Below are 53,553 nucleotides of genomic sequence, written 5' to 3'. Positions count from 1 at the left end.
GTGAGCAGCTACACCAACGATTCTGGTACTGAGTGGGAGCAGGGGGATGCTGATCAAATCAGCGGCACCTTCAAGGTTCATGTGTCAGCGTTCGACGACGATCGCACTGTGGAAGCCAAAGACCCCGCAGAGCTGGAACTGGACTAGCTTACGAACGCGTTTGTCGGACCCGGGCCAGTTGATATGAGATCTACCCTGCGGGTCGCCGCCGCACGCGCATGGTTGTCGACTGTTGCGTTCTCGCGGTCGCAGCACAGGGTGGCCGGTCTACGATCGGCATGTGCAAGCCGCCATTGCTTCTATAAATCTGCCCGCGGGTCCGGTCGTTCGTGTTTACAGTAGTCCGGAGAACTACCGCGACACGCAAGTTCGGAGGGCTGATCCGAAGAAGCCGATCAAGTTTGCGGTGGGCTCGCCCGGTCGCCGATCTGGATTGTGGCGAGTCTGGTCTCCGAAGGATAAGGCAGATATATACGTTCAGCCCCAATCAAACGAAAGCCTTGCGAAGGTAAGTCTCCATGAATCAGGTGACTGGCGCTGCCAGGTGTTGTTTGAGAAGTTCGATAGCGCGGATCTTCGCTTGGTGAATTTGCCTGACGAGTCCAGTCGGATCATCGATCAGTGGGTGCAACACACACCGTTCGCAGATGGATGGACCGACGCCTTGACTGTCGTGGTTCCGAGTGCCGACGTCGTAGATGTTCCGGGCGATGAAATCAAAAAGATGCAGACCATCCGTTGGACCGCTGAACCACCGTGGGGGGAGGCTGCGGAATTTCGCATTACCCTGATCGAAAAAGATCAGTCTGCACTGCTCTTCGATTGGCCCGCGTCCAGAAGACTGAGCGTCATCGGAGCTTATCGTGTCGTGACTGGGACCACTGTCGTGGTTACTCATCACCGCACCGAGCTGACCGACAAAGTTGTTCAAGCACTGACGCGCGTCCGGGCTGAGCAATACGCAGGCCTCCCGTCTAACTTCTCAATCTCTCCTGAAACCGGCCCTCGTACGGTCGCCACAGCGCGTTTCGCTGACGGGTACCGGATTTACTACGATCTGGCCCTTACTGGGCCACCGCCGACAACCTGGCCGTGAGTCGATGTTGAGCCCTCTTGCCGTTCCGTGAGCGTCGCGGAAAACTCCACTGTGGCCCCGCGCCCAGGCCGTACGATCCCATCCCTACCAAGAACTGACGTGTAGGGGCTCAGGACCACGGCCACCGATGCCAGTGTGGAACGACGAGCAAAAGCTGTCGCGGTCGACATCGATAGCGTGCGTAACCTCGGGCACATAGAACTTTGCCGCGGACGCGTTTCACCTAGCCGTTTTAATGTGGAGACGCAACCGCGTCAGTGCACCTACGAGTGAATCACGCCCGTTCAACGCCCCTACGGCAGAAGTAAGACGGTAGGTCGGCCTAGTCACACAACAACAGCACGTATGGGATCAAGAACATTGAACCCGCCGTCACAGAACGCTGCTGACGCAGCGAGCGCCTCTAGCGTGACCGGCCACCAGTGATTTGGTCCGTACAAATACGTTCTCGATGCTTGCTCGATGCGGAGTTCTTCGGCAACCTTGGCCCCACCGCCAATACTGAAATTGTGACGCAGGGAAAGCAGCATTCCATTCACGGTATCAATGGCATCGTCCGTATAACGAAGAGCTAAGTCCAGCTCGGTGAACTGATTTAGATGTACACTCCAAAGCTCGTCAGACATCTGAGCAGGTTGCACGACCTCAAAATTGATCAAGACGGACTGTCTTATCGAGACTCTCGCGGTTAAATAGCGTACCGGCCCATCAGGGAGTCTATCGAAATATGGATGCAGAAACCGCCGCCCACCACCTGGGCGTACAAATTTATTGAGCTTCTTTCCGTTGCAAATATTGCAGATCGGAACCAAGTTGGGCGAATAGACAGTGTATTCCCCGAACTGAGCTTTGGGGAGATAGTGATCGACCTGTGATGCTTTGACCTGGTAACAGTACGGGCACCGCTTCGATGGTGTGGAAGACAGAATCCCGATTCTCAGTTTCTTGAAATAGACAAGCCCGAGATAGCGAGCATTTTTCACCAGTTCCTTCTGGTCAAACTCCGAAATGGAAAGGTCGACTGCAGGTCCGTCTTCATCCGTGACGCGGTCCAAATAGGTTTCGTAGAGAGCGAGCACAGTCGGCTTGAGGGCAGCTGGGCGAAGCCTCCCCTCTCTCTTTTCTTCCGCGGCAACGTGGAGATAGTTTTTAATGTCATCGGTTGGAGTTTGCTGAGCGTTGATCACTGTTGATTCCTATAATTTGCTACAAGCGCTCGGCCTTGGACGCTGAGTCCGCCTCCGAACATCTCGTCGATCTCCTCCGCGCTGTAGTTCTCCGCTAGAGATCGGAGAATGCCTTGGTAGTCGGTCGCACTGTTGTCGAGAGAGAAGACATGCCTGGTGATAGCGCCGATGTTCTCGGCAAAAGTCTCGATCTCGGGCTGACGGAGGATCGCTGGACCGTCTGCCTCCCGTTCGAGGATATGAACAAACTGCGCGGGGATTTCTTGCACGACCACGGGGCTGTGTGTGGCGATGACGGCGAAGGAGTGGCTGGCAGTCAGTAGCACCTGTATGGCTCGGAGGAGTGCTGCAACGAGGGGCGGGTGGAGGTGTGTCTCGGGCTCGTCGATAAGGACCAGAGATCGGGTACGAAGATACGTCGCGAGCTGGGTGACGATGTTCAGAACCACCTTGTGGCCGGTACTGAGGTCTTTGAACGATTCGATGGCGTCAGTTTGGCTTACTACGCCTAATTGTGTTAGATCGATTCCAGCTTGCCCGAACGACGGTTCGCTAGCCAGAGCTTGGAAGGCTGATATTAGGTGGTGACGGTTATCCAGGCGTCCTATCTCGTCAAGTGCCTCCACGAACTCGTTTTCGATCTCACTGATTGCCTTCAGTTCGTATGCGCCCCCGCTAGAGTCACCCGTTTGGCGACGCAGCCCGCAGTACACATATCCGAAAGCAGCGTTTGACACCCGATCTAATTGCTCGGGGTTCTTGATGTCGAGAATACTTTCGGGGGTCTCGAACGTGTCGAAAGCACTGTATGAGATGGCAACGACCGCGCCGAAAGTCGTATCCTGCCCGAAAACTTCGGAGAATCCCAGCTGCTGCTCATCGGCACCTCTGCTTGCAGCCAAAGCAAGATCGGCCAGCAACGTCGTCTTGCCTACTCCGTTGTAGCCGATCAATATGTTACACCTACCCGGTAAATTCCCGGAGTCATCAAAAACAAATGGAATGCGGCTGGTGTGACCATCTCGACGCCATGCGAAGTCGAACGACATTTGATCTTTACTGAGTTCGCTGCCTTGCAGAAGCTTTCGCCCGGCCTTTAGGGTGTTGAGTGCCTGACCGAATCGCAATAGGGAGGTAGTCCAACCGTGTTCGTTTTCGAATTTTTTCTCAATCGCAGAGTCAGAGACCGCGTCCCGAAGGGCTACAAGGTAGGCACGCCTTATATCCGAGGGGAGCTGCATAAGCGTCTCGTAGTACTCAATGCTCTGGCCGATTGAACAGAACTCAGTGCCAAGCTCATCGAATCGATCTTCAATTCCTGGGCGTCCCTCTTGCTGGTTTAGCCGGAGAATTTTCAAATTTCCGAGCTCTATTTCGTCGCCGTCATAAGAGGGGTCGGTCCGCAGCGATGCTGAGTACAGCGTTTGGAACCCGTAATCGTCCCAGTTGTCCGGCCGCAACTTCACATAGGGCGGCTTGGGTAGCTGCCTAGCTGGCTTGGCTACAAAGAAGGTCAGCGTTTCTTGCCTGCGTCGCACCCACCAAGCCTAGCTGGCGCAAACGCCCCCGGGTGCTTTCGTCGATAAGTAGAGCGGACCCGCTCGCGGTGCTCCTCGTTCCTGGGTAACGAAGAAGGCCTGCACCCCAGTTGTCGGGTGCAGGTGCCCAGTACCCTGCACTCGGTTCCACCAGCAAGGTTTCGGTGGCTTTCAGCGTATCGAGCTGAAGCTGTTTGACCCTGTCGAGGCCCTAGGCGGACTTCGGAGCCTGCACGTGTCGGCGAGTATCGGGCATTTCGGCCGCGTGGCGGACGATCTGTCTGCAGTCCGTCGTACGATGGGCACGAGCGGGCCGGTGTTCCGATAGTGCCGTTTCCGCGGTCGTGGCGTTCGTGGCAGGTAGCCGAGACCACCGCCCGGGAAGTTGTTCTGAGCGTCTCCGACCACGTCAACAACCACATCGCAGCAACCTTCGACACGATGGCACAGACAGCACAAGATGCTGATGTCGTGCTGGCGACCGGCATGTTGCACTTTGTTGCGGGCACTGCCGCCGAAGTTGTAGGTATCCCGAACCAGTTCGTCGTGTTCTCCCCGAGCCTGTTGGAGCCCCAGGGCTCCCAGAGCCGTGTCGGCCCCGCGATCAACGCTCACCGCGCCTCGCTGGCCCTGCCTGCGGTCGATGACATGCGCGCGTTCCTCCGGACCAATCGGCCATGGCTCGCTGCAGATCCTGTCCTGGGCCCCCCGCAGAATGATGCCGATGTCGGAGCACGCACCGGCGCATGGATACTTCCCGACACCCGTCCACTCTCGCCTGAAGTCGAGGCCTTTCTCGATGCCGGCGATCCTCCCGTCTATGTCGGTTTCGGCAGCATGATCGTCGAAAAGGACGCAGCTATGACCACAATCGAGGCCATTCGCGGGCACGGCCGCCGGGTCATCGTCGGACGCGGGTGGGCGGGGCTCGACGTCACGGACCACAGGAACTGTTTGGCGGTCGGCGATTGCAATTTACAGGCACTGTTCCCACGGGTCGCGTGCGTCGTCCATCACGGAGGGGCGGGAACGACTACCACCGCCGCGCGAGCGGGCACCCCTCAGGTAGTGGTGCCCGCAGATCGCTGATCAGCCGTACTGGGCCGCCCGTGTGGCCGCACTCGGGATCGGTGTCGCCGTCGGCAACTCCACCCCGACTCCCGAGTCGATCCGGTCTGCACTAGCGGTAGCGCTCACACAAGAAACAGCGGCTCGCGCCCATGCGGTTGCTGAAACGATCACGGCCGACGGTGCGGCGCGAGCAGCGCGCAGATGCTCTGGGACCGGATAATTTGAAGCATGTTCGTCGAAATCGAGACCGCTCGGCTGATTCTGCGTCCCCTACGCGAGGAGGACCGACAGTCGATGATCGCATTGCATACCGATCCTCGCACGACCCGCTTCGAGTCGAACCCGCCTGACGCGGCGCAGGTCAGCCTCCTGGTCGACTCGTGGCTCGCAGATTGGACGGAACACGGCTACGGCTACTGCACCGTGACCAGCCGCCTTAACCCCGACGTGATCGGTCTGGCAGGGATCCGTGCCCGCGACGTTCGCGGCGAAGGTGTCCTGAACCTCGCCTACCGCTTCTCCCCCGAGGTGTGGGGCCGGGGCTACGCAGTGGAGGCAGCGAAAGCGGTGGTTGACTGGCGCGACCGCAATCTTCCGTGGATACCGTTGGTAGCCAACGTAAATGTGGAGAACGAGCGCTCGGGTCGGGTAGCTGAGCGCGTCGGCTTCACCGAATACACCGAAGAATTCTACGAAGGTGCGCTCTCGCATCTATACCGCCTCGAAGCGAATCACTCAGACTAGCCGGCATGTGCGCCAGGTCGGTGACCTTGCCCATCTATCAAACCGCTAACAGGTGGTTCAGCAGACGGATCGCCCGGCACTCGCCAGCTATACCCAGCCTTCAAAGCCAAATGGACCGCAAATACTGGAACACCACTGCACTCCGATGACTCGCAGCCCTTACCTTCTAACGGCGGGGTGACTGAATTACCGCGGCCACTAATATATTTGCGCACACGTCCGATCATGCAACTCGGTGATCGAATCGACGAGGAACGTCAGCCAAGTGAATGCACTTTCAGGGCTTGGGACTAGCGTCGATGGTGTCGCGTTCTGAGCCACATCATCGAGTTCGTTGAAGTTCGCCGGGTAATCGGTTGTCTTCCCGTCCACTACGTTCGGCGCACCGTCCAACCCGTATGTGATGACGAACGTGATTTCGTGACGGTTCGGTTCACTGAAGTGCGCAGACAGGGCCAGTTCACCCCAGACGGATCGATCGTAGTCAACTGCTCCGGACCGAATTGCCGCTTGCAGCAACCAGTGCGGAACAATCTTGCCGCAATTCCACGCTGATCCACAACGCTGGGAGGCAACATCGAGTGCCCGCGCTCTTGTTTCGTTCAACGAAAGCAGCGGTGGGTTCATGATACCGGGAATCGATCTATCCATGGGTCGTTCCTCCTGATCGGTGGAAGAGTGCCGGTCGAACAGCGGCATCGGACCGACTTGATGTGCGACGTAACCGCCGTAGCGAGCTGCTTTGTCCTTACGGCCCACGACGACGACACGCAGACCAGTACCTGCAATTGCAGCAGCAGAAGTGGTTCGGCGATAGACCGGTCATCGAATCCTCGGTCCTCGCGCAAGCAGGCCTGTACGCTTCGGAAACGGTTTGCCGTCGTTGAACCGAAGTCGCAGCGACTCAAGGTACTCCTCGACCGCAGCGTTGATGAGATCCGATGGGCCTCGGGGCGCTCCCGGAGTCGCGGACAGCGCCTCCGCGGCGTTGAGGAGATCGTCGACAGTGGCGGTGACAGGTAGTACGAGCGTTTGCACTTACTGTCGTCCACCGTTGGAACTGGATTCTTCTGTGCTGGTAAGGTTGCCGGGGCAGATGGGGGCGCGTCGTTCTCCGAAGGAGGTGAGTCCACGGGGCTCGTTCCGGCCAGTGTGCTTTTCATTCGTTCTGGTCGCACCATCACTGCTCTCCATCAGTGAGGATCTCGATCGTGTCGCGGTAGATCGTCCATAGGCTTCGCGCTTGTGTTGTCCCCCAGTCCTTCAGGCTGGTTTGTGACTCCATCGAATCCTTAATGACGACCCGTTTCGGCACTGGATCGCCGAGAATGTTGATGCTTGCTGCAATCTCGGTGAGCTGTTCACGACCGGCGATGGTCTGGTTCTCATGCAGGTTGATCACCGCGTCGAGCAACCGGAGGTCGGCGTTGTAACTCCGCCTAACCGCGTCGATTGTCCGGCGTAGACGTGCCAGGCCGTTCGCCGAAAACAGCGCAGATTGGCTGACGACAACAACTTTTCGTGCCGCGACGAGTGCGTTGATAGTCAGCAGATCCAAGCTGGGCGGGCAATCGATAAGTACCACATCGTACTGATCAGTGACGGTTTCTACGGCGTCTCGAAGCCAGCGCTCACGTCCCGCACCCGCCACCACCAATTGATCTCTCACATATGCAAGTGATTCGTCTCCGGGCGCGGTCGGGACCAGGTCGACGCGTGGCCAGATGCGGGTACGACTGTGTCGGCGATAGTTGCTTCCGAGGACTCCGAGAGCACATCTGCGATGCCGAGGTTGCCTTGCGGGTCGATATCGACGACGAGAACGCGCTTGCCCGCACGTGTGGCCGCATCGGTGAGGTGGAACGTCTCGGTGGTCTTGCCGACGCCACCCTTTTGGTTGCAGAAGGCGATGATGTCAGCGGGCATCGTGGGTGTCACTTCCATTGCGGGAGTTGCGGGTAATGGATAAAATGGTGGCGAGGGACGCATGGTTACCCAATCGGGTGCGGGATGCATCGTGCGTGTCGCAGGTGTTGTGCGAATAGGTCGTCGTACTGGTGTTGGGGGTATCACCCGAATGGCATCCATTCCCCGACGACGCCAGCACGGGAAGCAATGACAGTGAGGGGCGTATGGCGCGCGTGGGAGCAATTAGTTCCGTATCGCCTATGGCGTGTATTGCACCTGATGCACGCGACACTGGTATTGGTGGTCGGTTGGGTATCGACCGAGGTTCGGGCGATTCACGCCTTGCTGGTATTTGGTACGCAGCTGAATACAGCTTGAGCAGTTGTTCTTTCGGCTCGTCACGGCCAGAGAGTGGATGTCCAAGACGCTGGACTGCTGACGCCGGGGCGAGCTTGGTGAATCCGGGGCGATCTGCGAACCAGACAGACAGTGACTGCTGGGCTTGAGCTGCAATCGAACGCAAGTGGAGTTCGATTGGATGCTGGTCAAGGGTTCTCATGAGTCCTCTTCATTAGTGGCTGGGTTCGAATGCGTGGTACTTCGTCGGTCTGTCTCGGACCCCCCATGGCCCCTGAGCCAATTTCCGCACCCACGTTGTCCGCTCCACGTCCGATAGCCCCGCGTCGCAATGGACGCGCGGCTGGTCGGTATCGCCACTCGTTCGATGATCAGTCGAGCGTGTGGTGCCTCAAGGCCGGTCTCAGAGAGATTTACACAGGGTGCACAGGCCGGCGGCAGGCTGGTGTTACGTCGGTCTCTGCCAGAAAACGACGCTGCTGCAACACATCAGCCATTGCTGGGAAGTTCGTGGCAAAGCCTTGTTCGGTGCAAGCAGAAGAGTTCGACCGCAATGGCGGATCGAAGCGCGTGTCATCGCCCGTCGGCCCGTGACCGAAGCCAGGGGCGGAGAACGGTGACTCAGCGAAATGTCCTGAATCACTTATCAAGACGCTCTATGATCGGTGGCGAAGCTCCTTCCTCACAGGTTGTGGTTTCGACGCCCTCGGCCTCGGTGCTGGTAACACCGAGATTCGCCGGGGGCGTTTCAGATTTTTGGAAGGCAGTGCGTCCTGAACTTCACGCGACGCCTGAACTCGAGTCGGATTGCGCTTCCAATCCTTCGATGTACTCATCGATGGCCGTATCCGGGATCAGCCGGCGCTTGCCGACCTTTACGCTACGGATTTCTCCGGATGCGATTTTATTGAAGAAGTTGGATCGTCCAAGTCCCGTGCAAGCCATAGCCTCCGGAACAGACAGTAGCCGTCTGGGCATCTTCAGCACCTCCACTGATTATGTAGTAAAGCCACATATTGGTGACAAAAAGATTCAGTCCATGTGGTTCCACCACAGAGCACAACTACGTGCCCGACCCACAAGAAATAAGGATTTTCGGCTAGACTGCGTACTCATTACACAGTCGTGGGCGGAATCGATCGTGGCCCGGGTCGCTTCGGAAGTTCGCCGTCTCCGAGGTAAGGACCACTCCGCCCTGTCCGCGGCCAAGCTCGCCGACAGAACTGTCGACTTCGGATGGGGTATTTCTCGGTCCGTGGTTGCTGACTTGGAGACCGGTCGCAAGAAGAGCCTGGACATCTCGGAACTGCTTGTACTGGCTGCGGCACTGGGAGTCTCACCTGCGCAGCTACTCTTCCCGGACCTTCCCAAAGGGAAAGTTGAGGCCCTCCCGGGACTACCGCAAGAATCTCACGACGCCCTACGCTGGTTCAGCGGCGAAGCCGGGCTCGTGAGACCCAGCTCCGAGTGGACCGACGAGGAATCAGACGCTCGTCTCGACATGTGGGTACGTGACACCTTCGACCCGAAGAACGATCGCGTTGGAATCACTCGTGAATGGCTCGACGCGTTGAAGGCAATGCGCCGTGCCCGGGTACAACTGCGAAACGGGTTGTCGAAGAGAGAATCAGCCGAGCACATCGAATCGATGCAGTATCTCTACGAAGACGCGCGGAGGCGCTCGGAGGACCTCTTTCGCAAGATGACCGAGCTGGGAATGGCGGTCGGAGACGAAGTGGATGGCTAGAGACCCCTTCAGAGTTGGCGAGTGGGGTCGAATCTCGACCACGACGTCGGGTGGCGTCAGCGTCGCGCGCGCTCGCATCAGAGATCAGGATGGTAAGCGACGACTGGTCGAAGCCCGTGCAAAAACCGCAGCCGAAGCGCGACGAAAGCTTCAGGACAAAGTTGCCAACCGCGAACCACCCCATCCTTCGCAGCGTGCTGAACTGACCAAGACATCCACGATGGCGGAGCTGTTCACCTATTAAATAGATCGGAAGTCGAAAAATGTTGCCCCGCAGACAATAAAGGGATACAGACAAGCATGGAACGCCTACTGTGCGTCGGCTATAGGTGAAATCTTCATTCGCGAGATGACGGCAGGGAAGGTCGACTCTTTGATCAACTCGATCGGAGAGAAAACCACGAGTGGCGCTCGGATGTCGCGGATAGTGATGTCCGGCATGCTCGGCATGGCCGTACGGTTCGACTTCCTCAGCCACAATCCAGTTCGCGATACGCCGAGACCGACCCCCAAGAAGTCCGCAGTCCGCGCGCTGACTCCCGATGAGCTCAACGAGTTGCGCGACCGCGTGCAAAACTACTGTCGTCACCAGACCATCGACGAGAATGGGGTCGTACGGCCGAAGCTCGGTCCTCGACCCGGTGCCGATCTCGAGGACATTCTTATGCTCCTGATCACCACAGGTGCACGCATCGGTGAGCTCTTGGCTTTGAAGTGGGACCAAGTCGATCTGGACTCGCCGATCCCGACCGCCACATTCAGCGCAACTCTTGTGGTTCCGCGAGCGGCCGGTGAACGACTCTTCCGGCAAAACTTCCGAAAGGGTGATGCACCTCCGCTTACCGTGGTGCTCCCCACATTCGCAGTCACAGCACTCCGACGCAGGCGCGCTATGCCAACGTTTCTCAACCCGGAGAACGCCCTGCTCGTGACGGGCACCAGCAATTGGGTGTCGCCGGCGAACGTTCGGAGATTGTGGCGAGCCGCACGCGGCGACGACTTCGACTGGGTAACTCCTCACACCCTCAGAAAGACCGTGGCCACCCTTGTGAAAGAGACTTGCGGGGTCGAAGCAGCTCAGGTTCAGCTGGGTCACGCCAACACGAGGGTCACCGAGGCGCACTACATCCAGCGAGTGACCTTGGCCCCAGACATGAGCGACGCGCTGAACAAGTTTGCGCCCAAGACTTAGGCCCTCTCACATCAAGGTCCGGCTGAGCCGATCGCGTGGACAGTTGGACCTGGCCCCGTCATCGGCAATTCTGGCCGGATCTCGGCAGCGCGGGAGCGATCGCGCACGCCGCAACCTGGCACCGACCTGTCCACAAACTTTTTGCACCGTAAACGGACCGCAGGCGCGAAGACGACCTTAATGGGTCGCGCCGAGCTCCTAGCAGGCAAGGAGCGAGCAACTCATCACTTTGCCCTCAAAGTGATGAGTAAGTGATGAGTTGGGGCAAAGCCGAGCAAAAGCAAAACACCCCGCCACCAGCTTTGCGCTGGTGGCGGGGTGTTTCGTTGTGCGCCATCAGGGATTCGAACCCCGGACCCGCTGATTAAGAGTCAGCTGCTCTAACCAACTGAGCTAATGGCGCCGATCAGCACCACCGTCGTTCTCTGTGGTGCCGGGGAAAACTTTAACAGGATCGCTGACCGGATGTGAAATCGGCTGGTCAGGGGCGCTTTTTAGCTGAAAATCTTGCGGATGACGAGTACTGCCACTACTGCGCCGACTCCGATGAGGGTGTATTTCACCGGCGGTTCGTTGAGCTTGGCGACCACGGTCTGCTTTGTGCTTTCGACGATGCGCTTGGGGCTCGCGCGGACGCTCAGCTCGTCGAGTGTGCTGGCGAGCTGATTGCGAGCGGCCTCGATCTCGCGTTCGATCCGGTCGGTGTCCTTGGCCACGTGTCCTCCAACTTGTCGCAAATTCTTCGTCTGTCGTTGTCGAGAGTAGAGCACTGCTGTTTTTGGTTACGCTTCTCCGGTGACCGACAACAAGAAGCTCGAGCCCGGCGACTCTGCACCGGCCTTCACTTTGCCCGATGCTGACGGAAACGACGTCTCTCTGTCCGATTACGCGGGCAAGAAGGTCGTCGTCTACTTCTACCCCGCTGCCAGTACGCCGGGCTGCACCAAGCAGGCGTGCGATTTCCGCGACAGTTTGGCCGAACTCAACGGCGCAGGCCTCGCGGTCATCGGCATCTCCCCCGACAAGCCGGTGAAGCTCGCTAAGTTCCGCGACGCGGAGGGCTTGAACTTCCCGTTGCTCTCCGACCCGGAGAAGTCGACGCTTCTGGCGTGGGGCGCTTTCGGCGAGAAGAAGATGTACGGCAAGACGGTGCAGGGTGTCATTCGTTCGACTTTCCTCGTCGACGAGGCAGGCAAGATCGAGGTAGCGCAGTACAACGTCCGCGCTACCGGACATGTTGCGAAGCTTCGCCGAGACCTATCGGTCTGACCGTCCGAGCTTCTGTAGAAACAGAGCCTCGGCGACGGCGATGTTCTCGATTTCCCGCGGGTCGACGCTTTCGTTGGGCGCATGGATGCGGCACAGCGGTTCTTCGACGCCCATGAGCACGATCTCGGCTTTCGGGAACGTCTGTGCGAGAACGTTGCACAGCGGGATCGAACCACCTTGCCCTGCCGAGGACACGTCCTTGCCGAATGCTTCCTTCATCGCCTCGCCCAGAGCCGCGTAGCCGGGGCCGTCGGTTCGCGCTCGGAACGGCGACCCGATCGCCTCGCGCTCGATACTCACGCGCGCGCTCCACGGCACGTGCGCCCGTAGATGGGCCTCGAGTGCATCCTGAGCGGCCTGTGGATCGATACCGGGCGGCACCCTCAGATTGAGGCGTGCGGACGCCGTCGGCGAAATTGCGGCCGCCGAACCGACGACGGGCGGGCAGTCGATTCCCAGAACCGTCAGAGCCGGGCGCGCCCACACTGCGTCGGCAACCGAAGCCGAGCCTGCAAGGTCCACCCCGTCCAATACCCCTGCGTCAGCGCGGAACCGATCGGCTGGATAGTCGATGCCGTCCCACACCTGGCTCGTATCCAATCCATCCACGACGGTATTGCCATGCTCGTCTCGCAGTGTGGACAGCAACTGGATCAGTGCAGCAAGGGCGTCGGGGGCTGGGCCGCCGTACATTCCGGAGTGGACTTCGCCGCTCAATGTGTCCACTCGGACCACCACATTGGCGATTCCGCGCAGGGTCGTCGTCACGGTCGGCCGACCCACGGCAGCATTGCCGGTGTCGGCGATGATGATGACGTCGGATTCGAACAGTTCGGGCCTCGCCTGCACGAGTGCTTCGAGTCCGCCGGTGCCCATCTCTTCCGAACCTTCGGAAACCACGGTGACTCCGACGGCAAGGTCGTCACCGAGTGCACGCAGCGCCAGCAGATGCATGACGACATTGCCCTTGCAGTCCGCTGCACCGCGGCCGAACCAGCGGCCTCGAGACTCGGTGAGTTCGAACGGCTCGCTGTCCCACAATGATCGGTCCCCCGGCGGTTGGACGTCGTAGTGCGAATACAGCAGCACTGTCGGCGCACCTGCGGGCGCAGGCCGGTGCCCCACGACAGCCAGCGAATCGTCGTCGGTCTCGATCAGCTCCACCGAATCCATTCCGGCGTCCAGGAATGCACTGCGGACCCAGTTGGCCGCTGCCACACACTCTTCACGCGGAAACTGACGTTCGTCGTGAACCGATCGGAACGCCACCAACTCTCGTAGTTCACGCTGAGCCCGCGGCATGTCTGCGGAAATCGCCGATCGAACATCCGACATCGTCACTCCTGACACTCTTACCGACCGTCTCTACCCTTGCCGATCATTGTGTCATCGTGCAGGGTGGTCGGGCAGAGCGTCAGTTTTCGTGGATCTCCTGTTCGACCCACTGTGCAGTGTGCTGCCAGTGCCGGTCCCAAGCCTCTTGTTCGAGCTGTTCCTGGGATTTCCCTGGCTCGGGAATGATGACCGGGACGGCGAACTCCGGAGGAGCCACCTCACTTCCCGGCACTACAGCGGCTGCCGGGGGGATCGACTGGGCCGGTATCGGGGTGAACGTTTCACGTGGCTTCGCCACGCCGGTCGTTGGATCGACGGTCCAATTTTCGACTACAGGCGCAGGCAAGAACACCGGTTCCGGCGCCCACGAAGCGGGAGGTGCGGGCGGGGCCGGCTCCGGCGTCAGGGCCGGGGGCCGCGCCGCGACGCTTTCGCTCGTACCCAACTCGGTATCGATTGCCGTCGACCTCGGTTTCGCTACCTCCGTGGGGGTTTGACTCTTCGGCGAATCCGCGGGCAGGCTGGATGCCAGCGCGACCCCACCGGAAAGGATTCCCACCAGCAAAGCTCCGGCGAGCACGAGCTTCTTGCGGGGCGTGGAACTACGCACCTGCGTCTGGCGCACCTCTGCGGTCACGACGGGAGGCTGCGACGTCACCAACGCAGGAGCGGCAGGTGCTACCGCCGATACCATCTCGGATTCGTCTTCGGCGTCCGCCACCGGGATGACAACGTCGACAGCGTCATCGGGCGCACCGTCGTCATCGGGCGCACCGTCGTCATCGAGGACCGACGGCTCTTCGCGAACCACGTTGCGTTCTGCGAGCAGTCCCGCACCGCTGGCTGCGATCAGATTGGCGTCGCCGACTCGAATCACCGGCACGCCGAGCCCGAGGGAAAGGATGTCGACCACATCTCTGTTGCCCGAGAGGTCTCCGAACAGCGCCACGGAGTCGGCCTCGGTAGCGGCCTCGTCGAGAACTTCCCACGCCAGTGCCACCGTGCCGCCGATACGCTCGGGGCTCGGCGAATCGATTGCCACCGTCTTGGCGGGCGACAGGGTTTCTTTCGCCGCGTCGGCAAGCGAGATCGATACCCCCGACGGGCCCATGTAATAGAGAAGGACTCGCTCGGCGGAAGTGAACTCGGGCGATCTCGCCAGCCACCCCAGCAGCGCAGACGATGCGGAGATCATCGACACCGAATCGACGTCCGACTCCTCGATGGCCGACTCGAACAGTGCACGCTCTTCATCGGAGCAATACACCACTCCAATGCCGTCCACCGCTGTTTCAGCGGCCGCGGCAAGCTCACGCATGCCGTCGATGGCAGCGGTCAGCGAGGCTGCAACGCCGTCGTCCAGCGCGGTGACCTGGCTTGCCGCTACCGAATCTTCGACCCCATCGAAAAGGACGGCGTGCAGTGCACCCGACTCGATGGAAAGACCAATAGTGGCCACGTAAATACTCCTGTGCCTAAGGGTGAGGCTCCCGACATGAGCGTCTCCGAGACGAAATCGACGACGTCACCCTTCACGACGATTGAACTGATAGCAGAACCATACCCAAAGATGGTTTTATTGGCCAGAAAGCAACTCCAGATCTGTCAATTTATTTTTGGAGAGCGGCACGGTGAGCTGGACTGGGGTTTCTCTGGTTGGAGCCGCCACTCGGTGTCTGTAACTCTGCGTAGTGGAGTAGATGACGCTCGGGCCGCTAGCCTGGGGGCGTGGAGTCCTCTGCTAGCGCCCAGGCTGCGAGACGAATAGACGCAGCGCTCGAATCGACGGTAGAGACACAGGAGCTGATGCCGCGGCGGCGTCCTACCCAAGAACGCAGCCAACGCAAGTTCGACGCATTGCTTGCCGCATCACGCGACGTGCTGAGCGACGCCGGATTCGAATCGTTCACCTGCGAGGAAGTTGCCGCTCGCGCCGAGCTGCCGATCGGCACCCTCTACCAGTTCTTCGCCAACAAGTATGTGATCGTGTGCGAGCTCAACCGGCAGGACGTCGTCGGCGTTCAACAAGAACTGGCCGACTTCAACGGCGAGGTGCCGTCACTGGATTGGCTTCGATTCCTCAACAAATTCGTCGACCACATGGCCAATATGTGGATGTCCGATCCCTCGCGTCGGGAGGTGTGGCTAGCCATGCAGTCCACTCCGTCCACGCGCGCCACCGGCGTCATCCACGAACGCGAGTTCGCAGACCAGGTCGCCCGCATGCTCGGCCCACTCACTCCGCGGACCCCGAGAGTGCGACGCAATCTGATGGCCCAGGTGCTCGTCCACATCGTCTACTCGATGTTGAACTTCTCCGTTCAGGACGGGCAGAGCCACGAGGATGCCGTCGCCGAACTCAAACGCATCATGACCGCGTACCTTCTCGGCGCCGAGAGGGACAGCAGGCGTTCGGGCGCCTCCACCGAGTAGATCTGCGCTCGGCTCCGCCAGGCTACCGCCTGAAACACGAACGCCGGCCCACTCGTAGCGAGCGGACCGGCGTCGTACTTCTACAAACCTATTCTTCCAAGATCGCCACGGCTGCAGCGATATCGCCGTCGTGGGTCAGGGACAGATGGATCTTGACGGTCGGCAGGAATTCCAGAGCCATGCCGTGCAGCTTGATCGACGGCCGTCCCCAGGCGTCGTTGACGACCTCGATGAGCGGGTACGGATTGTCACCGATCTGCGGCGGCCTGGCGAAACGTGAAGTCGCCCAGGCCTTGAGAACTGCTTCCTTCGCGGCCCACCGTGCTGCGTAGTGGCGAGCCGGGTCGGAACTCTTCGTTGCCGAGTGCCGACGCTCCCCCGCGGTGAAGCTGTCGCGGATCATCGTCGTGCCGGCCTTGTCCATCTGCTCGGCGAAGTCGGACACGGTCACCAGGTCGAAACCTACTCCGAGAATAGCCATTACTTGCACCCCGGCAGACCCGAGCGGTAGACATCGTCGTCGCCGAGGCGTGCTGCCTCGGTGAGCAGCATGTCCGCTTCGAGTTCGCGCGACGCCTTTGCCGGCGTCCCATCATGTCCGAGCCTTCGGTCCTCGGGCCGCTCGTACAGGGCGTCACCTCCGACCATCGCGGAGATCAGCCTGCGCTGACCGGCGATGCGTCGCTCGTTGGCACGAGCGATGTAGTCGGCGCGACGCTCTGCAGGCACGGCCTCGAGGAAGGCCTGCGGGTGAACCACGGCGATGAGACCGGACACGTGACCGAAGCCGAGGCTGGTCAGCAGTCCTGCCTTCAGCGGTACCGAGTCACCGAAGCGCAGCGGCTCACGTGCCCATACGAGGTGTTCGAACTCGGTCATCTTGTCGTCGACGCAATCGAGGCTGCGGTTCGGCGGGATGACTCCGTTGCTGAGCACCTGGCAGAGACCGATCAGCTGGAATGCTGCGGCTCCACCCTTCGAGTGGCCGGTCAGGCTCTTCTGCGAGACGACGAACAGCGGTGCTCCGTCGGTGCGTCCGATTGCCTTGGCCAGGCGGGTGTGAAGTTCGGCCTCGTTCGGGTCGTTCGCGGCAGTCGAGGTGTCGTGCTTGGAGATCACGGCCACATCGTCGGCACTGACGCCGAGTGCGTTGAGTGACAGGGCGAAGGACGAATCCTTGCCCCCGCGACCGGCACTGAGTGCACCGAGTCCCGGAGCCGGGATAGAAGTGTGCACGCCGTCGCCGAACGACTGCGCGTACGCAACGACACCGAGGACCGGAAGTCCCATTTCCAGCGCCAGGTCACCACGAGCGAGCAGAACCGTTCCGCCGCCCTGCGACTCGACGAATCCGCCGCGCCTACGGTCGTTGGCCCGGGAGAATCGACGATCGCTGATTCCCTTGGCGGACATGGCAGCCGAATCAGCGGTCGCGGACATGTCACCGAAGCCGATGATGCCTTCGGTGCTCAGGTCGTCGAAACCACCGGCGACGACGAGTTGCGCCTTGCCCAGCTTGATCTTGTCGACGCCTTCCTCGACGGAGACGGCGGCGGTTGCACACGCTGCAACGGGGTGAACCATCGCGCCGTAGCTACCGATGTACGACTGAACCACGTGCGCTGCAACGACGTTCGGCAGTGCTTCCTGCAGGATGTCGTTCGCACGAGCGTCGCCGAGCAAGGTGTCGATGTAGAGCGAGCGCATGGATTCCATGCCGCCCATGCCGGTGCCCTGAGTGTTGGCGACCAGTGTGGGGTGCACCCAGCGCATCAGTTCAGACGGGTTGAAGCCCGAGGAGATGAACGCATCGACGGTGGTCACGATGTTCCACAGTGCGACGCGGTCGATGGAGCTCGCCATGTCCGGCGAGATGCCCCACTTGGTCGGATCGAAGCCGGTGGGAATCTGCCCACCGACGGTGCGGGTGAGCTTCATCTTGCGCGGCACGCGAATCTCGGTTCCGGCCTTGCGAGTGACCTGCCAGTCACCGGACTCCGGTACCGGTGCGATGACCGTGTGCTCGGGATCGGCCGCGGCGAACGAACGTGCGTCGACCTCGGTGCCGACCACGAAGGTCAGGTCGTTGTCGAGGAAGATCGAGGTCATCAGCGGCGCAGTGTTGCCGACCATGGCGCCGTCGTCGACGTAGGTGCGGATACCGCACTTCTCGACGACGATGTCGTGGTACTTGTCGGCGATCTCGGCCTCGGGCACGAGGTCACCGGATTCGATGTCGTACCAGCCCGGCTTGGGATCGTTCTCCCATGTGATCAGGCCGGTGTTCCATGCGAGTTCGAGAACGCCTGCGGCGGAAAGCTCCTCGTCGACCTCCATCTCGAAGCGCGTACGCGCACTTCCGTAAGGTCCGAGCTCGCCGGCGCCGACGATGACGATCAGGTCCTTCGGATCGACATCGAGCGCAGGCCATGCCGGAGCAGTGGTCGAGGTGGACAAACGCGGCGGTGCAGGCAGAGCCGCAATCACCGAGCTGTCGAGCACTTCCTCTACCTTCTCACCGGCCGCGTCGGCTGCGGCACGGGAAAGCTCGACGAGATCGAGCTTCGTGTTCGCCAGTCCACCCGTCAGATCTGCAAGCAGAGGCGCCTGCGCGGCCTGGCGGCGAGCAGCAGGCTCGCACAGCTTCAGCAGCTCGGTTGCCATCTCACTCGTCGACCACGTCCGCACGCCTTCGGCCTCGACGGCCTCGACGATCGGATCGTTGCCGCCCATGAGTCCGGTTCCGCGAACCCACCCGATGTGCGCGTGGGCAATGGAAACTCGCTCGGCCCAGTTCTTCTCCGAGCCCCACTTGGTGGCGATGGCGTCGAGGGCTGCCTTCGATTCACCGTAGGCACCGTCGCCGCCGAACATGCCGCGGTTCGGTGAACCTGGCAGTACGACGTGCAGGTGGGTGTCGATGTCGTTGTCGTAACCGATCTTCGACAGTCCACCGATGAGACGCTCGACCGACCAGAGCAGAACTCGCATCTCCATCTCGGCGCGGGCACCTGCGTCGGACAGTTCGCCGACGACGCGAGGTGCGGCGAACGGGAACAGCATGGTGGGTGTGACGCCTGCCTTGACGAGAGTCTTTGCCCCGCCTGCATTGTCGACCTGATCGGAACCGATCCACTCGATGAGCGCGTCGACGTCGGTGTACGAGGCAATGTTGGCCGGAACGACCCACAGTGCTGCACCGGCGCGAGCATTCGCCCGGTAGAGCTCGCGGTAGAACTTCAGTCGCTCGTCGTTGAGCTTGGAAGTGGTGATGAATACGGTTGCACCGCCCCCGAGCAGCTTGGCGGCGATCGACGCGGCGATCGACCCCTTGCTACCACCGGTGACGACGGCGACCTCGTCGGACCATTCGCCCTTGTCCTCGGAAGACTGTGCGATGTCCGCGATCCGGCCGTAGAACTCGGCCAGCGTCGTCTTGCGTTCGGCCTGCGCCTTCGACTTCCACCACTGAGCCTGAGCTGCAACGGCTTTGCCTGATCCGGCGAAGCTTTCGACGGCGATGTCGCCTGCGGTACCGAGCCACAACCGGGCCAGGTCCTCACGTGCCGTCGCCCAACGATCGTCGACCAGAACGGCCTTCCGCTCGTCGAATGCCGGGGCGACCAGTCGTGGCCAGTCCGAACCCAGTTCTGCGGCAACCAGATCCACCAACGCGGCGTCCGGGTTGTCGACAGCCAAGGCGTTCGGAGCATCGGCGAAGCCCAGCTGTTCGAGGACGAGACGCGCAGCCGAAGCCAGAACCCCGTCGCGTCCGGTGATGTGCTCGGTGAACTCACCGAGGGCAGCCGCATCGACGGTTCCTCCGCTTCCGCCACCGGTCTGCGGGAGCGAGACCGCAACACCGCGGCGAGCGGCGACAGCGGCCACGGCCGAGTCGATGACGGTGTCGACTGCAGTGCCGTCAGCGAGTGCACCGTCGGCCAGACCGCCGAGTGCGCCGCCGCGGACCGAGGAGCCGTCGCGGGTTCCGAGAGCGACCTCGGCAGTGACGTGATGCGCCCAACCGTCGCCCAGTTCCCACACCTTCTTGACGCGATCGGCGATGGAAGCCGGACGACGCCCCGAGGGCCCGAAGACCTTGCGGAGGTGATCGTTGATCGAATCGCTCAGTACCGGGCCGAAGGGCTTGTAGGTACGGGCGAGCTTGTTGACCGTGCCGGAGAGCGCGCCCATGTCGGCATCGGCCGCACCGTCGATCGCTCCGAGTGAAAGCTCGGAACCGAGGTCGACGAGCAACTGGTTACGACGCGAGGAGACGCCGTCGCACAGTGCCTCGATGGTGTCGGCAGGGCCGATCTGATCGAGCTGCAGTTTGGTCCACAGTCCGATGAGGATCTTGGTTGCGTCCGAAGCACTGAAGGAGATGTCGTCCGGCCGCGGACCACCGGATGGAGCCGACGGTGCGGCCGCAGGAGCAGGCGCAGCGGAAGCGGCAGGTGCAGAAGCGGTCTCGACCGGAGCGGACTCCTCTTCCTCCACCGGCGCTGGGTCGGTGTCGGTGCCGTAGACGATCGCGGCCTCACGTTCGAGGTTGAGCACCTCGACCGGGAATCCGAAGCGGCCCGGCAATTTAAGTGTCTGCGAAGCCAGGTTGGCGACCGTCGGCGTTGCGCCGAGACCGATTTCCACGAAACGCTCCACACCGAGTCCACCGTCTGCCTCTTCGGCGAACAGCAGGTCCTGTGTCTCGATCCAACGGACCGGGCTGGCGAACTGCCATGCCAGCAATTCCGTCAGCACGACGCGGCACAGATCATGCGGGCGTGCGGCCCAGGAATCGAAGTCCGCGAGCACCTTGTTCAGGGGCTCGGAGGGAACGAGGTCCGCGATTTCCTGAATGAACGAACGCTCGAGGGAGAACGGCCTGGGCACCAGGTTCGGCACGTAGCGTCCGAGCAGGATCTCCGGGTCGAGATCTTCGGGCAGCAACGTTTCGAGCCGAGTGCGGAAGTCGTCCACTCCCCCACGCAGCACGGTCGAGTGGAACGGCACATCGATGCCGGGCACCACGATGAAGGCGCGCTTGCCACCGAATTCGGCGACGCGAATCTCGATCTCCTTCTCCAGTGCGGCCAAGCCGGCAACCGTGCCGGCAATGGCGTACTGCGATCCACGCAGGTTCAGGTTCACGATCTCGAGGAACTCACCGGAGGCCTCGGCGACACCGGCGACGAAGGCGTGCACATCGGTGTCGGCGACACCCATCTGCGACGGCCGGATAGCTGCCATGCGGTAGTCGCTTCGACCGGATGCGTCACGCGGAACGAGCGCATGCATGGCCGATCCACGCTGGAAGACGACCTCGAGGACTGCTTCGAGTGGGAGAACACCGGCGACGGCAGCGAGAGCGTTGTACTCACCGACCGAGTGGCCCGCGAGAATCGAGTTCTCGACGAAGACACCGGCTTCTCGCATTTCGGCGACCTGTGCGACACCGAGAACAGCCATCGCGACCTGGGTGAACTGGGTCAGGTGGATGACACCGTCGGGATGGCGGTGAACGGTGCCACGCGCTTTGAGCGTGGTCGGGTTGTCCCGGACGACCGCGAGGATCGAGAATCCGAGAGCCTTACGAGTGTGCTTGTCGGCACGCTCCCAGATTTCACGGGCTGCCTTCGAGCGCGACCGTGCGTCCAGACCCATCCCCTGACGCTGAATGCCCTGTCCGGGGAAGGCGTAGACGGTCTTCGGCGGCGCAGTGCGAGCCGAGGCGACCATGACGAGTTCGCCTGCGACACGGCAGGACACCTCGATGAGTTCGGCACCCTGATCGTATCCGGTGCGGTCGACGCGAATGTCGATTTCGGCTCCGGGGCGGACCATCCCGAGGAAGCGGGCGGTCCATGCGGTCAGGCGACGCGGCGGAGTCTTGGTGTCCGCGTAGTCGATTGCGGTGACGGCCTGCTGCGCTGCGGCGGAAAGCCACATGCCGTGCACGATCGGAGAACCGAGACCGGCGAGGAGCGCAGCCGCATCGGAGGTGTGGATCGGGTTGTGATCGCCCGAGACCTGAGCGAAGGCTGCCATGTTGCGCGGCGCGAGGATGGTGGCCTGACGGCGACGACGACGCGGTGTGTCCTTGGCGTCGGCACTGACCGAGCCTCCGGCGGGGGCCGGATCGGACAGTTCACCCTTGCCGGTGCGTCCGCGGATGGCGAAGCGTTCGACGAGAGTTGCCACGGCGGGCGCGTCGAGACCTTCTCCGAGCATCGCACCGATGGTGGTGGTGACCTCGACTACGCGACCGAGATCGGTGTCGAGCACCTCTCCTGCCTCAGCTTTGACGACGAGAATCGATGCATCACTGGGTAGTTCGCCAACCAGGTTGACGCTGTGGTCGAGGTGGACCAGATCCAACATGCCCTCGATGACGTCGACACCCTCAGCTGTGCGGGTGGCGCCGAGGACAGCGAAGACAGCAGGCCAGCATGCTCCGACAAGCACGTCGGGAACAGCCTTGCCGCTCACGGTCAGCGAGTCGGGAAGACCCGATCCGGTGACGCCGCCGTGGTCTGCCACGAGATCAGGGATCCACGCCAGGTTGACGCGTGCAACACCGTTCTTCACCTTGGGAAGGTCCTGTCCCGCAGCAATTCCGAGTAGCGAGGACATCGAAGCCTGCGCATCTTCGGCAGTGACGACGGGGGCGCCGCCGTCGACCGTGGAAACAGGGACGGTCAAGCGGATGCGCACCTCCTTACCGAGGGCGAGGGGAACGGTCAGTTCGACGTGAGTCGAATCCTGCACGGTGAGAGTGGACCCGGTCTGTGGGTGTGATGCGACGGTGTCGGATTCGACGATCCAGTCCGCTGTGTCACCGAGACGTGCAACGGGGTTCTGCGTCATCCGTGATGCCCAGTCGACGTCAGGGGCAGCAAGAACGATGCCGAGCAGACCTGGCGCGATACCTGCGTAACGACGGCTCACTGCGGGGGCCGGTGCATTGCCCTCGGATACCAACTCGTCGGCGGTGGCTTTTTCGAAGCGATCGAGTAGATCCCCCACAGGCTCGTCGACGCGGGTGATTCCGGCGACGGCAACGGTGCCGGGAATGACGCAAACCTGATCGGCCGAGTACCGCGGATCGTGCGCCTGCCACAGCGAGTCACTGCGCCACCAACGCCGAACGTCACCGTCGACGACGGGAACGAAGTTGATCGGCTTGCCCGGCAGTTTGCAGAGCGAGGTGAAGAAGGTGATGTCTGCCGGGTGCAGAACGACGTCGCCTGCATCGGGGAACTGAGCGAGCAACGAGCGGAGTGCAGCACGCGGACGTTCGAGCGTGTCGACGTCGGCGAAGAGCGTGGGGATCGGGCCGCGGTCGACTGGGTGCAGACGGGCTTCGGTGCGCTGAAGCATCTCGAGGAAGCGGGTGCGCCAGGTGACGTCGAGCCACACCGAATCGTTGGCCTCGGCGACCGCGTCGGTGAACTCCCCGCCGCAATCGAAATCCTTGCGCTTGTCCGTGCCGATGGCCAGGTCGAGATAGCGAATGAGCCACTGCTCGTAGGTCATCGAGTCCACGTCGCCGAAGTACGGCTTGGCGGTTCCGTCGAGTGCCGCGATGATCTCCTCGCGACGCTCGGCTACGGCATCGGCGTCACCGGCGACCTCGTCGAGGAGGCGCCCGCAGCGTGAGGCCGCGTTGTCGATCTCGTGGATGTCCGCGCCGAGCTGGCTACGGCCGGAGGCCATTCCGCCGGATGCGGTGCCTGCACCGACCCAGTCCGGGGTACCCGGTGTGTCGACGAGAAGCTGCTTGACCTCGGGCGAGGTCGTAGCTTCGAGTGTCGCCATGGCGGCGGTACCGACGAGGATTCCGTCGAGCGGCATCTTCGGGTAGCCGGCGCCGAGGGACCACCGGCCCGTGAGGTATTCGGCTGCACGCTCGGGTGTGCCGATTCCACCACCGACGCAGATCACCAGGTTGGGACGTGCGCGCAGCTCTGCGTAGGTTGCGAGCAGCAGATCGTCGAGGTCTTCCCACGAGTGGTGGCCACCTGCGCGGCCGCCCTCGATGTGGACGATGACGGGGTAGGAAGGCACCTCATTCGCGATCCGGATGACGGCGCGGATCTGCGCGACGGTGCCGGGCTTGAAGCACACGTGCGAAATGCCCGCGTCGGAAAGCTCTTCGATGAGCGCTACGGCTTCTTCGAGTTCAGGGATACCTGCGGTGACGACGACGCCGTCGATGGCGGCGCCTGCCGCTCGGGCGCGCTGCACGAGGCGACGGCCACCGAGCTGCAGCTTCCACAGGTAGGGGTCGAGGAAGAGCGAGTTGAACTGGATCGCTCGACCGGGCTCGAGGAGCTGCGAGAGTTCGGCGACGCGGTCGGTGAAGATGTCCTCGGTGACCTGGCCGCCACCGGCGAGCTCGGCCCAGTGGCCTGCGTTGGCCGCTGCAGCAACGATTTTCGCATCGACCGTCGTCGGGGTCATGCCGGCAAGGAGGATAGGTGAACGGCCGGTGAGCTTGGTGAAGGTGGTCTCGACAACGACGCGACCGTTGGGCAAGGTGATCGGCTTCGGTGCGAATTCCGACCACGCCGGTGCAACCTCGGGGGCAGCGCCCGGCGTCAGCAGGTTGCGGTGTCCACCGCGCGTGGAGGCGGCAACGATGCCCACGCCCTGTCCGCGCAGAGCCGGAGTCGTCATGCGAGTCAGAAGGTCGCCTGGACCGAGGTCGAGGATCCAGTCGGCACCTGCATCGACGACGCCGTCGATGGCGTCGACCCAGTCCACGGGTGCGACGAGGATGCTGTGGGCGAGTGTGCGCGCAATATCCACGTCGAGGCCACAGCGCTGTGCCCATGCAGCGACGAGTTCCACCGCATCGCCCAGTGCGGGGTGGTGGAATCCGACCTCGACGGGGAGCTGCTCGAAGACCGGCGCGAATACCGAACCGCCACGCTTCTTGGAATCGCGCTCACGCTCTTCCTCGGCAGCGATCTGCTCACTGCGCTCCTGCACGCGAGCGAGCTGAGCAGGCGGGCCTGCGAGCACGACGCGACGGCGACCGTTGCGGATTGCGAGAACCGCGGAACGTTCCGGTGCACCCGGGATTGCGAGTTCGTCGATGATCGACGCGAGCCGTTCCGGTTCTACGTTCGAGACCGAAACCATGGGCGCCCGATCGGCTGCTCCGATGATTCCCCTACGACGTGCGACGAGGCCTGCGGCAGCACCGATCAGCTGTGCGACGGCAAGGAGATGTGCGTCCTCGGCACCATCACTCTTGACCGACTCGGCGGCGATGAGGCCCTGCGAATGCCCGATGACGGCGACCGGTGGCGTCTGGGCGGGGTCGAGTCCTTGCAGCTTCAGCGCCCGCAGTGCAGCGACCTGGGTCAGGAATACACCGGGAAGCGATACGGCCGCGGAGGTAAGTGCTGCTTCGGAGGGACCGTAGGTGGAGGCGGCGTCGTCCTCGTCTGCGAGATCTTGTTCGAGCATCCAGCCGATGGGATCGAATCCGACCGAGCGCACGACGAGGAGTTCGTCTGCAACCGGCGCGAGGATGGCAACGGATTCGTTGACCAGGTCCGTGAGCTCGGGCTCGAGTGCTGAGTCGCGGGCGAGCTCTTCGAGCGAGCTGAGCCATGGAGAACCTTGTCCGCCGAAAGCCAGCGCGTAGGGCTCACCGGCCGCGAACCGATCTGCGAGCGTACGAGAACCACCACCGCTCTTTGGCGACCTGCTCGCGCCTTGTCCATGTGATGGTGTGCTCTCGTTGATCGTCAAGATGCAAGATTCCTCTCGTGAGCACCTCGGATATCGAGGTGTTCGTGGATGGCCCTTCGCCAGCGCGGTTCAGCGGCCCCGTGGAGGAGGACCGTCGGGGACCGAGTCACTCTGTCCGCGCTTCACCAGGCTAGGACACAATCATGAGGAAAGCCTCACGTTCGAGTGGACGTCCAACTGCTACTTGCGAGTACGGCCGCTGGAGGCCCTTTACCTACCGTTGAGGCAACTCGCCGGTAACAAACATCAGTGCTGGCACAGCCCGAATGGAAGACGTCCGAACGTGAGGGAAACCTCAGATTTATCGTTACCTTTTCGTTATATGAGCCTCGTCACACAACAATCCCCGACTAGCGCAGTCTCCAAGTTGTCGGTGACCCTGGGTAGCTTCTCGAAGTACATCGACCCATTTTCGAAGTACATAGACCCGGGGGGGATTCATGTATTCATCGGTTACACATATATTTTCGCAGCGCGACCGCGAGGCACTCACCGTGCACATCGAAACATGTGCAACACCAGCGAAGTCGCCCTACTGGAATCCGGGATGGCCACAGGAAATCGAAGTTGCCTTACTCGACGCAGTGTTCTCCGCGCGGGCAACCTACGGCGGACCCGAGACCGGTGTGAGGCGCGTCATTGCTCGTTGGCGCGAGTATCGGCATTGCGAATCTCTGGACGATCCGACCGCGCTCGCCGCGTTCATGGACAAGCCCGAGGAACTCACCGAGATTCTCGGGAACAAGCAGCGAGTAGCCGGCAACTCCACCACCAAGGCCGAGTGCGCCGCACGCCTCGCGACGGCATTGACCGGACTCGGCGTGGCACGAGCTGAGGATCTCGTCGATTCGGATGAACTTCGCGCAGCATTCACCGCCGTCCCCGGGGCCGGAACGAAAACGTGGGAGTGCGCTCTGTTCCTCGTGGGCGAGCGCACACCGAACTCGCTGCTGCAGGTGACCGCTTTCACCTCGGACGCGGTCGGCAGAACGCTCGACGGCGAGAGTGCCGGGATGCTCCTCGCCCTTACCGCCGAGGCCATGAACGTCGAACGTGCAGCGCTCGAGCATGCGGTGTGGCGCTATCAACGCCGTTTCCCTCTCCCCCAGCGAGGGTCGGAGCTGAAGGCTGTCGGCTAACTATCGGTGTGGACGTGGCCGCGCCCACTCTCGATCAGCGCGGCCACCCCGTCGAGGATGCAGTCGACTCCGAAGACATACTCGTGAACCGGATCACTCACTGCGCCATACGAAGTCGATGCAGCGGTTCCCACGCGCGCCGACACGGGGTAGTCAGCGTGGTCCATGACGCGCTCCAGGACGGGTGCCGTTGCGGCCCACCACTGTGCATCGGTCATTCCAGATTCCTCGCGAACCTTGTCGAATCGAGCGAGCGCGCGTGCGGTGCCCGCGACATGCGTCAGGACAAGAGTGAGGACCGAATCCATTTCGATATCCGTGAGCCCTACGCCTTCGATGACCCTCAACTCTGCCTCGTACTTGTCGTTGGTGTGTGGGCCCAACACAGCACGCGCACCCTGGAGATCGAGAATCCACGGGTGACGTTGGTAGAGAAGCCAATTGCGCTCCGCAACGAATCGAAGTCCGTCACGCCAGTCATCGGTCGCCGAGGTGGGTTCGGCAACACTCGAATACAACGATGCCACAGCGGCGTCGATCATCAGATCGGCAAGTTCCTCGCGGCCCGGAACGTGCGTGTAGAGAGACATTGCACCGACGCCGAGTCGATCGGCGACACGTCGCATGGACACAGCATCGATCCCATCGGCGTCCGCGATCTCGATTGCGGCGTCGACGATCGCATCGATACTCAACCCGCTGCGACTCGACTTCTCGTCCACTCGCCACAGCAGGCCGAGGGTGCGCGCTGGATCGAAAACGGTCGCCTTCTTGCTTGCCACGCCTCGCACAGTACGCTGTACGTCGGGCCGAGGATGCACCTGCGTTCGAGCCGGGGTTCGGCGTTGTAGACTTGCACAGCACTCGCGCGAGTGGCGGAATTGGCAGACGCGCTGGATTTAGGTTCCAGTGTCTCAGGACGTGGGGGTTCAAGTCCCCCCTCGCGCACCACTATCAGTGACGACCCCCACCGAACTACCTGAGGTAGTAGATACTCGGGTACCGTCGGGGGGTGTCGAAAACCCACACTCAACGCCGCCCGGCGCTCATCGCTCTGGTGATCGTCTCGGCGCTCGGTTGCCTGGCCCTGGGCTGGTGGCAGTGGGAGCGTTTCGAATCCGCCGGCGGCGACGGCCAGAACCTGGGTTACGCATTCCAATGGCCTCTGTTCGCTGCATTCGTCGTCTACGCCTACCGCAAATTCGTACAGCTCGAAGACGAGGCCGATGTTCCGCAGGACGCCGAGAACGACAGCGTCGCCGAACAGGTCGTGCGTGAAGTCCCCGCGGATCTGCTCCCCCAGCGATCGGTAGCGCCAGTGGAGGATGACCTCGACGATCCCGAGGCCCGCCAACTTCTCGAGTACAACAGCTACCTTGCGGAGCTCGACCGCTCCCGCGAGTCCGACAGGAGCACCAAGTGAGCACGGCACCACAGCAATCTGCATCAACCGAAAAGACGAAGAAGATTGCTTCCGCGCTCCTGCGCTACCGGGTGCTCGCCTATGCGACCGGCATCTGGCTACTCGTTCTCACAGTCGAGGTCGTCGCCAAGTACATCTTCGGTGTCGAGAATCTGCCGACATGGATTGCCGTGGTGCATGGCTGGGTTTATCTCGTCTACCTCATCCTGACGGTGGATCTCGCTATCAAGGTTCGCTGGCCTGCGTTGATTACCATCGGTACCTTGCTCGCCGGCACGGTTCCGTTCCTGTCGTTTTTCGTGGAGCATTGGCAAACGACGCAGGTCAAGCGCGACTTCGGCGTCTGAGCAGTCAGCACCGAACTTCGGTGGGATCGGAACCGCGCAGCGCATTCGACACCACCTGCTGTGCAACAGGGTCATAGGAGATTCCAGTGTGCTCGGTGACGTTGCCTGGGCATAGGTCTTGAAGCACGACGTTCGTGTTGCCTTCCCCCGTCAGCAATGACGCCTCATAGGGCACTACCTGGTCGTATCGAGTAACGATGGTCGTGTAGTCCACACCCTGGACAGTGTCACTACCCTCGTTGAGGCGTTGCAGGGCCTCGTCAGGAGGCGGGCCTGGCACCGGATAGTTCGGCGGTGACAACGCTACGATCCGCGAGACAGACTCCGCGCCCCCGAGAAATCGCACGTAATAACGAGGTACGGTCCCACCCTTGGAGTGGCCAACCACGGAAACTTTGTGGGCTCCCGTCGCGGTCTTGACCGTGTCGACGAAGCGCCCCAGTTCGGCTGCGCTGTCCGCGAGTGAATCCAGACCGCCGAACGGAATACCTTCGGGCGCGCCGTAATCGAGCGCAAAGACGCAGTAGCCTTCGGCCTTCAGTACCGGCGCCATCGATGCCCAGTTGCCGTAGGCGTTCTCGAGGAACCCATGCACGAGCACGACCGGTTCCGGGTGTTCGGCACTCGGGACGCACGCGTAATCGTTGGCACCCGAGGGGCTCGCACCCGGGTGTGCGATGGAGTACAACGTCGCCTCGGCGAACGAGTTCTGGACCGGGGACGCTGCTGCCGGACCCGGTGCAGCAAGCATTCCAGCGGCTACCAGGACGGCCGCAGCCACGACTGTTCGTTTCACCAGACCAGTCTCTACCCGGTAAGCGTTTCGAGTGCAGGAATCAGCAATGTCAAAGCACGCCCTCGATGCGACGCGGCATCTTTCTCCTGCGGGCTCAGTTCCGCCGCCGATCTACTGTCCCCTTCGGGAACAAACACCGGATCGTAACCGAAACCGTTCTCACCCAACGGCTCTCGTGCAATGACGCCACGCCATTCACCTCGGACGACGGCCTCGGCGCCGCCGGGAACGACCAGCGCGCAGGCAGAGACGAAACCTGCACCCCGGCGCACGTCGGGTACGTCGCCCAGCTGCGCCAGAAGCAACGACGTGTTGGCGCCGTCGTCTCCGTGTACTCCGGACCATCTTGCCGACAGCACACCCGGCATACCGTTCAGTGCGTCGACTTCGAGACCGGAATCATCTGCAACACAAGCGAGCCCGGTCGCAGCCGCGCCGTCGCGGGCCTTGGCGAGCGCATTTTCCTCGAACGTCGAACCGGTCTCGGGTGCCTCTGGGAACTCGGGCACCTCGTCCAATCCGACCAATTCGATTCCGAGGACTCCCGCGCCATCGAGCACTCGACGCAACTCCTGTAGCTTCTTGGCGTTGCGGCTCGCGACGAGAAGCTTGGTGTCAGCCACCGAACTTCTTCTTCGGTGCGTCGACGGCAGGTTCAGGAAGCACGCCGGGGTACGGCTCGGCAAGTGCAGCCTGCTGCACCTCGAAAATCTTCTCGATGCCTGCGAGGGCTGAATCGAGCAGCTTGTCGAGAGTGGTCCTCGGGAACGTAGCGCCCTCTCCGGTGCCCTGGACCTCGACGAGAGTGCCGGTGTCGGTGGCTACGACGTTCATGTCGACCTCGGCACGCGAATCTTCCTCGTAGGGCAGATCCAGCCGCACACGGCCGTCGACGACGCCGACGCTCACCGCTGCGATGGCACACGAAATTGGCTGCGGGTCCGCGAGTCGACCGGCCGCACGCAGGTAGGTGACGGCGTCGGACAGTGCAACGAATGCTCCGGTGATGGCCGCGGTACGGGTGCCGCCGTCGGCCTGCAGTACGTCGCAGTCGATCGCGATGGTGTTCTCACCGATGGCGGCAAGATCGATGCATGCGCGCAGCGACCGGCCGACGAGGCGGGATATTTCCTGGGTCCGCCCACCGACCTTGCCCTTGACTGACTCACGTCCGCTGCGGGTATGGGTTGCGGCGGGAAGCATCGCGTATTCGGCGGTAAGCCAACCTAGGCCCGATCCTTTACGCCAGCGAGGAACGCCCTCCTCGACGCTCGCGGTGCACATGACCCGCGTGTTTCCGAACTCCACCAGAACCGATCCTGCCGGGTTGTCGGTGAATCCGCGGGTGATCTTGATGTTGCGGAGCTCGTCGTCCGCTCGGCCGTCTTCTCGTCTGGACACGACAGCAAGCTTAACCCTGGCCTAGACGGTGAAGACATCGCCCGGCTGGACGGCGTGCACCGGACCGCTGAACTCGGCCTTCGCTTCCGCGATGACATCTTCCCGGGAAGTCCACGGCGGAATGTGAGTCAGCAACAGCTCACCCACGCCGGACTCACGTGCCAGTTGCCCAGCCTCGGTACCGGACAGATGGATACCTTGCGGGCGGTCGGAACGGTGCGTCCACGATGCTTCCGACAGCAGCACGTCGGCACCGTGAGCGAGATCGCGGACTGCCTGACACATCCCTGTGTCCCCCGTGTATGCGAACAGCTTCCCCTTGCCTGTCGTGATCCGCATGCCGTACGACTCCGGCGGGTGATAGACCTGGCGGGTGTGCACGGTGAGCTGTCCGTGTTCGATGGTTCGGCCGTCCTGCCAGCGACGCAGATCGATCGTGTCGGACATGTCATCGATCTGGCCACCGCATTCCGCAGAGGCGACGCCCAGCCGGAAAGCGGTGTCTTTCGGCCCGTATACGAGTGCGCGCCCCGCGGGCGGATTCGGGTGGTATCTACGCCAGACCAGAAGTCCCGGCACGTCGAGGCAGTGATCTGCGTGTAGATGCGACAGGAACACACTGACGTCACCGGGATCTGCGTATTTCTGCAGCGCACCGAGCACGCCGGGACCGAAGTCGAGTACGACAGGCGATGTTCCCGGTTCGTCGAGCAGGTAACCCGACGCGGGGGAATCAGGCCCTGACACACTCCCCGAACATCCCAGGACGGTAATTCGCATGTACATCATGCTGCCACGTCGATGCCCGGCACCGAAACGTTCGACACGTTTTTACGAAGGTAACCACCCATTTGCGCGTTGTGGGTGTGTCGGCGGCGGCGCTCAGCCGAGAGAGTTCTGCTTACGTGCCTCGCGCGCATCGGAGGACAAAACCCAGGCCGCGAGGACTCCTCCGACGGCGCCGAAGAGGTGACCTTGCCACGACACCCCAGGTGTACTCGGTAATACACCCCACAGTGCGCTGCCGTAGATGACGAACACCACGACGCCGATAGCAAGTTGGCCCAAGTTTCTGGTGAAAATTCCCCGCGTCAGCAGATACGCGATCCAACCGAAGATGAGAACCGAGGCGCCGATGTGGTTGGAGTTGCCCCCGCCGATCAACCACGTACCGACACCACCGACGACCCAGATGATGCCCGTGGCCGTCAACCCCCGCGCCAGACCGGACAGCAGAACGAGGAATCCGAGGATCAGAACCGGAAGGGTGTTCGCGACCAGGTGGGCCCAGTCGTCGTGCAGCACCGGCGCGAACAGAATTCCCCACAAACCGTCCACACTGCGCGGATTGATCCCCGCCTGCTCGACGCGACTACCCGATGCGACGTCGATGATCTCGATGACCCACAGCAGCACTACGAACGAGCCCATCAACATCGCGGCCTGCTGCCACAGTGGGCGTTTGGGTGCGGTAGCGGGAAGGTAAGGGTTCGTCGTCACAGAACTAGGCCTTTCGTCCAGCCCCGACATCCACGCACCGGGGAGGTGGTCTGCCCTTCGAAGTCTACCGCTGTGGTCAGGGCGCAAACGCCGACGGGAAAATCTGACGGTACGTCGCAATACCGGCAATCGAGGTCGCGTCGAGCAATGCACGCACGATGGCCCGCTCGACGACATCGGCCGCAACCGCGCACACTGCGGCGAGAACTGGCAGGTCGGAGGAGAACGCCTTGGGCATGGCAGTTTCCGTGACGACCTTCCTCGTGCCGGTCGACAGCGCGAAAATCGTGTCGCCGTCGAGTGGTGAGTGGGCAGGTCTGATCGCCCGTGCCAGGCCGTCGTGAGAGGCGACGGCCACGCGCTTGCACGACGCCGCCGTCAGATCCACATCGGTGCCTACGACGCCGATCGTCGTATTGAGGGCGGTGCCCTTCGGTGCGAGTGCGTTGGCCTTCCACACCTCGTGCACGTCTGGTGTGCGCATCCGGTATGCACCGGGCCCTTCCGACCCGACTCCCCACGGAAGCCCGGTTCGGGGATCGAACACCGAACCGACCGGATTGGTGACGATCAGTGCGCCGACGGTGACGCCGTCGGCAGGTCCTCCCTCGATGACGGTGCTCGCCGTGCCGATGCCGCCCTTGAGCACCCCCGCGCGAGCACCGACACCTGCGCCTACCGAACCTGTCGCGAAATCGGCTCGAGCGGCCGCTGCTGCGCGATATCCGAAGTCGGCGGTCGGCCGGATGGACCAATCCCCTACCGGCAGATCGAAGATGACGGCCGCCGGAACGATCGGTACCACCTGGTCCGGGCTACCCATGGCAATTCCGTGTCCGTGCTCTTCGAGCCAGCGCATGACACCGTCGGCGGCAGCGAGCCCGTATGCACTTCCACCGGTGAGGAGAACGGCATTGACCTGCTGTACCGAATGGCTCGGATCCAGCAGATCGGTCTCACGGGTACCGGGACCACCTCCCCGGACGTCGACGGCGGCGACAGCGCCGCCCAGAGCGCGGATCACCGTGCATCCGGTGGCGGCGCCGGAACCGAGTTCGGCGGCCGGATCGATCTCGTGGTGATGCCCCACCAGTAAGCCTGACACGTCGGTCAGTGCATCCTTCGGACCCGTCCCCAACAGGTACTCCTACGGAATGAGGACCTGAACGAGGGAATCCTGCATCCAGGTCAGCCAGTGGTACACGTCCAGATGGGGAGCTCGTGGATCCCCCTCGTCGAGAACTTCAGGAGTGTCTGCGTCGATACCCAATGTGGTTCCGAGCGCCAACCTTACGTCGTTGAGGCCCATCAGCCAGGCGTCTGCCTGTGCGGGGGTCAGGACGACTTTTCCGCCGTTCGTCGGAATCGTGTCGAGGATGACTCGGCTTGCAGCGAGCTTGTCGTCGATGATCTCCGGCTCGTGCAATCCGCGAAGCGCACCATTGAGGTTTGCCGTATCGGAGTCCGAATCCGGGCGATGGAAGTCCGGCAGGAGCCGCGCGAGCGCTGCATCTTCGGGTGGACTGCTGTGGCCGGTTCGTAGACCCGTCATGGCCGCCAGCTCGTCCGTCGGGGCATCGGCTTCTCGATCGCGGAGAAGACCTACTACCGACTCCACGAGCGATCTGAGCACAGTTGCTTCTCTGGCGTCCATATCCGAGCGGATCTTGACCCCGCTGAGTGAGTTCTTTCTGCTCCACATGCGCACTGCGCTCTTCTGCCCCGTCCTTGGATGCCTGGCCTGCTGTCTCGAAGCCCGGATGTGTCTTTCTGCCCTATTTGTCCTGTTGCATCGTGGCCCACAAACCGGCCGCGTGCAGTTTGCGGACGTCGCTCTCCATCGCATCGCGCTCACCGCTGGAGACGACTGCTTTGCCTTCCGAATGAACCTGCATCATCAGGTCGGTGGCTTTCGCTTTGCTGTATCCGAACAGCTTCTGAAAAATGAAGGTGACGTAGTGCATGAGGTTGACCGGGTCGTCCCAGACGATGGTCACCCAGGGCACATCGTGTGCCTCGTCCCGTGCCACCACTTCTGTTTCCGCTGGTACCGCTTGGGGGGATGCCGCCGACGGTGAAATCGACGAGTTCGGTACCGTGACCGCTCTGCCCACGGTCGGTCGTGCCGTCGATGAAGCCATACCTCTCAGGGTACGACGAGAGAGCCGCAGTACACACCTTCGCCCCTACGCCTCGTACTGTTGTCTCTGTGACCGACGCCTCGATCTCCAAGCCGGACTTTTGCGACCACGAACGCAGTTCCGCGCTGATGACGGACCAATACGAATTCACCATGCTCTCGGCCGCGCTCGCCGACGGTTCTGCCCACATTCCGTGCAGTTTCGAGGTCTTCGCGCGGCGGCTGCCGAACGGCCGGCGTTACGGCGTCGTCGCCGGTACCGCCAGGTTCCTCGAAGCACTGACACGATTCCGCTTCGGGCCGGCCGAGATCGAGGCGCTCGCCGCCTTCCTCCCGACCAAGACCCTCGAGTGGCTCGAGAACTATTCCTTCGGCGGGGACGTGGACGGCTATCGGGAAGGCGAGCTGTATTTCCCCGGCTCGCCGGTGCTGTCGGTACACGGGACCTTCGCCGAATGCGTCGTTCTGGAAACTCTCGCCCTGTCTATTCTCAACCACGACAGCGCAATAGCGTCGGCGGCCGCACGCATGGCAAACTCTGCGGGTACGCGCCCGCTCATCGAGATGGGTTCGCGTCGCACCCATGAAGAAGCAGCCGTCGCGGCCTCTCGCGCCGCCTACATCGCCGGCTTCACCGCGACCTCGAACCTCGAAGCAGTACGACGCCACGGCGTCCCCGGAGCCGGAACTTCGGCGCACGCCTTCACCCTGCTCTACACCGACGCCGATGGTCCGAACGAGAAGGCCGCCTTCGCAGCGCAGGTTCGCAACCAGGGAGTCGGCACGACGCTGCTCGTCGACACCTACGACATCACTGCTGGTGTCGCCAACGCCGTCGAGGTTGCCGGAACCGGCCTGGGCGGAGTACGGATCGATTCCGGAGATCTCGGAGTGCTCGCCCGGCAGGTCCGGCGTCAACTCGACGACCTCGGTGCGACGGAAACGAAGATCGTCGTCTCGGGTGATCTCGACGAGTATGCAATCGCCGCATTGCGCGCCGAACCAGTGGACAGCTACGGCGTCGGGACCTCGCTGGTGACCGGATCGGGGGCGCCCACCGCGGGCATGGTCTACAAATTGGTGACGGTCGACGGCCGTCCCGTCGCCAAACGCAGCAGCCACAAGGAGTCCCGCGGGGGCGCCAAGGCCGCGATCCGAACCACCCGCGCCACGGGAACTGCGGTCGAGGAAATCGTCTACCCAGTGGGCAGCACGCCGGTGATCGACGACGGGCTCGACGCCATCGAATTGTGCAGGCCCCTGGTACGCGGCGGTGTGCAAGAACCGTCGCTCCCGGGACTGGACGCTGCACGAGAACTGCTCGCACAGCGGCTCGTCAGTCTTCCCTGGGAAGGACTCAAACTTTCGCAGGGCGAACCTGCACTGTCGACGCGGTTCATCGCAGCCCCCGCGTGAACCGTCGCCCGCGGCGGTGGCCGGACGGTGTCGATGGCGCATCCGGTCGGTGAGTGGCAGTAGTCTTCTGCGGTGCCGTCGAAGTCCGAGCTCCCCACAGTTCCCGCCCTACTGAAGGTCGCGGTGCACTCGCTGGGAGGTAAGGAACGCAGCAATCAGCTCACGATGGCATCGGCCGTCGCGCACTCGATCGACACCGGGGAGCACCTGGCCGTGCAGGCCGGGACCGGAACCGGTAAATCGCTGGCGTACCTCGTTCCGAGCATCAGACATGCTGTCGAGTCCGGGCGCACCGTCGTCGTCTCGACGGCGACCATCGCGTTGCAACGTCAGCTCGTGGACCGTGACCTCCCACGACTGGCGGATGCACTGAAGGATGCCATCGGTAGGCGGCCGAAGTTCGCAATACTCAAGGGCCGCAACAACTATCTGTGCATGAACAAGATTCACACCGGAGCGTCCGAGGAGAAGCCCGACGCCGAACTCTTCGACGCGTTCGCTATCTCCCGCCTCGGCCGCGAGGTCGTGCGGCTCACGCAGTGGTCTTCCGACACCGACACCGGCGACCGTGACGACGTCGTACCCGGGGTCAGCGATCAGGCATGGCGGCAGGTCAGCGTCACCGCACGTGAATGCCTCGGCAAGTCTCGATGCCCCGTCGGCGAGGACTGCTTCGCCGAGCGTGCACGCACCGAAGCGTCACAAGTCGATGTCGTGGTCACCAACCACGCACTGCTGGCCATCGATGCCATCACCGGAATCCAGATTCTTCCCGAGCACGACGTGGTGGTCATCGACGAAGCGCACGAACTCGTCGATCGAGTCACCGGCGTTGCCACTTCGGAACTGTCTGCCGCCACGGTCACCGCTGCTGCCCGCCGGTGCGGCAAACTGATCGAAGAGGAGATCGTCGACGCGCTCGACGGCGCGGCGGACAACTGGGCTGCGATTCTCGACAGCCTCCCGCCCGGCCGATGGTCGGCTCTGCCGGACGGGGTAGGACCTGCACTGGCCTCCGTTCGAGACTCCGCCTGGGCCGTTCGTACCGCGATCGGTCCGCAGAAGCAGAGCATGGCGGCTTCCGATCCGGAAGCAGCCGCCGCGCGCAATGCGGCCCTCGTGGCCATCGACGAAGTTCACGACAGTGCGGTACGAGTGCTCACCGCCTTCGACGAACCGGACCCGGCCAAACGTAAGGACGTCGTCTGGCATGCAGTCGACGACTTCCGTGGGAACGTCAAACGCACCGTCCGAATAGCGCCACTGTCGGTCGGGGGTCTACTGCGCAGCCGACTCTTCGCCGAGTCGACCGTGGTGTTGACTTCGGCGACACTGACTGTCGGTGGCTCGTTCGACGGTCTCGCCATCAATTGGGGTCTTCCGGCCGAGAATTCTGCACGCAGCGACACAGCAATGGCGTCGGGCGCGCAGCCACCGTCCGACACCGCGTCGATTCATTGGAATTCGCTCGACGTCGGGTCCCCGTTCGATCACGCGAAGGCCGGCATTCTGTATGTGGCCAAACATCTTTCGCCTCCGGGCCGTGACGGCCTGTCCGCCGAGTACTTGGACGAGATCGAGGCACTGGTCAGTGCTGCCGGTGGCCGGACACTGGGCTTGTTCTCCTCGATGCGCGCAGCGAAGGCTGCCGCCGAGGAGATGCGCGAGCGGCTGGATACACCAATCCTGTGCCAGGGCGACGACTCCACGGGTGCATTGGTCACCAAGTTCGCCGAGGACGAAGCAACCTCGCTCTTCGGCACCCTGTCGCTATGGCAAGGAGTGGACGTTCCCGGTCCATCGCTCAGCCTGGTGATCCTGGATCGGATCCCGTTCCCCAGACCGGACGACCCGCTCCTGGTGGCCCGGCAACAGGCAGTGGAGTCCCGTGGCGGGAACGGGTTCCTCTCGGTCGCCGCCAATCATGCCGCGCTTCTACTCGCGCAGGGCGTCGGCCGGTTGCTGCGCAGCGTCGACGACAGAGGCGTCGTCGCCATGCTCGACCCCCGACTTGCGACGGCTCGCTACGGCGGCTACCTCAGGGCCTCGCTTCCCCCGTTCTGGGAGACATCCGACCCTGAGGTAGTGCGCAAAGCTCTCACCCGGCTTTCCGGAAGGTAACCAACTTCGCGGAACCGGTTACGGATTCGGCGATTTCACCAGACCCAATTCGGCATCACCGGCCAACAGTGGATGGTGCGGCAGCACTCGCACGGTGTAACCGACTGCCCCGCTGACCGGCAGAGCGGTATCGGTCTCGAAGACCTCCCCGAGCGAGTCCGTTCCTGAATGCGTCATAGCCACAGTTCTGGTGTCGATGAGATCCTCGTCGTCGGTGACCCGGCCGAGCACAGCCTGAACGACGACGTCCGACGGCGAAAGGCCTCCGAGCCGGACGTACGCCCGCAAGGTGAGCTTCGCGCCGATGACCGGGGTGTCGGGCAGGCCTTCACTGTCGACCTGGACGACCTCGACGGAATGCCAGGCGTCCTCGACCCGTCGGCGGTACGCTGCGACGTCCTTCGCGCCGGCGTACGCGTCGCGGTCTACTGTGCGTGCCGCCGTCGCAGCCGGTGCGTAGTAACCGAGCGTGTAGTCACGAACCATCCTCGACGCCAGTACCTTCGGCCCCAGATGCTCGAGGGTGTGGCGAACCATCTCGATCCAGCGAGTCGGCACACCGTCGGTGCGGTCGTAGAATTTGGGCAACACCGACTGCTCCAGCAACTCGTAGAGCGCCGAGGCTTCGAGGTCGTCGCGGCGGCTCTCGTCCGTCACCCCGTCGGCAGTCGGTATGGCCCAACCATTCTCGCCGTCGTACATCTCGTCCCACCATCCGTCGCGGATGGACAGGTTCAGACCGCCGTTCAACGCGGACTTCATGCCCGAGGTTCCGCAGGCTTCGAGTGGGCGAAGTGGGTTGTTGAGCCAGACATCGCAGCCCCAGTAGAGGTATCGAGCCATCGACATGTCGTAGTCCGGTAGGAACACGATGCGATGGCGAACATCTGCAGCATCGGCGAACCGAACTATCTGCTGGATGAGTGCCTTGCCACCGTCGTCCGCGGGATGGGACTTTCCGGCAACGACCAATTGCACTGGACGGTCCGGATCGAGCAGAAGCCTCTTCAGCCGTTCCGGTTCGCGCAACATCAACGTCAGCCGCTTGTACGTCGGCACTCGTCTCGCGAACCCGACCGTCAACACGTTCGGGTCGAAAACCCCTGAGGTCCAACCAAGTTCAGCCTCGGTCGAGCCTCGCTCCAAACATGATCGATGCACACGACGGCGAACTTCGTCGACGAGTTGACCCCGAAGATCGTTTCGCGTCGACCACAGTTTTTCGGACGGGACGTTCTGCAACTGTTCCCAGCCGCGTGCTTCCTCGAGCGCATCGGCACCGACGGTTTCGTTTGCCAGCTCCATCCACTCGCGCGCGGCCCAGGTGGGTGCGTGAACACCATTGGTGACCGAGCCGATCGGTACCTCCGATACATCGAATCCACGCCACAGATCGTTGAACATGCCCCGGCTGACTATCCCGTGCAGCTTCGAGACACCGTTGGCGCGTTGGCCCAGACGAAGGCCCATATGTGCCATGTTGAACACCGACCGATCGGGCTCACCGCCCAGAGCCAGAATGCGGTCCATCGGCAAACCTGGCAGCAGGGCCGAGTCGGCGGAGGCGTCGCTGCCGAAGTAGTGCCGGACCAGATCGGCCGGAAACCGGTCGATACCGGCAGGCACCGGCGTGTGGGTGGTGAACACGGTTCCTGCTCGCACCGATGCGAGGGCGGAGTCGAAGTCCAATCCTTTGCCGGTGACGAGTTCGCGGATGCGTTCGGCACCGAGGAACCCTGCGTGCCCCTCGTTCATGTGGAACACCTCGGGGTCCGGCAGGCCGTGCGCGTGCGTGTACGCACGAATGGCACGTACCCCGCCGATTCCGGCCAGAATCTCCTGCTTGATGCGGTGATCCTGGTCTCCGCCGTACAGGCGATCGGTCACGCCTCGAAGTTCCGGATCGTTGTCCGCGATATCGGAGTCCAGCAACAGCAATGGGACGCGTCCGACCTGCGCGATCCATACCCGAGCTCGCAGGACCCGCTCTCCCGGCATCGACACGTGAATGAGGACCGGGGCATCCGACGAGTCGGTGAGCAGACGCAAGGGCAAGCCCTGCGGATCGAGCGATGGGTAGCGCTCGGACTGCCATCCGTCGGCGGTCAAGGACTGCCGGAAGTATCCGGATCGGTAGAGAAGGCCGACTCCGATCAACGGCAAACCCAAGTCGGATGCAGCTTTGAGATGGTCGCCCGCAAGGATGCCGAGTCCGCCCGAGTAGTTGGGCAGGACCTCGCTGACACCGAACTCCATCGAGAAGTAACCGATGCCGGTGGGCAGCGAAGAATCGGTGCGCTGCTTCTTCTGGAACCAGAGTGGACGAGTCAGGTAGTCCGACAGGTCGCCGGACACTACTGCAAGGCGGTCGACGAAAGTCGGATCGTCTGCAAGTTCTTCCAGACGCTTCGGCGCGACCGCTCCGAGCAGAGCGATGGGATCGCGTTCGAGTTCGACCCAGAGCGCGGGGTCGATCTCCTCGAAGAGTTGTTGAGTAGGTGGGTGCCACGACCAGCGGAGGTTTGTCGAAAGCTCCGCTAGGGCATTCAGACTCTCGGGTAGATGGGCTCGGACAGTGAACCGACGCAAGGCTTTCACGAAACGAACCATACCCACCTTGTCGGTCTCATGGGATTCGTCGGTGCTACCGGCGGGGAACGACCGACGGACGACCGAAAATCGCCGACGGAGGCCGCTGACACAGGCACAGCGTCGCCGTCTGCACTACGGTTGTTCACGAGAGCACGCCGACCATCAGTTAGTCGGCCGCCGCACCCGATGCGACCGGCCGAACGGAGCGAAGAACGGAGTGTGAAGTGACAGGTCGACTCGGTATCGACAATGTCCTTCCAGACACGAGCACCGGAAAATACCCCGCGAAAGCGGTGGTAGGCGAAGCATTTCCGGTTTCGGCGGATGTGTGGAGAGAAGGTCACGACGCGGTGGCCGCAACACTCGCCGTTCGTGGCCCCGGAGTCCGGACCCCACTACGCATCACCATGACCCCGGGCAGCGAACCCGACACGTTCGACGCACTCTTCACTCCGAGCGCCCCCGGTTATTGGATCTGCCGAATCGAGGCGTGGAGCGATCCCGTCGCGACGTGGAAGCATGCAATCGAAGCCAAACTGGGTGTGGGTCAGAGCGCCACCGAGTTGGCCAACGACTTGGAAATCGGTGCACGGGTTTTCGAGCGCGCTGCCAAAGGCGTGCCCAGCGAGGAACGAGCGCTTCTCGCTGACGTCGTCACTGCGCTGCGCGACACCGACCGTCAGCTTCCGGCTCGCGTCGCGTCGGCATTCACACCGGCAGTGGCAGATCTTCTGCACGAGTACCCCCTGCGCGAACTGGTGACGCGTTCCCCCGCCATCAACGTCTGGGTGGACCGCAATCGCGCGCTCAACGGCGCCTGGTACGAGTTCTTTCCCCGGTCGACAGGTGGATGGAACGAAGATGGCACACCGCGTCACGGCACGTTCGCCACATCCATCGAGCAACTACCCCGCATTGCCGGCATGGGGTTCGATGTCGTCTACCTTCCGCCGATCCATCCGATCGGCGAGATCAATCGGAAAGGCCCGAACAACACGCTGACCCCGGCGCCGCACGACGTCGGTTCGCCGTGGGCCATCGGTTCCAAAGACGGCGGGCACGACGCGATCCATCCCGAACTCGGTACCGAAGAGGACTTTCGGGCGTTCGTCGAAGCTGCCAATGCACTCGATCTCGAGGTCGCACTCGATTTGGCACTTCAGGCAGCTCCGGACCACCCGTGGGCAGCGACCCATCCGGAGTGGTTCACGGTGCTTCCCGACGGCACGATCGCGTACGCCGAAAATCCCCCCAAGAAGTACCAGGACATCTATCCGGTCAACTTCGACAACGATCGCCGCGGCATCTACAACGAGGTTCTGCGCGTCACTCGACATTGGATTGCACTGGGAGTCAAAATCTTCCGAGTGGACAATCCACATACCAAGCCACCAGATTTCTGGGAATGGCTCATCGCCGAGATCAAGAAGTCTCATCCGGAGGTGCTGTTCCTCGCCGAGGCTTTCACCAGGCCTGCACGGATGTACGGGTTGGCCAAGCGCGGCTTCACTCAGTCCTACACGTACTTCACGTGGCGGGTTGCCAAGTGGGAGCTCACCGAGTTCGCCGAGGAGCATGCCCGACGCGCAGACGATGCGCGGCCGAATCTGTTCGTCAACACCCCGGACATACTTCACGAAAGCCTCCAGACCGGCGGACCCGGAATGTTCGCGCTTCGTGCTGCGCTGGCGGCAACCCTGTCGCCAACGTGGGGTGTGTACTCGGGTTACGAATTGTTCGAGCACCAAGCCGTGCGTCCGGGCAGCGAGGAGTATCTCGATTCGGAGAAGTACCAACTCCGTCCCCGAGACTTCGAAGGCGCACTGGCCCGAGGCGAATCATTGGAGCCGTGGCTGGCGACGCTGAACTCGATCAGGCGGGCGCACCCGGCTCTACAACAGTTGCGCAACATCCATTTTCACCATGTCGACAACGACGCGCTGATCGCCTATTCGAAGTTCGATCCGGTCACCGGCGACTCGGTACTCGTGGTGATCAACCTCGATCCGTTCGGACCGGAAGAAGGCACCATCTGGTTGGACATGCCTGAGCTCGGACACGACTGGCATGACAGCCTCACCGTCACCGACGAAGTCAGTGGCCAACAATTCAATTGGGGACAGACCAATTTCGTCAGATTGGAACCGTGGAAGTCAGTGGCGCACATATTGGCGCTACCGCCGATTCCGTATCCGGCACGGCTCGAACTGGCATACCGCGGCAACCGGAAGTGAGTGGGAAAATCGTGACCGACAACCCGACGACAACCGATATTGCCTCACCGAGCAGCAATGATCTCGATTTGCTCGCCCAAGGCACACATTACGATCCGCACTCGGTGCTCGGCGCTCACCCAGTGCCCGGTGGAACGGCCATCCGCGCGCTCAAGCCGAACGCGGAGTCGGTTGTCGCGCGCATCGGCGGCGTCGACCATCCGTTGACTCATGTTGCGCACGGCGTGTTCAGCGTCGTCGTACCGTTCACCGATTTGATGGACTACCGACTCGTCGTCACCTGGCCCGGCGGATACACCGTCGAATCCGCCGACGGATATCGGTTCCTCCCCACGCTGGGAGAGCTGGACCTCCACCTGTTCGGCGAGGGTAGGCACGAGCGACTGTGGGACATCCTCGGTGCCCACGAGCAGAATTACACCACCCCCGACGGCGACGTCAGCGGCACCTCGTTCGCAGTGTGGGCGCCGGCTGCAGCGGGCGTGACCGTAGTCGGAAGTTTCGACGGGTGGTCGGGCCAGAGTTGGCCTATGCGTGCGCTCGGATCCACCGGTGTCTGGGAGCTGTTCGTTCCCGATGTCGGACCTGGAACCATCTACAAATATCGCGTCCACGGGTCCGATGGCGTTGTGCGTGACAAGGCCGATCCGATGGCATTCGCTACCGAGATTCCACCTGCCACCGGATCGATCGTCGCCGGCTCCACGTTCGAGTGGTCCGACGACGACTGGCTCGAAGCACGCGCGGAGATCGAGCCGACTCGGGCACCGATGAGCGTCTACGAAGTGCACTTGGCCTCCTGGCGTCCTGGCCTCGACTATCGTCAATTGGCTGTGCAACTGGCCGAGTACATGCTCGAAACCGGATTCACCCACGTCGAGTTGTTGCCGGTCGCCGAGCACCCGTTCGGTGGATCGTGGGGCTACCAAGTTACGTCCTACTACGCCCCGACCTCACGGTTCGGCAGCCCCGACGATTTCCGCTTCTTCGTCGATCACCTGCACGAGGCAGGCATCGGCGTCCTCGTCGACTGGGTGCCCGCTCACTTCCCGAAGGACGAGTGGGCATTGGCCCGCTTCGACGGCGGCCCGCTCTACGAGCACGGGGATCCTCAACGCGGCGAGCAACTCGACTGGGGCACGCTGGTCTTCGACTTCGGTCGGCGCGAGGTACGGAACTTCTTGGTCGCCAACGCGCTGTACTGGCTCGACGAGTTCCACATCGACGGACTGCGCGTCGACGCCGTCGCATCCATGATTTACCTCGACTACTCCCGCCCCGAGGGTGGGTGGACGCCGAACATCTACGGCGGCCGCGAGAACCTCGAAGCGGTGTCGTTTCTGCAGGAAATGAACGCGACAGTGCACAAGAAGCACCGGGGCGTCGTCACCGTCGCCGAAGAGTCCACTGCGTGGCCCGGCGTCACCCGTCCGACCAGTGTCGGTGGCCTCGGCTTCAACATGAAGTGGAACATGGGCTGGATGCACGACACGCTCGACTTCCTCGGACGCGATCCGATTCACCGCAGCTTTCACCATCACGAGATCACGTTCTCGTTGGTGTACGCGTGGAGTGAGAATTACCTTTTGCCGATCAGTCACGACGAGGTCGTCCACGGCAAAGGCACGTTGTGGTCACGTATGCCCGGGGACAACTTCACGAAGGCTGCCGGAATGCGCGGGCTGCTGGCGTACATGTGGGCGCACCCCGGCAAGCAGTTGCTCTTCATGGGTCAGGAATTCGGTCAGACCCGCGAGTGGTCCGAGGAGCGCGGGCTCGACTGGTACCAACTCGACGACCAAAACGACGACGGTTTGCACCGCGGGGTACTGAACTTGGTCAGTGACCTCAACTCCGTCTACCGGGCGAATTCTGCTCTCTGGACTCTGGATACGTCCCCCAGTGGGTATTCGTGGATCGATGCCAACGACACCGAGAACAACGTGCTCAGTTTCTTGCGCTACGGCGCAGACGGATCTGTTGTCGCGTGTATCTTCAACTTCTCGGGAGTCGTACATGGCGACTATCGTGTCGGACTACCGGAGCCTGGTCGCTGGATCGAGATTCTCAATACGGACGCGGAGTCCTACGGCGGTTCGGGGGTCGGCAATCTCGGAGAAGTAACCGCAACATCGCACTCGTGGCATGGTCGACCGTCGTCTGCACAGGTGGCGCTTCCCGCCCACGGCGCGATTTGGATAAAACTGGAGCGTTGAATGAGTGGCGGTCGTACCCGACACACACTGTGGATGACCGCCGTGATCACGATGATGGCAGTGAGTGGCTGTGGTTCCTCGATCGATGGCCGGGCAGTGTCGATCTACGACAACCCTTTCACCGTGGCTGGTTTACCGGTCACGGATGGGCCGAGCGGGCCGCGTCCGGGAGCCCCGAACTCGACACTCGAGGTGCTCAATGCCGAGGGCACGGATTCCGACATTCTCGCCACTGACGCCATAGACGACATCCAGCGGTACTGGGTACAGACCTACCCGGGACTGTTCAAGGGCACCTTCACCCCTGTGTCGGAACTCATCTCTTGGGATGCAGGCGAAGACGAGGATGAGGGCATCAGATTCTGCGGGGACCGAACCGGCGGGGTTCCCAACGCTGCATACTGCTCACGCGACGACACCATCGGCTGGGATCGAACAATTCTGTTGCCCGCATTGATCGACGCCTTCGGTCCGATGTCGGTCGTCATGGTCATCGCACACGAATACGGCCATGCAGTGCAGTATCAATCCGGTCTGATCGGCGAGGACACCCCGACGATCGTCGCCGAGCAGCAGGCGGACTGCTTCGCCGGTGCCTTCATTCGGCATGTCGCCGAAGGGGATTCGGTACATTTCACCATCAACACCTCCGACGGCCTCAACGGCGTCCTCGCCGCAACCGTTGCAGTCCGCGACGTCGATCCCAACGATCCGGATTCGGTCCACGGCACCGCCTTCGAACGCGTCACCGCAGTTCAGATCGGATTCACCGACGGGGCGGCGGCCTGTACCGAGATCGACGAAGCCGAGATCGAATCACGCCGAGCGGACCTCCCCCAGCAGTTCAGCAACGCCGCCGACGACGGCGAGCTGCCGGTCACCGTGGAGACGCTGGAGGCATTCGTCAGGTCGTTCGAAAGCCTGCTGACACTGCAGAACCCACCCACCGTCACCTATGCCGGGTCGGACACCGATTGCCCGGACGACACCTCGACCGAGCCGGTGTCGTACTGCGCCTCGACCAACACCATCGGCGTGGACGTCGACGCACTCGCCGAACGCGGTACAGCCGAGCGTCCACGGCGCGGAGACGTCGTTCCGCTCAACGTATCCGGCGACTACAGCGCATATGTACTGTTCGCTTCGCGCTACACGCTTGCTGTCCAGAACGAGGCAGGCCAACCGCTCGACAACCCGCAGACTGCGTTGCGATCGGCCTGCTTGGCCGGCGTCATCACCGCAGGCCTGAGCGCCGAGAACAGAACCAGCACTTCCGAACTGGAAGTGTGGCTCTCCCCTGGCGACCTCGACGAGGCCGTCTCCGGCCTGCTGAGCGACGGATTGACCGCCAGCGATATCGATGGAGTGACGCTTCCCAGCGGCTTCTCTCGCGTCGACGCATTCCGGTCGGGTGTACTGGGCGGACGCGAGCAGTGCAACACCCGCTACCGCTGACCAGCACAGGGCCGAAAATCAGTACAGCGCAGAAGCCAGCTTTCGACGGGCGGCCACCACGATCGGGTCCGCGGCATCGAACAACTCGAAGAGTTCGAGTAACCGCGTCCGCAGTTGCGTGCGCTCGTCACCTGCTGTCTTCTTGATGCCGGCAATGAGCCGTGCGAACGCAGCTTCGGGTTTCTGCTGAGACAGCTCTACGTCAGCAGCTTCGATTTGAGCCGTTACGTCGGACGGCGTCGCGTCTGCGCGTTCCACGGCGTCGACATCAACGTGTTGGACTCGTGCGAGAAAGCGCACCTGGCGCAGCGCAGCAAGCGCCTCCGTGTTCGACGGCTCGGCGTCGATGATCGCCTGATACGCAGCTTCGGCAGCAACGAAGTCGCCCTCGTCGATTGCCTCCTCGGCTGCAACGAAACGCGGATCCTCCGGCTCGGACTCGTCCTCGCCGGCGTCGTTGCCCGAGTTGGGCGGGCCGGTGAGCTTGCCCGCCGTCGCCTGCTCGACAGCCTCGAGCCATTTCCGAAGCTGCTCATCGGGCTGCGAGCCCTCGAAATCAGCGAGCGGCTGCCCAGCTGCTACCGCAATGACTGTCGGAATGGCCTTGACGCCGAACGCTTGCGCGATCTGAGGGTTGCTGTCTACATCCACACGCGCATGCACCCAAGCACCGCCCGCCTCGAGCGCCAGCTGACCCAGCTGTCGAGTCAACGCAGCAGACTGCGGAGATCGAGCCGATCCGAGATCCACGATCACCGGGACCTGCGAAGACCGCTGCAGGACCTCCGCCTCGAAGTTGGCAGTCGTCACGTCGACGATAGGAGCCAATCCTGCTGGAGAGTCGTCGCTTCCAGCAGCAGGCGGCGGAGCCGGACGATCCTTCAGAGCGGAGAGGTCGACGGCCCCTGCGATGGATGCCGGGACGGCAGTTGGCGGACGGGCTGAAGAGCGAGAACCGGGACGAGTCACGCCCTACAGTTTGTCACTAACGGTGAAGACTCACTACTGCTGGGACTCGCGGGGACTACGAGGGCGTGACTGCACCCTTGGCAAGAGCAGGTTCGGGGGTGCTCAGCTCGGCGAGACGACCTGTTCGCGTGGCCCAGATCTCGAAGACGACGGTACCGAATGGCGGAATGCTGGCAAGAAGCGCGAGCACACTGGTCAAGATATCCCAGCGAAGTTTGACTGCTGTCAATATCGAGATCAGGACGTAGATCACGAACACTGCGCCGTGAATCGGACCGAAAATTTTGACACCGATCTCGGGGCCGTCGGCAGGCAGCCACTTGAAGGCCATTCCTACCAGGAGACCCAGCCACGTGAACGCCTCGAGGACTGCGAAAAATCGGAATCGCTTGGCCGTGGTGCGCAGGTCGAAGAAGGTCAGCATGCGCCCCATTGTGCCCGATCGACTACGACAGAGCGTAGTGGGTCTGGTCTCACTTCGACGCCCGAGCAGAAGCAGCGAGCGCGAAGTGAGACCAGAGCGAACGTCAGGGCTTCGGTACTCGAACGATCAGAGCATCGCCCTGTCCGCCGCCACCGCACAATGCTGCCGCGCCGATTCCTCCACCGCGACGTCCGAGCTCTAGTGCGAGATGTAGCGCGATACGTGCACCGGACATTCCCAGTGGGTGCCCGATAGCAATTGCCCCACCGTTGACGTTGACCTTGGCATCGTCGATTCCGAGTTCACGTGTGGATGCGATACCTACCGCAGCGAAAGCCTCGTTGATCTCGATCAGATCGAGATCCTTCGGGTCGATCCCTTCTTTGGCGCACGCCTTGGCGATCGCCCGAGCGGGCTGGCTCTGCAGCGAGGAATCCGGGCCTGCGACGACACCGTGCGCACCGATCTCAGCAATCCACGTCAGCCCAAGACTCTCTGCCTTGTCACGGCTCATGACGATCACAGCTGCAGCACCGTCGTTGATGGTCGAGGCATTGCCAGCCGTGATCGTGCCGGTCTTACTGAACGCCGGCCGAAGCTTGGCGAGAGTATCGATAGTCGTATCGGCGCGGATGCCTTCGTCCTGGGATACCACAATCGGGTCGCCTTTGCGCTGCGGGATGCTGACCGGAACGACCTCGTCGTCGAAGATCCCGTTCTTCCATGCCGCAGCAGCGCGCTGATGAGATGCGGCCGCGAATGCGTCCTGTTCCTCACGAGTGCTGGCACTGGCGCCTTCGTTGCGTGATTCGGTGAGTCCACCCATCGCCTGATCGGTGAAGATGTCGTACAGGCCGTCGTAGGCCAGATGATCACGCATCGTCACATCGCCGTACTTGTAGCCCGCGCGAGACTTTTCGAGCATGTGCGGCGCCTGGGTCATCGACTCCTGACCACCGGCAACGACGACCTCGAACTCGCCTGCCCGGATCAGCTGATCAGCGAGTGCGATCGCGTCGACCCCGGAAAGGCACACCTTGTTGATGGTCAGCGCAGGCACATCCATCGGGATGCCGGCGGCAACAGCGGCCTGGCGAGCAGGGATCTGACCTGCACCTGCAGTGAGAACCTGGCCCATGATGACGTACTCGACGAGTTCCGGCGCGACACCGGCCTTCTCGAGCGCACCCTTTATCGCGATACCGCCGAGGTCCGAACCGGACAGATCCTTCAACGCCCCGGACAGCTTGCCTACCGGTGTGCGAGCCCCGGCGATGATGACAGAAGTGGTCACTATGTTCCTCCAACCAATTGCACGAAAAGTGAGTCGTCGATCTCTACAACAGCCCCAGTGAGCGATTCGATCCGGCTGACGCTAACGTCGACTGCATGACCTCCACCACGCAGTCTCCCACGGGTGCCCCACTCCGATCCGACCTGGTGACGGCTATCGACCACGTCGGCGTCGCTGTGCCGGACCTCGATGTCGCCATTGCCTGGTACACCGAACACCTCGGAATGGTGGCAACGCACGAAGAAGTCAACGAGGAGCAGGGCGTCCGCGAAGCCATGCTGTCCTTTCCCGGTGCCACGTCGGCGTCGGCCGCCCTTCAGTTGCTCGCACCGCTGAACGAGGAGTCGACCATCGCCAAGTTCATCGGACGTAGCGGACCCGGCCTGCAGCAACTGGCATACCGGGTCACCAGCATCGAGGAAATCTCCGACGAACTGCGCAGTCGTGGAGTTCGACTGCTCTACGACGCACCTCGCCGCGGCACCGCAGATTCGCGCATCAATTTCATCCACCCGAAAGATGCAGGTGGCGTACTCATCGAATTGGTGGAACCATCCGAGAAATCAGTTCATTGACCCACCGTATGGCCCTTAAAACGTGGCAAAGGTAAGTTGACCGCCATGGCAAACGAGCAAGATCGCACCGGGGTGCAACTTCCTTTTTCGATCGTCCGAAAAGGATTCGATCGCGACGAAGTCACCAACTACTTCGAGCGGTTCGACGCCGAGCTTCGGCTGACGACCGCCGATCGCGATGCCGCTGCAGCCCAAGCCCGCGACCTGGCCAAACAACTCGATGACGCTCGGGACGAGATCGACGAACTGCGCAAGGACATCGACCGACTGTCGGTGCCTCCTACTACTGCCGAGGGAATGAGTGACCGGATCTCACGGATGCTCCGACTCGCATCCGACGAGGCCTCGGAAGTTCGGGCCAAGGCGCACGCGGAAGCCGAGGAGATGGTCTCGGTCGCCGAGCAAGAGAGCGCACGTCTACGCGGCCGTCACGAATCACTCGTAGCGGAGTTGGAGGAGCGTCGTTCCGCGCTGGAAACCGAGCACGAGCAGACGATGGCTCAGGCGCGTACCGAGGCAGCGCGCGTGGTGGAGGCAGCGCAGTCCGAGCGCGATCAGCTCGCCGCCGAGTCCGAGGCCAAGCGCGCCAAGGTTCAAGAGGATTTCGAAATCACGATGGCCGATCGCCGCACCAAGATCCTCGCGGCTCTCGAAGACCTAGAAGCATCGAGCAAGGCCGACGCTGCACACCGCATCGAGGAAGCCACGAAAGAATCGACCCGCCGACTGCAGGCCGCGACCGAACAGGCCGAACGACGGATCGCGCACTCGAAGGAACTGGCCGAGGAACTCCGAGTACTGCGCAGCCGAGTGCTCGCCCAGCTCCTCGGCATTCGTGGCCAACTCGACTCCGTGCCCGCAATGCTCGCTTCGGTCAACCGCGAGAGCGAATTGCTCGACGCAGCCGAGCCTGCCGCTTCGACGAAGTCCAAGGACGACGCGGTCGATCTCGGGAAGGAAAAGGCTTCCACGTCTTCTTGATTTACCGGGCGCTGGCTACGACCAGCGCCTGGTCAGGCCCCTCGTTCCCCTGCCAGACCAACACCCTGTGTGCCAATGTCGTCGGTCCTCTGGGCCTCCCAGGTCGTCCGACGGCCACGCCACCACGTGCGCGACCCCCGGCCGCACCTCGTGATCACAGCCTGGACAGCGATACGTCTTCGTAGCTCTGTTCCCGGGCACCGTCCGAAAAGTGAATTCCTCATCGGACCATCCGGCCGGTCCGCCCTCTACCCGGGCGCCGCCGAGAAGCGAATCCGGAGATCCTGCTGCTTTCTTGCGGACCGCTTTGCGGTCGTGGTTCCGTCGAGGCACAGTACGAGTGTAAGAGAAACGCTCGAGCGACTGCGACGGCACACGATTCAGAACAGCCGAAACTCGGTGCTTTCGGTCCCTCGCAGTACGTCGTAGTCGAGCGTCACGCATCGGATTCCTCGGTCGACGGCCAGTGTTTTGGCTTGAGGCTTGATCACTTGCGCCGCGAACACTCCACTCACCGGCGACAGCACCGGATCCCGATTCAACAGTTCCAGATAGCGTGTCAACTGCTCGACCCCGTCGATTTCGCCACGACGCTTGATCTCCACTGCCACAGTTCCGCCGTCAGCATTGCGGCAAAGAAGATCAACCGGCCCTATGGCCGTCATGTATTCGCGACGCACAAGCGTGTATCCGGTACCGAGTGTCTCGACATGCTCGGCGAGCAACTCCTGAAGGTGGGACTCGACCCCGTCCTTCACCAAGCCAGGATCGATACCAAGCTCATGACTCGAGTCGAGCTCGACCTCGTCGATCGTGATTCGAAGTTCCTCGCCGGCCTTGTTCGTCACGACCCACTTGATTGTTTCGTCCTCGGTCGTCTCGGCCATCCAACACGGCGGGCTCATCCAGTTCAACGGTTTGTACGCGCGATCGTCCGCATGCACACTCACCGAGCCGTCGGACTTCACTAGTAGAAGCCGACGAGCAGGGGGAAGATGGGCAGTGAGGCGGCCGACATAGTCCACTTGGCAACGAGCAATTACGAGACGCACTCGCCCACCCTAAGCCAGAGCGCCCGCTAGTCTATGACCACCATGCCGCAACCGAGACGATCCGTCGCGCCTCTCGGATCCCGCCTACTCGGCGACATATCCGAATCACCCCGTCGCCGTCGTATACGTGTCCAACTGCTCCTGACTACGTTCCTGCTCGGCGCAAATCTGATCGGTGCCGTCATCGTCGTCACTTTGGTCAGTGTCGTCGTTCCCGGGCCCGATGTTCTCGTTGTAGACAAGTACTGGTGGGTCAACTTCGTAGTCGTTCCGGTCTATGTCTTACTGGCATTCGTCGTCGGGGTGCTCTGGGGAACGACAAGAGCACTTCGAGCACTCCGATGGGCCGCCGAGGACCGTTCGCCGACACGCCGAGAACAGGTCAACACGTTGTCGATGCCGTGGCAGTTGACCCGCCTGCAGATCCTCCTGTGGACAGTTGGCTTGATTCTGATCACCACCATCGACGGCATCATCGATCCTCAATCGATTCCCAAGGTGGCATTCACTATTGGCGCAGGCGGAACAGTTGTCTGCGCCTTCAGCTATCTGTTGAGCGAATTCGCATTGCGCCCCGCTGCCGCCCGCGCACTCGAGGCCGGCGATCCACGTCGGATTCGGATCGCCGGAGTGATGGGCCGATCCATCCTGTCCTGGATCCTCGGAACCGGTGTGCCAGTGGCGGGTCTGATGATCATCGCGATCTTCAGTTTCATCCCGCAGTACTACACCGCATCGGATCAATTGGCAGTCGCGATCCTTGCGCTCGGCGGAATCACACTGGTCTTCGGGTTCTTCCTGACGCTTCTCGGAGGATTTGCTACAACCGCACCTATCAGCAACGTCAGATCCGGGATGGCAGAAGTCGAACGCGGCAACCTCGAGGTTCATTTAGCTGTGTACGACGGAACCGAATTGGGTGAGCTACAAAGCGGATTCAACAGAATGGCAGACGGAATCCGCGAGCGTGAGAAGATTCGCGACCTCTTCGGGCGCCATGTCGGACAGGAAGTCGCCGAGGCTGCTCTCAGTAAGACCTCGGAGCTGGGCGGTGAAGAGCGCGACATCGCGGTGTTCTTCATAGATCTGGTCGGCTCGACGGAGCTTGCCGCATCCAGTCCCCCGAAAGAGGTCGTCGACCTTCTCAACCGCTTCTTCGCGGTCGTCGTCGACGAGGTCGACGACCACGGTGGCTTCATCAACAAATTCGAGGGCGACGCCGCCCTCGCGATCTTCGGTGCACCCGGCGAATTGCCCGACCATTGCGGCTCCGCGCTAGCGGCGGCCCGAAAGATCAGTGCCCGACTGCTCGACGAAGTCCCCGAATGCAGTGCAGCAGTGGGCGTTGCATCCGGCCGTGCCGTAGCAGGCAACGTGGGAGCGAAATCACGCTTCGAATACACCGTCATCGGTGACCCGGTCAACGAAGCTGCCAGATTGTCCGAACTTGCCAAGAACGCTCCTGGTGCCATCCTCGCATCCAAGGCAACAGTCGACGTCGCCTCGCAGGCAGAAGCGTCGCTCTGGGAGCTCGGCGACAGCGTGACACTGCGTGGACGATCCGTTCACACCGTCCTCGCCAGCCCGAAGCAGGCGGCCGAGTCGGGTTAGGGCTCGCGGGGTGTGAGTGTTGCTACGCCATCACACTTATCGCTTCAATGGTCCATTCATACGATCAGATAGCTTCGGTGCGCCATCGAAGCAGTGTCGGCGGCAGCAACAGTGTCGACGGCAGCAACAGTGTCGACGGCAGCAACAGTGTCGATAGTGCGCCCACCGACCGCTTCAATGGTGTCCCCACCGACCGCTTGAATGGTCCATTCATACGATCAGATG

The 53,553-nt window shown here is 62.2% G+C and carries 46 protein-coding genes and 2 tRNA genes; 20 read left to right on the top strand and 28 right to left on the bottom strand.

The features are described from left to right. Positions 1–280: 280 nt before the first annotated feature. Complete coding sequence (locus H2510_RS20370) at positions 281–1,096, top strand: hypothetical protein (protein ID WP_186630092.1); 816 nt, start codon at positions 281–283, stop codon at positions 1,094–1,096. 326 nt (positions 1,097–1,422) lie between these two features. On the opposite strand, the gene H2510_RS20365 is transcribed toward H2510_RS20370, so the two are convergent. Both H2510_RS20365 and H2510_RS20360 read right to left on the bottom strand, forming a co-directional pair. Then, positions 1,423–2,283: an HNH endonuclease gene (locus tag H2510_RS20365; RefSeq protein WP_186630091.1), complete on the bottom strand. Its 861-nt coding sequence runs from the start codon at positions 2,281–2,283 to the stop codon at positions 1,423–1,425. Next, positions 2,280–3,821 (bottom strand): AAA family ATPase, encoded by a 1,542-nt coding sequence (locus H2510_RS20360; RefSeq protein WP_186630090.1) that lies wholly within the window; start codon positions 3,819–3,821, stop codon positions 2,280–2,282. Before H2510_RS20360 ends, H2510_RS20365 begins: the two co-directional genes overlap by 4 nt. Before the next feature lie 327 nt (positions 3,822–4,148). Here H2510_RS20360 and H2510_RS20355 point away from each other — a divergent pair, with 327 nt between their 5' ends. Together H2510_RS20355 and H2510_RS20350 are read left to right on the top strand one after the other, a co-directional pair. After that, complete coding sequence (locus H2510_RS20355; protein ID WP_186630089.1) at positions 4,149–4,910, top strand: nucleotide disphospho-sugar-binding domain-containing protein; 762 nt, start codon at positions 4,149–4,151, stop codon at positions 4,908–4,910. Positions 4,911–5,120: 210 nt separating this feature from the next. Further along, a complete protein-coding gene (locus tag H2510_RS20350) occupies positions 5,121–5,636 on the top strand; it encodes a GNAT family N-acetyltransferase (protein WP_186630088.1) in 516 nt (171 codons plus the stop codon). Between the two features lie 198 nt (positions 5,637–5,834). Here the strand turns inward: H2510_RS20350 and H2510_RS20345 are convergent, their stop codons facing one another. The 5 genes from H2510_RS20345 to H2510_RS20325 all read right to left on the bottom strand — a co-directional run bounded on the left by H2510_RS20345 (position 5,835) and on the right by H2510_RS20325 (position 8,879). Next, the gene (locus tag H2510_RS20345; protein ID WP_186630087.1) at positions 5,835–6,287 is read right to left on the bottom strand and encodes a hypothetical protein; all 453 of its coding nucleotides are present in this window, start codon (positions 6,285–6,287) and stop codon (positions 5,835–5,837) included. A 171-nt stretch (positions 6,288–6,458) separates the two neighbouring features. Beyond that, on the bottom strand, positions 6,459–6,674 hold the full coding sequence (locus H2510_RS21015) for a hypothetical protein (protein WP_261393093.1): 216 nt from the start codon (positions 6,672–6,674) through the stop codon (positions 6,459–6,461). Between the two features lie 142 nt (positions 6,675–6,816). Continuing rightward, a complete protein-coding gene (locus tag H2510_RS21150) occupies positions 6,817–7,290 on the bottom strand; it encodes an AAA family ATPase (protein ID WP_186630086.1) in 474 nt (157 codons plus the stop codon). Positions 7,291–7,301: 11 nt separating this feature from the next. Then, entirely contained in the window at positions 7,302–7,562 is a 261-nt protein-coding gene (locus H2510_RS21145) for a ParA family protein (protein ID WP_186630085.1), read from the bottom strand. A gap of 1,119 nt (positions 7,563–8,681) precedes the next feature. Beyond that, entirely contained in the window at positions 8,682–8,879 is a 198-nt protein-coding gene (locus tag H2510_RS20325; RefSeq protein WP_186630100.1) for an AlpA family transcriptional regulator, read from the bottom strand. Between the two features lie 163 nt (positions 8,880–9,042). Here H2510_RS20325 and H2510_RS20320 point away from each other — a divergent pair, with 163 nt between their 5' ends. The 3 genes from H2510_RS20320 (at position 9,043) to H2510_RS20310 (ending at position 10,840) form a co-directional block, all read left to right on the top strand. Continuing rightward, positions 9,043–9,648 carry a helix-turn-helix transcriptional regulator gene (locus H2510_RS20320; RefSeq protein WP_315901459.1) on the top strand — a complete coding sequence of 202 codons (606 nt, stop codon included), beginning with the start codon at positions 9,043–9,045 and terminating at the stop codon, positions 9,646–9,648. Beyond that, the gene (locus H2510_RS20315) at positions 9,641–9,892 is read left to right on the top strand and encodes a hypothetical protein (RefSeq protein WP_186630084.1); all 252 of its coding nucleotides are present in this window, start codon (positions 9,641–9,643) and stop codon (positions 9,890–9,892) included. The genes H2510_RS20320 and H2510_RS20315 overlap by 8 nt, the downstream gene beginning before the upstream one ends. Before the next feature lie 105 nt (positions 9,893–9,997). After that, positions 9,998–10,840 carry a tyrosine-type recombinase/integrase gene (locus tag H2510_RS20310; RefSeq protein ID WP_186630083.1) on the top strand — a complete coding sequence of 281 codons (843 nt, stop codon included), beginning with the start codon at positions 9,998–10,000 and terminating at the stop codon, positions 10,838–10,840. Between the two features lie 329 nt (positions 10,841–11,169). Here the strand turns inward: H2510_RS20310 and H2510_RS20305 are convergent. Continuing rightward, positions 11,170–11,243: transfer RNA gene (locus tag H2510_RS20305), tRNA-Lys, on the bottom strand. A gap of 91 nt (positions 11,244–11,334) precedes the next feature. Beyond that, positions 11,335–11,556: a DUF3618 domain-containing protein gene (locus tag H2510_RS20300; RefSeq protein ID WP_088943500.1), complete on the bottom strand. Its 222-nt coding sequence runs from the start codon at positions 11,554–11,556 to the stop codon at positions 11,335–11,337. A 79-nt stretch (positions 11,557–11,635) separates the two neighbouring features. Here H2510_RS20300 and bcp point away from each other — a divergent pair, with 79 nt between their 5' ends. Further along, positions 11,636–12,109, top strand: coding sequence for a thioredoxin-dependent thiol peroxidase (bcp, locus tag H2510_RS20295; protein ID WP_088943499.1), 474 nt, complete (start codon positions 11,636–11,638; stop codon positions 12,107–12,109). On the opposite strand, the gene H2510_RS20290 is transcribed toward bcp, so the two are convergent. Continuing rightward, a complete protein-coding gene (locus H2510_RS20290; protein ID WP_186630082.1) occupies positions 12,098–13,444 on the bottom strand; it encodes a dipeptidase in 1,347 nt (448 codons plus the stop codon). The genes bcp and H2510_RS20290 overlap by 12 nt on opposite strands. Positions 13,445–13,523: 79 nt before the next feature. After that, on the bottom strand, positions 13,524–14,903 hold the full coding sequence (locus H2510_RS20285) for a hypothetical protein (protein WP_315901458.1): 1,380 nt from the start codon (positions 14,901–14,903) through the stop codon (positions 13,524–13,526). A gap of 269 nt (positions 14,904–15,172) precedes the next feature. Between H2510_RS20285 and H2510_RS20280 the strand changes: the two genes are divergently transcribed. After that, positions 15,173–15,877 carry a TetR family transcriptional regulator gene (locus H2510_RS20280; RefSeq protein ID WP_186630081.1) on the top strand — a complete coding sequence of 235 codons (705 nt, stop codon included), beginning with the start codon at positions 15,173–15,175 and terminating at the stop codon, positions 15,875–15,877. Between the two features lie 88 nt (positions 15,878–15,965). On the opposite strand, the gene H2510_RS20275 is transcribed toward H2510_RS20280, so the two are convergent. Further along, positions 15,966–16,358: a holo-ACP synthase gene (locus H2510_RS20275; protein ID WP_084345069.1), complete on the bottom strand. Its 393-nt coding sequence runs from the start codon at positions 16,356–16,358 to the stop codon at positions 15,966–15,968. Further along, entirely contained in the window at positions 16,358–25,642 is a 9,285-nt protein-coding gene (locus H2510_RS20270; RefSeq protein ID WP_186630080.1) for a type I polyketide synthase, read from the bottom strand. Before H2510_RS20270 ends, H2510_RS20275 begins: the two co-directional genes overlap by 1 nt. A 440-nt stretch (positions 25,643–26,082) precedes the next feature. Here H2510_RS20270 and H2510_RS20265 point away from each other — a divergent pair, with 440 nt between their 5' ends. Further along, entirely contained in the window at positions 26,083–26,781 is a 699-nt protein-coding gene (locus H2510_RS20265) for a hypothetical protein (RefSeq protein WP_222438974.1), read from the top strand. Here H2510_RS20265 and H2510_RS20260 read toward each other — a convergent pair. Further along, positions 26,778–27,563 carry a TetR/AcrR family transcriptional regulator gene (locus tag H2510_RS20260; RefSeq protein ID WP_186630079.1) on the bottom strand — a complete coding sequence of 262 codons (786 nt, stop codon included), beginning with the start codon at positions 27,561–27,563 and terminating at the stop codon, positions 26,778–26,780. The genes H2510_RS20265 and H2510_RS20260 overlap by 4 nt on opposite strands. Before the next feature lie 84 nt (positions 27,564–27,647). On the opposite strand from H2510_RS20260, the gene H2510_RS20255 reads away from it, so the two are divergent. The 3 genes from H2510_RS20255 to H2510_RS20245 all read left to right on the top strand — a co-directional run bounded on the left by H2510_RS20255 (position 27,648) and on the right by H2510_RS20245 (position 28,551). Beyond that, positions 27,648–27,732: transfer RNA gene (locus H2510_RS20255), tRNA-Leu, on the top strand. Positions 27,733–27,793: 61 nt separating this feature from the next. Continuing rightward, complete coding sequence (locus tag H2510_RS20250) at positions 27,794–28,204, top strand: transcriptional regulator (RefSeq protein WP_186630078.1); 411 nt, start codon at positions 27,794–27,796, stop codon at positions 28,202–28,204. Beyond that, positions 28,201–28,551, top strand: a complete 351-nt coding sequence (locus tag H2510_RS20245) for a DUF3817 domain-containing protein (protein WP_186630077.1) — start codon at positions 28,201–28,203, stop codon at positions 28,549–28,551. Before H2510_RS20250 ends, H2510_RS20245 begins: the two co-directional genes overlap by 4 nt. 4 nt (positions 28,552–28,555) lie before the next feature. Here the strand turns inward: H2510_RS20245 and H2510_RS20240 are convergent, their stop codons facing one another. The 8 genes from H2510_RS20240 to clpS all read right to left on the bottom strand — a co-directional run bounded on the left by H2510_RS20240 (position 28,556) and on the right by clpS (position 34,389). Then, positions 28,556–29,347, bottom strand: a complete 792-nt coding sequence (locus H2510_RS20240) for an alpha/beta fold hydrolase (protein WP_315901457.1) — start codon at positions 29,345–29,347, stop codon at positions 28,556–28,558. Positions 29,348–29,358: 11 nt separating this feature from the next. Further along, entirely contained in the window at positions 29,359–29,970 is a 612-nt protein-coding gene (gene rdgB, locus H2510_RS20235; RefSeq protein WP_186630076.1) for an RdgB/HAM1 family non-canonical purine NTP pyrophosphatase, read from the bottom strand. Beyond that, the gene (gene rph, locus H2510_RS20230) at positions 29,963–30,748 is read right to left on the bottom strand and encodes a ribonuclease PH (protein ID WP_186630075.1); all 786 of its coding nucleotides are present in this window, start codon (positions 30,746–30,748) and stop codon (positions 29,963–29,965) included. Before rph ends, rdgB begins: the two co-directional genes overlap by 8 nt. A 21-nt stretch (positions 30,749–30,769) precedes the next feature. Further along, positions 30,770–31,528, bottom strand: coding sequence for a cyclic nucleotide-degrading phosphodiesterase (locus H2510_RS20225; RefSeq protein ID WP_186630074.1), 759 nt, complete (start codon positions 31,526–31,528; stop codon positions 30,770–30,772). A gap of 102 nt (positions 31,529–31,630) precedes the next feature. Next, on the bottom strand, positions 31,631–32,278 hold the full coding sequence (locus H2510_RS20220) for a rhomboid family intramembrane serine protease (protein ID WP_186630073.1): 648 nt from the start codon (positions 32,276–32,278) through the stop codon (positions 31,631–31,633). A gap of 46 nt (positions 32,279–32,324) precedes the next feature. Further along, the gene (locus H2510_RS20215) at positions 32,325–33,389 is read right to left on the bottom strand and encodes a P1 family peptidase (protein ID WP_186630095.1); all 1,065 of its coding nucleotides are present in this window, start codon (positions 33,387–33,389) and stop codon (positions 32,325–32,327) included. A gap of 6 nt (positions 33,390–33,395) precedes the next feature. Continuing rightward, positions 33,396–33,956: a DUF2017 domain-containing protein gene (locus H2510_RS20210; RefSeq protein ID WP_186630072.1), complete on the bottom strand. Its 561-nt coding sequence runs from the start codon at positions 33,954–33,956 to the stop codon at positions 33,396–33,398. A gap of 67 nt (positions 33,957–34,023) precedes the next feature. Next, positions 34,024–34,389 (bottom strand): ATP-dependent Clp protease adapter ClpS, encoded by a 366-nt coding sequence (clpS, locus tag H2510_RS20205; RefSeq protein ID WP_261393092.1) that lies wholly within the window; start codon positions 34,387–34,389, stop codon positions 34,024–34,026. A 128-nt stretch (positions 34,390–34,517) separates the two neighbouring features. Between clpS and H2510_RS20200 the strand changes: the two genes are divergently transcribed. Together H2510_RS20200 and H2510_RS20195 are read left to right on the top strand one after the other, a co-directional pair. Continuing rightward, positions 34,518–35,804 carry a nicotinate phosphoribosyltransferase gene (locus tag H2510_RS20200; RefSeq protein ID WP_261393095.1) on the top strand — a complete coding sequence of 429 codons (1,287 nt, stop codon included), beginning with the start codon at positions 34,518–34,520 and terminating at the stop codon, positions 35,802–35,804. A gap of 72 nt (positions 35,805–35,876) precedes the next feature. Further along, positions 35,877–37,925: an ATP-dependent DNA helicase gene (locus H2510_RS20195; RefSeq protein WP_186630070.1), complete on the top strand. Its 2,049-nt coding sequence runs from the start codon at positions 35,877–35,879 to the stop codon at positions 37,923–37,925. 18 nt (positions 37,926–37,943) lie between these two features. Here the strand turns inward: H2510_RS20195 and glgP are convergent, their stop codons facing one another. Next, positions 37,944–40,523 (bottom strand): alpha-glucan family phosphorylase, encoded by a 2,580-nt coding sequence (gene glgP, locus H2510_RS20190; RefSeq protein ID WP_186630069.1) that lies wholly within the window; start codon positions 40,521–40,523, stop codon positions 37,944–37,946. Between the two features lie 218 nt (positions 40,524–40,741). Here glgP and H2510_RS20185 point away from each other — a divergent pair, with 218 nt between their 5' ends. From H2510_RS20185 to H2510_RS20175, 3 genes are read left to right on the top strand one after another with little or no spacing between them, the layout of a single operon-like run. Beyond that, entirely contained in the window at positions 40,742–42,751 is a 2,010-nt protein-coding gene (locus tag H2510_RS20185) for a maltotransferase domain-containing protein (RefSeq protein ID WP_186630068.1), read from the top strand. An 11-nt stretch (positions 42,752–42,762) separates the two neighbouring features. Next, positions 42,763–44,967 carry a 1,4-alpha-glucan branching protein GlgB gene (glgB, locus tag H2510_RS20180; RefSeq protein WP_186630067.1) on the top strand — a complete coding sequence of 735 codons (2,205 nt, stop codon included), beginning with the start codon at positions 42,763–42,765 and terminating at the stop codon, positions 44,965–44,967. Further along, complete coding sequence (locus tag H2510_RS20175; protein WP_186630066.1) at positions 44,968–46,422, top strand: metallopeptidase; 1,455 nt, start codon at positions 44,968–44,970, stop codon at positions 46,420–46,422. Positions 46,423–46,440: 18 nt separating this feature from the next. Here H2510_RS20175 and H2510_RS20170 read toward each other — a convergent pair whose 3' ends face one another. From H2510_RS20170 to H2510_RS20160, 3 genes are all read right to left on the bottom strand, one after another. After that, a complete protein-coding gene (locus H2510_RS20170; protein WP_186630093.1) occupies positions 46,441–47,334 on the bottom strand; it encodes a tetratricopeptide repeat protein in 894 nt (297 codons plus the stop codon). Between the two features lie 112 nt (positions 47,335–47,446). After that, positions 47,447–47,815 carry a DUF3817 domain-containing protein gene (locus H2510_RS20165; protein WP_186630065.1) on the bottom strand — a complete coding sequence of 123 codons (369 nt, stop codon included), beginning with the start codon at positions 47,813–47,815 and terminating at the stop codon, positions 47,447–47,449. Positions 47,816–47,918: 103 nt separating this feature from the next. Further along, the gene (locus H2510_RS20160; protein ID WP_186630064.1) at positions 47,919–49,109 is read right to left on the bottom strand and encodes an acetyl-CoA C-acetyltransferase; all 1,191 of its coding nucleotides are present in this window, start codon (positions 49,107–49,109) and stop codon (positions 47,919–47,921) included. Positions 49,110–49,204: 95 nt separating this feature from the next. Between H2510_RS20160 and mce the strand changes: the two genes are divergently transcribed. Both mce and H2510_RS20150 read left to right on the top strand, forming a co-directional pair. Continuing rightward, on the top strand, positions 49,205–49,684 hold the full coding sequence (mce, locus tag H2510_RS20155) for a methylmalonyl-CoA epimerase (protein ID WP_186630063.1): 480 nt from the start codon (positions 49,205–49,207) through the stop codon (positions 49,682–49,684). 45 nt (positions 49,685–49,729) lie between these two features. After that, positions 49,730–50,665: a hypothetical protein gene (locus H2510_RS20150; protein WP_261393091.1), complete on the top strand. Its 936-nt coding sequence runs from the start codon at positions 49,730–49,732 to the stop codon at positions 50,663–50,665. Between the two features lie 15 nt (positions 50,666–50,680). Here H2510_RS20150 and H2510_RS21005 read toward each other — a convergent pair whose 3' ends face one another. Both H2510_RS21005 and nucS read right to left on the bottom strand, forming a co-directional pair. Then, positions 50,681–50,998 (bottom strand): ATP/GTP-binding protein, encoded by a 318-nt coding sequence (locus H2510_RS21005; protein WP_084345097.1) that lies wholly within the window; start codon positions 50,996–50,998, stop codon positions 50,681–50,683. 47 nt (positions 50,999–51,045) lie between these two features. Next, positions 51,046–51,717: an endonuclease NucS gene (nucS, locus tag H2510_RS20145; RefSeq protein WP_186630062.1), complete on the bottom strand. Its 672-nt coding sequence runs from the start codon at positions 51,715–51,717 to the stop codon at positions 51,046–51,048. A gap of 42 nt (positions 51,718–51,759) precedes the next feature. On the opposite strand from nucS, the gene H2510_RS20140 reads away from it, so the two are divergent. Continuing rightward, positions 51,760–53,328, top strand: coding sequence for an adenylate/guanylate cyclase domain-containing protein (locus tag H2510_RS20140; RefSeq protein ID WP_186630061.1), 1,569 nt, complete (start codon positions 51,760–51,762; stop codon positions 53,326–53,328). Positions 53,329–53,553: the final 225 nt, after the last annotated feature.

The sequence above is a fragment of the Rhodococcus sp. BP22 genome, assembly GCF_014281965.1.
Taxonomy (GTDB): domain Bacteria; phylum Actinomycetota; class Actinomycetes; order Mycobacteriales; family Mycobacteriaceae; genus Rhodococcoides.
The sequence above is the reverse complement of the archived record's forward strand: the minus strand, read 5'-3'. Positions and strand labels throughout refer to the sequence as shown.

Excerpts from the sequence above, each read along its gene's own strand:
- H2510_RS20350 (WP_186630088.1), top strand. The coding sequence starts at position 5,121 with ATGTTCGTCGAAATCGAGACCGCTCGGCTGATTCTGCGTCCCCTACGC.
- H2510_RS20150 (WP_261393091.1), top strand. The coding sequence starts at position 49,730 with ATGGCAAACGAGCAAGATCGCACCGGGGTGCAACTTCCTTTTTCGATC.
- H2510_RS21145 (WP_186630085.1), bottom strand. The coding sequence starts at position 7,562 with ATGCCCGCTGACATCATCGCCTTCTGCAACCAAAAGGGTGGCGTCGGC.
- H2510_RS20310 (WP_186630083.1), top strand. The coding sequence starts at position 9,998 with ATGACGGCAGGGAAGGTCGACTCTTTGATCAACTCGATCGGAGAGAAA.
- H2510_RS20325 (WP_186630100.1), bottom strand. The coding sequence starts at position 8,879 with ATGCCCAGACGGCTACTGTCTGTTCCGGAGGCTATGGCTTGCACGGGA.
- H2510_RS20165 (WP_186630065.1), bottom strand. The coding sequence starts at position 47,815 with ATGCTGACCTTCTTCGACCTGCGCACCACGGCCAAGCGATTCCGATTT.
- H2510_RS20265 (WP_222438974.1), top strand. The coding sequence starts at position 26,083 with ATGTATTCATCGGTTACACATATATTTTCGCAGCGCGACCGCGAGGCA.
- H2510_RS20315 (WP_186630084.1), top strand. The coding sequence starts at position 9,641 with ATGGCTAGAGACCCCTTCAGAGTTGGCGAGTGGGGTCGAATCTCGACC.
- H2510_RS20200 (WP_261393095.1), top strand. The coding sequence starts at position 34,518 with ATGACGGACCAATACGAATTCACCATGCTCTCGGCCGCGCTCGCCGAC.
- H2510_RS20220 (WP_186630073.1), bottom strand. The coding sequence starts at position 32,278 with ATGTCGGGGCTGGACGAAAGGCCTAGTTCTGTGACGACGAACCCTTAC.
- clpS (WP_261393092.1), bottom strand. The coding sequence starts at position 34,389 with ATGGCTTCATCGACGGCACGACCGACCGTGGGCAGAGCGGTCACGGTA.
- H2510_RS20290 (WP_186630082.1), bottom strand. The coding sequence starts at position 13,444 with ATGTCGGATGTTCGATCGGCGATTTCCGCAGACATGCCGCGGGCTCAG.
- H2510_RS20140 (WP_186630061.1), top strand. The coding sequence starts at position 51,760 with ATGCCGCAACCGAGACGATCCGTCGCGCCTCTCGGATCCCGCCTACTC.
- H2510_RS20275 (WP_084345069.1), bottom strand. The coding sequence starts at position 16,358 with ATGGCTATTCTCGGAGTAGGTTTCGACCTGGTGACCGTGTCCGACTTC.
- mce (WP_186630063.1), top strand. The coding sequence starts at position 49,205 with ATGACCTCCACCACGCAGTCTCCCACGGGTGCCCCACTCCGATCCGAC.
- H2510_RS20225 (WP_186630074.1), bottom strand. The coding sequence starts at position 31,528 with ATGCGAATTACCGTCCTGGGATGTTCGGGGAGTGTGTCAGGGCCTGAT.
- H2510_RS20345 (WP_186630087.1), bottom strand. The coding sequence starts at position 6,287 with ATGGATAGATCGATTCCCGGTATCATGAACCCACCGCTGCTTTCGTTG.
- H2510_RS20175 (WP_186630066.1), top strand. The coding sequence starts at position 44,968 with ATGAGTGGCGGTCGTACCCGACACACACTGTGGATGACCGCCGTGATC.